Here is a 55588-nt window from a genome sequence, read left to right as displayed (position 1 = left end):
CTGCCGCAGTGACGAGTTGAAGCGGCTGACCGGGCGGATCGCCAAGGTAGGGCAGCGCCATCATGATGCAGATGGCGCAGCCGCCTCCATCCCTACGAGCGGCCCATGCTCATCGGCCAGGTGCAGTCGCTGGCTCCGCGGGTGCAAATAGCCAGGAGGGCATGCAGGCGCAGGCCGGCGGCGCCGAACAGAACAACCAGGCGCTGATGCGGTTGTCCGAGGCCGCCCGGCGGACCGCGTGGTTTCCCGTGGCCCTAGTGCTCCGGGATCTCGCGGTGGGCTTGAATCTCCGGCCGCGTTTCTGCGACAGCTACCCGGTTGCGTCCGGATGATTTTGCCTTGTATAGCGCCTCGTCACTTGCATTGAAGAAAAACCGCAGACTAGGGAAACGTGCACGGCCGTCCGCACAAGCCACGCCCATACTGACCGTGAGTATCCGGTTAGCGCTTCCCGCATTCGGGATAACCAGATCCTGGACGGCCGACCGGATCTTCTCGGCAACCGCAATAGCTCCGTCCAAACCCGTGTTGGGTAGCAGCACGGCAAACTCCTCGCCACCGTAGCGGGCCGCATAATCGCCCGGCCTGCGGATGTTGCTGGCAATGCATCGGGCGACCGCAGCCAGCGCATCATCTCCGCCCGCGTGCCCGTAACGGTCATTGAAATTCTTGAAATGATCCACGTCGATCATCAGCAACGACAAGGGCTGCTGGCTGCGCCATGCCCGGCGCCATTCGATGTCCGCGGCCTCGTCCAGGGCACGCCGGCTTCCGATGCCTGTCAGCCCGTCCGTGTTGACCATCAGCCGAAGGTGCTCTTCCATCGCTTGCCTGCGCTTGAACTGCCGGGAAATCAGGATGGAGAGGATAAGGATCGCGATGTCTAGCGTAAGAATCAGTCCGCCGAGCAGCCATGCCCTTTTTCGCCATTCCGCGTAAATATCGTCGGTCGACAGGCCAATAACAACCACGAGGGGGAAACCGGCAACGTGGCGGAAATCGTATAACCGTTCGTTACCGTCCAGCGCGGCAATGCCGACAAATGATCCTTCCTGTGCCTGCGCAACCGGCGCGAAGGATGCGCTGGCGGCAATGCTACGGCCGATGGTGGCAGGGTCATACGGACGGCGCATCAACACGATGCCATCGTCACGCAGCAATGTGATGGTGCCCCCAGGGCCGAGCTTCGTCCCCTCGAAGAGCCTCTTGAAATAGTTGAGGCGCAGCGTGCCGACGACGATGCCGGCAAAGCTACCGTCCGCATGTGACAACCGCCGGCTCAAACCGATCGATTGGGCTTGCTCCGTCAAGCGAGGCTGGAACGGCTGGCTGATAAACAACCCAGCCGTTGCCGAATCGTGATGCACTTTGAAGTAGTCGCGGTCAGCGACATTGACGGGGCGGGGAGGGGTGGAGCGTGAATCGAGAACGAGATTGCCTTGCTCGTCCGTCACCAACAGGGAGCCCATGTCGGTTGCGTTCGTCGAGCGGTCAAACAGCACCAATTGGCGGATGGCGGGATTCAACCGGAGAATTTCCGGATCCTTGACGCCGTCGATCACGGAGTGCATCGACAGCTCAAAGATCTCCAGATTGCGGGCAATATCTCGCTCAAGGATGAGTGAGAGGTTGGAGGATGCTTCTTGCGCGCGCGCAAATGCGTCCTGGCGCATCTCAACGAGCGCCCCGGCTCCAATGGTGGCGATGGCCATAGCAAGGCCAACGCTGGCTGTCATGAAAAGGTTGGGGTACTTTAAAATCACTTATCTGTCGTAGGCCAAGGCCATCGGGATGATTCTTGGGCCGTTACACAGCCACGCACGCGAGTGCAAATTGTACGCTAGCCGAAAAGGAGGGCGCGCCGGAAGGTCCGCCAAGCACGCGAGGCGCTGACTCGATAACTGGGGCCTGAAGCTCGTGGTAATGAGGGGAACCAAGCCTGAGACAGACGCCGCTGCGCTCCCCGGGGTCGACCAAAGAAACTGCACGCTCGAGTTGCCAGGTCAGGCCTCAACGATCGAGTATTTATCCCGATTTTTGCCAAGCCATACGGGAGCCCGACCACGGCCAGGCATCAGACAAGCGTGACCGGCTAGAAACCCCGTTAAATATTCCGCATGGTGCTGATCCTACATACCGATACTATGCCAGCATTCTCTAGCTGCAGTTCTCGCCGAAGCTTCTCGCACTCGTGCTGGCTAGTAAAGGAAAAATATTCACGCGCTGTTGGGTCATTCGACTCTGCCTTCGCGACGGTCAGATGCCAGAGGTCGCCAATGGAACCTGGTTGTTCATCGTCAGAGGTACCCGCGTGAATATCGACAGAGTTTCGGTCATTGATAACGACCACGACAACAATCGCGATGCTCGCGGCAACCCACTGTGCAATGCGTCGCAATCTGAAAGAGATCCTTGTCATGCCGGCATGCAAGATGATGTTGGCGTTGTTGTGATCCTCATATGGTAGCGTTTTATCGTCGGCAAACAATCCCCCCGACCGGGGAGGCTGGTGACAGGAGGAGATAGGTTTGCCGAGGCTTTCCACATGCGATCGGCAAGACACCGGATATGGTTGTGCAGATGGCGTGCTATCCGGTCTCTAGCCAAAGATCGACGCCTGGCGCAGGCGCGTCGTTACTATTGTGCTCTTTGACGGTCGCGATCTTGAATCCACTGCCGCGCGTGGCGCGTATTTAGAGGCTGCGCCTAAACGCATTCACCCATCAATGTGAAGCGACCAATGCGACAGGGCACGCAGGAACATTCATTCAGTCTTCGCGAGATAAACACGATTTCGCCCAGCGCCTTTCGCTCTGTACAGCGCAGCATCGGCCGCCTCGACAAGCTCGTCGGGGAAGCGTTCTTGCCGAAGGGTTGCGCAGCCGGCGCTGACTGTGACATAGCCAACCGGAGTCGGAGCGTCGAGCTTTAACTGCGTCACCATCTGGAGCGCTTGCGCCGCGACCTCGGAAGCGCCACGACGGTCTGTATCCGGGAGAACTATCACAAATTCCTCTCCGCCGTAACGGCAGACTAGGTCCGCCGGCCGGCGAACGACCCCAGCAAGAGCAGTCGCCACTGCGACAAGGCAAGCATCCCCTTTTAGGTGGCCCAAGGTGTCGTTGTAGAGCTTGAAATGATCGACATCGATCATGATTAGCGATAGTGGCAAGTTCTTGCGCTTCGCACGGTCGAATTCCTTGGTGAAGTGCTCATTGAAATAGCTTCGGTTATAGATCCCCGTCAACCCGTCATGGACAGATGTTTGCAGCAGGCTGGCATGGGCCGCAAATAGACGCTGGTACAGAACGGTGACCTCCCACACTAGAACGCACACGAGTACACCCGGGGCAAACATGCTGAAAATCCTGGCGAGATACCAGCCCACGCTGAACCTGGCGGCACTCAGCAGGTTCAAGCTGGTATCGATGAGGCAAGCGAGCAAGGCAATCGATAGCCATATGTCAAGTACGGCCCGCAGGCGACCGCTCAGCAACACGATAGCAATGGCAACGACATTGAGCGACCATATCGCCAGCGCGGTTGCATTTTTCTCGTAGGCCCCGGCGTCTCCCGCTGCGTTCAGGGCGGATGGCAGATCACCGTATAGAGCCAGCCCACACAACACCACACCAATTGCGACGGGCCCACCGACTAGCCCCCATGCCCATAGGCTGACATTCTTGGGGCGGATCAGCTCTTTCATGGATAAACTGCGCACCGCCACTGCGAGAATCACAAAAAACGGAAAGCCGCCATGCCAGAAGACCCACATCCACGCGGCGCTATTCGGACCGGCGCCAAAGAGGCCCCCAGGGGTGAAAACACCGGGAAACGTTAGCAGCTGCAAAGCCACCGCCAATGCGGTAAACGCGTATGCCCCACCCAGTGCTCCAAGGATTGGCTGCCGGGTCACCGTAAATTGCGCGCCGAGCAAAAAACTGGCGATACAGGCGGTGGTGAATACCGTCAGCGCGCACATCGGCATGAAGGTGGGAACCGCGGGTAGCACCTGGGTTGCCCGAGGGACGGCGATCGCGAAGACGCACAGGATAAGTAGCGCAGTGATACCGGCAAGCATTGCTTGTCTGCGCGTGGCCTGCCGTACCAGGAAGCTTTCCATAGTGTTCACCAGTCTTTAGCCGTCTTCCACAGCCCGCATGGTCCCGGCATCGTGAAGTGACATACCGTTGAGGCACAATCAACCTCATACAAGCCCGTCAACGTACAACGATCGTCAGTCTAGTCAGTCTATATCGCCCATCCTTGATTGATCAGCCGGGATCTTAGAACCGATAGCCTAGGCCGAGCACCATCACATCGGAATCGCGGCTATTGGTCGTGACGGTGCGGTGCCAGGAGAAGCGGGTGGTCCAGGACCGGCTGATGCGATAGCTCGCCGACATGGTGAATAGGCCGAGCGTGTGCGTGATGCCGCCGCCCTCGTCCCGGTCCCGCGCCACATAAGGGCCCAGTCCGATCCCCAGCGTCAGACGGTCATTGAAGAACGGCCGCACCAGCCAGGCCTGCGCTGCGACACCTTGCCGGCGTACAACCCGGGCATCGCCCTCGTTCAGATAGGTGGCAGTGAGGTCTACATAGGGCAGGATGCCGCGGCGGTACTCCACCGCGAAAGCGGTGCCGCTGGGTGAATCGAAGTTGTTGATAATGGTGGTGCCGCCAAAGACCGTGAGCTCGTTGCTGGTCGTGTTGAGGGTGTACGAAGGCGGTGGCACCACCGGGCCATCCCTGCTCCCTCGATCGAGCTGATAGCCCACGCCAATCAGGAAGGTGTTGGTGTCGATGCTGCCAAATGCCTGCGCCCGGTTGTATCGGGCCTGGACGATCCAAGGGCCGCCGTTGATATACCAGTTGGCCGCCGCGCTGATCAGGATTCCCCAGCCATGCTGGTCATTGACACCGCCTTCGGCCGTTCTCACCGTGGTATCGAAATAGCGGTAGGGACCGACCCCAAGCGAGAAGGAAAGCCGCCGGTCCGTCGACAGCAATCGTCCCCATAACTGCGCGCTATGTCCGTCACGATGATGGTTGGTGACGTGGCCCTCGTTCAGGTACGAGAAGGAGGCGTAGACGTTGTCGGTCAGGTTATGGGCGTACTCGTAAGTGTAGCCGTATGTTTTCTCTCCCAGCGACGGCGTTTGCTGCAGCCCGCCAAGCACGTAAATCTCCTGGGCATGGGCCGCATGGGCGATGCCCACTAGCAAGGCCATGCAAAGTGCAAGATGCAACAGGTGATGCCGGCCGCCCCATCGGCCCACGCCGAACCCGAGGTGATGTCGCATGAACGGTACTCCGTGGTTGGGCATGCCGAGTGGGTCTTGTTGCGGCGCGGCGGACGCTACACGTCCGGAAACGCAATGGGAACGCGCCAAAAGCGTGCTGTTCGCTCGAGATGGCATCTCGGGCATGATCGCTCTGGAATGGACTCGGAGAGTGAGGGCGCACGAGTTCACTTGCGCATCGAGGGCGTATGGGTTATGCCCACCAGCAGACCTTCCGGTCCCAGCAGCCGCGTGACGGTCTGACCCCAGGGTTCCGCTCGCGTCGCAACCAGCAGTGTGTAGCCCTGCGACTTCAGTTCCGCTGTGCCATTTTCGATATCCGCCACGTCAAATTCGATCCACGCTTGTGGCACGGGAAGATTGCCAGGCCATTGATCCGTGCCAAAACAGGATTCAGCCGCCTGCGCCAACGGCCACAGGGCAAAATGCTTCACGCCATCTAGCCCTCCCGTATGCAGATAGCCGTCGGCATCTTCCTGGAACGACAGTCCCAATGCCTCGGAATAGAATTTTCGGCTTGCGGCCGGGTCGCGAACGATCGGGCCAAAACCGGCGACGAAAAGCACGTCGATGTTTTTTGGCGTTTTCATTGACATATCTCCTATGTCTTATCTTAGCAACCCGTGGCAAAAGTCCCGCGCTGTGTCAAGCAGCAAGGATTTTTGGCAAAGTCTGGGCGATATTATCCGCATTAGGTTTCCGGAGCCGCATCCCATTTTTTCCTCATTTCCTTGCCCCATTTCGTAGGATCTTCGTTATGCATTTTCTCCATCATTTTTGCTACGTCCGGGTGCTTCTCCAGGACGTGTCTCGTCATGACCTTGATCATCTCATCCCAAGAACTGGCCGACAGCTTTTGGTCGCATTTTCCGCCGAGTTCCCTGCACGTCATTGTTCTCGTAGGGTCCGCACCAAAAGGGAAGAAAGGCAAATATCCCAAGGCTCGATAACCGGCAGAAGTACCCGAAAAATTCCGAATTCACTGTAGTGCATAATAGGACATTCGCAGGGTTGCAGCATTTCTGGTAACCCCGGGGCCGTGGCTAGCCCGGTCGCTTTGCGACGACGGCTATCGGCGAATGCGCCGGACCGCGGCTTGCGGCCGGTGCCGGGCCTTCGCCACGCTAAGAAGACTCAGTCGTGTCGGGCCGGCCACATGTTGCCAAGTGACTCACGACATACAAAAACATGTCGCACTGATGATCGCCCCGCCGATTTTTGGCCCGGCGCTGGCCCTGCGTTAAGCTGCGCGAGCGACACGGCGTCCACTTGGACAACGAGACGGTGCAGCGGATCATGGTCGACGCAGGCTTCGGGGTACTGCACAGGCGGCGCCCGCCCAAGCTTCACCAGCCGCGCAACCGTCGGACGTGTCTCAGCGAACTGATCCAGATCGACGGCAGCGATCACGCCAGGTTAGAGGCTCCAGCCAATACACTTTTTCACGCGTCTTAGAGCCTTCCATTGTGACCGAATCGCAATACCTATTTCCGTGTGTAACGTAGCCACGTCACTGCGGAACTCACTGTTTTTCTGGATGGTCCCTTTTATATAGGAGAAGGAGCAATTGCAGGGGCGCGTTGCCCGGGGGATATGTGTCGCGGCCTGCGCGAATAACAGCAGGAGACAGTGATGAAATCAATTCAAAGGATATGCTTTGCTAGTGTTGCCGGCTTGCTTGCCGCTTCGGCTGCTACTAGTTTGGCGGGTGCCGGAATTCTAGCCGCAACGGATGGCGCTTTGCTCATGAACAGCTCGCCTGGAACGCCGGTGCGCACCGAGTCTGACAGCATGGCACCGCCTACCGAGTTAGCGACGAAGCTCAGTGACAACGCGATCACGACGAAAGTCAAAGCCGAGCTCCTTGCCACGAAGGGACTCCGGCCCACCGCGATCCGAGTGAGAACCGAAAACGGTGTTGTGCATCTCGATGGCAAGGTTCGAAACGATTCAGAGAAGCTGACAGCTTTGAACGCCATCCGTGCAGTGGAGGGCGTGCAATCCGTGGTGGACGGCCTGGAGGTCGAGAAATAGCCATCGCAGATATCAGGGCGCACCCTTCACAGGAAAAGCGCCCCGCCGACGCAGGGATGGGACGACGGGGCGAAATCGCTGGCAGGATCATGCGGACCTGCCCACGCGGGGGAGGCTTCTACAGGACATCGCTCACGCCGCCAATTCCAAAGCCGGGCGAGCGAACTGCAACGTACCGTGCGATTCTTCGATGATGAGATTCACGCCGTAGCGTGATGCCAGGGACTGACCAATGTGGATTGCTTCGTCTTTGCCTTCGAATTCCAAGATTGCGGTGGCCGCACCACAGGTTTTCAAGATCCAACCGGCGCGCACGGCACAAACCATAATGTCTCTTCGCATCTGAACTCCTCTGGAGACGGTAACTACAGGGTAGGAAAGGCGGTAAAAACTCGCCATCGGACACCGTCCTACCTAGTTGTCAGCACTCGGCCTGGTCTCTTGCCGGCGGCCCACCATGGCTGAGCGGGAGGCAGCGAGGGGCTCTGTGCCGGGAAGGCAGTGAGATCGGCAAGACTCTCGGAGTGCCCGGCGACCTATGCTGCCAGGGAACACAATTGCTGTGCTGCGGACGCAGTGCTTCCAAGCGGTCCCACGGATGCGAGCCTGGAACGGCAATTGCGTCGAGCATTCTTAGCCCGCTGGCAGATGGCGGGCTCCGATATCGGCGCCGCGGACGTCGCATCTGCCATGACCCGTTGCCGGATGACCGCGGACAGTCATGGAGACGACCATGCCCAGAGCATCAAGCATAGCCAAGGCCAGAGCAGACCAGCGAGCGGGCAAGGCACCGACCACGCAGGCAGGCCATTTCGTTCACGATGCGATCGAAGCAGTGCGCCGGGGTAAGCACGGCGTGCGCTCGGCAAAGCAGGCCATAGCGATCGGGTTGTCGGAGGCACGCCGCGCTGGCATTGAGGTGCCGCCGAAGAAGGGCGCTACAAGGACGCAGACCAAGCCCGCAGGCACCAGTTCAGCGCCCAAATCCGCCGGCAAGGGTGGCAACGGCAAGGTGACGCCGCGACGGGCCAGCTCAGAAAGCAAGGCCACGCGCGCGCGCGCTGCCATCAAGGCGCTCAAGCGCGAGGGCACAGCAGGCGTGTCACGTCAGGCGCTGTCCGCCCAGGCCAAGCGCGCGGCAAGCACCCGCACTGCTGCTGATCGTTCAGCTTCCGCCAAAAAGGCCGCTAGCACCAAGGGGCCGGCTGTACGCTCCGAAGCGGCCCGCAAGGCCGCGCGAACGCGCTTGACAAACAAGGAGGCAAGCCGCTCGCACTAGTCAACACCCTGCTCGCATAGGACTGCGACGGCATCGCCTTCGGCGAATAGCTCCGACATCGCTCCGCCCCTTGACAGCGCATACCGTGGCCCGGACGGCACTCCTATTTAATCCTGCCGGGCGGTTACCGAAACCCGGCCGGGGCGCCACGTAAATGTCGCTCCTCTGGTGCCTGGGATAGCAATCCTCGGCGTGCAGAGGCGGTGTTGGTTTCGCTTATGTGTTGGCCGAAATTACAAAATCCGGCTCCAAATTACATATAGCGGCGTGGCCCGAGCGTGACAAACGCAGCAGGTCGCCGCGGCTTCCCGCGCCTGTCGGCAGGTACGCTCCTTGCGGTTCATGTTCTTGCGGCTCACGAGAACTGGTGGTTTCGATGCATGCATCTCCCGCGAGTCCTCATGACGAACCGTGTGACCACACCATCAGGAGAGAGCGATGAAGATTCCGGCACTTACCCTGCGTATGACTTGTGTCGCTGCAGCGATGGCGGCAGCTGCTGGCGGCGCGTTCGCGCTCGATACGGGCGGCATCATGCGCGTCGCCACCGACACCACCATGGCTGCGCCACCCAGCCCGGCCCCTGTCATGCCGGGCCAGGCCGAGGGTGACCGCGACCAGCGGCTTGCGGCCGCCACTGAAATGAGCGCAGAGAAGGCCGAGCAATCCGTCAGCGACAGCGCCATTACAACCAAGGTGAAGACTAAGCTGCTTGCCACCAAGGACTTGAAGTCCACGGGCATTCACGTGAAGACCAAAAACGGCACGGTCAACCTGAGCGGCTCGGTGCCGACGAAGGAACAGCACCAGATCGCAATCGATGCTACGCGTAATGTCGAGGGGGTGAGTTCGGTGAACGACGAGCTGAAGGTGTTATCGCGCTAGTCCGCAACCGGCCCGCCCCGGGGAAACTCCCGGGGTGTGGCACCAACATGATCGGGAACCCGCCGCTCGCCATGCCTTCGATTCGGGGAGCGATCGGCGGCGTGCATCGATTTGTCAACGAGTGGATATTCCACTATTTTATAATCTGTCGGTTCGGGTCAGATTGTCGATTTTTGACAACGAAACACACATGATTAAGTATAATTATTATCTATTGGTTGATGTACTTAATAGAATTAAGTAATTTAAAATAAGGAAGAACAATTCCAATGTAAAGTCGTCAAATTTGTATGGATATAGTTGGAGATACTCCATGCAAGCAATTCGTCATATTCATGTATGGCGCCGCCTGTTCCCTATGGGCAGGCCGACGCTCAAGCAGAACAGCCTCTGCGCGCTTACTGCCGGCGCACTTGTTGCCTTGTTGGCGAGCCCTGGCGCACACGCAACCGATCTTGCGCGCCAGACCATAGGCCCGGTCAGCTACGTTTGCGGAGGTGTTGGTGAGGACGAGCAGCAGGCAATCAAGTCGGAATCGAAGGATTTTGATATGGGACTGTTATTCACTGAGGGCGCGCGCGGTGAGTATCTATCCGATGTGGCAATCACCCTTTCGCGCAACGGAGTCGAGGTTGCATCCTTCCGTTCGAGTGGGCCGCGCTGCCTCATCAAAGCACCAAGGGCGACTTATCAGGTCGTGGCAACCTACAATGGCGTAGAAAAGCACACCCAATTGCGGATGGGTGATCGGAACGTGCATTTGAATTGGTAGCCGGCCGACGTCGCAAGGGCCATGCGGCATTTTCCCAATGCCGCAGATCAGATGCGCGTCACCGGGTGCGCAACAGTAGCGCCACTGGCAGCATCTCCAGCACCTTGGCCAAGGCCAAGCGGCCGGCGCGCGTGTCCAGCGGGCGGCTGGTCAGGACATCCACCCAATGACTGTCGTCCCCGTGTCCGACTCGCAGGACGGTGTCGCGCCATTGTGCTGGCGCGAGAATGGACCGGTCGCTCTCGGCCAACCGGGCGGCCAGTCGGGTGCCGGCCACCAATGCCTGCTCTTGCCCACGACGGCGCATGAATGCAAGCGCGTGCGCGGCGAGCAGGCCGGCCAGCGCGATGGGGTCATAGTCGCCGGCGACAAACAACCCCGCATGTGCCTGCCATGCGGCCAAGCCGCTGCGGATCAACTGCAGCTTGACGCGGCCGTTCTGCCAGTTGGCAAGCCATTCGGGCCACCCAGATGTGTCAACCAGCCGGACGCGCAGCGACTCGAAATCCACGGGACGGCGGTTGTCGGGATCGACCAGGCTGAGATCCCGGTCCTCGGCGCCCTGGTAGCGGTCGGGCACGCCGGTCCGCGCGCAGCGTCTCCTTCTCTGCGAGGATCTTCTCGACCACCAGCCACGGGCGCGCGATGGCGCGCCGCCGTGGTCGATCGGGCGCGAGCGCGGTGAGGTGGGCGCCCGGTTGCTGGCAGTAGGCCGCCGGATCGGCCAGGCCGTCCTCTGTTCCTAGACGATATTCTGACGGGCGAGTGGGCGTGGCCCGCACAGGCCACGCGTCAACACATTTTGGCGACCGTGTCCAGATAGTCTCGCCCCTCGTTCGTGAGGCGAACTTGTCCCAGGTCTTGCGCGGCTCGATGTCGTTTTACAAGCCGCTGTCGCTCAAGAGTCTTGAGGTCAGCGGGGTCTAAATCAAGATTCTCGTTTGCACTCTTGAGTATCATCAAGGCGGCGATTTCATGTGGGCTGAGCATCTTCGTCTCCGGCGAAGGGGATGGGCTGCTTGCTTTACAGCCAGCGGCTGCGTCATGGAAATGCCAACACACTTTCCATCGAGACGCACAAGCTCGCAACGCTGGATACATTTCCTTACGCCCCTGTGGGGGGGCTGGGATCGTTGGGCGCGAGGATTGTGGCGTTTGGGTGATTCGCTGCGGAATGTGAGCAAAAAGGCGCGACCGATGCACCGAAAATCATGCTCAATACGGCTGCCAACGTCATCAAGCCCCGTGTTGATCAGCCGTCGGCGGACGCGCCTGTTCCATCATGAAATCGACGAACGCACGCACGCGCGATGGCAGCAAACGGCCGTGCGGATACATCAGGCTGACGGGGCGCATGCGCCCGGCAAAAGCTTGCAGTACCTCGACCAGATCGCCTTGCGCCAGGTCCCGCTCGACGACGAATTGGTAGGTCTGGAACAGCCCCGCGCCCGCCTTGGCCAGCGTCACGCCGGCCAGCACGTCTTCCGCGCACATGTAGTTGCCCGTCGAGAAGATCTCCTTCTCGTGCTCACCTTCCTTGAACAGCCAGGAGATCTGCCGCCCACTGCTCGGTAGATCGAACTGGATACACTCGTGCTGGTCCAGGTCCGACAGCATTCTAGGTACCCCGGCGCGCTTCAGATAGGCGGGACTCGCGACCACCACCAGTGCCGCGTCTTCAAGGTGCCGGGAGACCATCATCGAGTCCGGCTGCGCACGCAAGCGGATCGCCACGTCGAAGTTCTCCTCATGGAAATCGACGTTGCGGTTGCTGATGTGGGCTTCCACCTTGATCAGCGGGTACCTGGCGCGAAACGCGGGCAGGAGCGGCAACAGCCGATGGTGCCCATAGGTGGTCGGCGCGCTGATGCGGATCGTGCCCGAGGGCTGCACCTGCTCGCCGGTGACCTTGCGCTCGGCTTCGACCAGCTGATTGAGCGCGGCGCGGCATTGCTCGAAGTATTCCTTGCCACCTTCGGTCAGCCGGATGCTGCGCGTGGAGCGCACGAACAGGCGCACGCCCAGGCGCTTTTCCAGGCGCGAGATCGAGCGGCTGACGGCGGCAGGCGTGACGCCTGCGGTATTGGCAGCCGCCGTGAAGCTGCCGGCCTCGGCGGCCAGGCAAAAGAGCTCGATGCTGCCGAGCAGGATGTCGTCGAATTGCCGATGCATATTCTTTACGTCATGTAATAGGACAAGTGTAGCAAACCCCGTTTATTGCGCTCAACAGCAGCAATATAGTCCCTCCACACCGGTGACGGCTCTGGAGTCCGGCACCGGACCCTGAACCTGAATCTGAACCTGAATTTGGATCCATCGGAGGACCATCATGAGCAACACCGACAACACCGACAACACCGACAACACCGACAACACCGACAACACCGACAACACCGTCATCATCACCGGCGCCACCAGCGGCATCGGCCTGGGCTTGGCCGAAGCCTTCCTCAAGGCGGGCTACAACGTCGTCGGCACCGGCCGTTCCACCGAGCGCCTGCAAGCCACCGCTGAACGGCTGAATGCCGGCGAGCGCTTCCTGGGTGTCGCGGGCGACGTCGGCAAGCCCGAATCGGCGCGCCAGGTCTTCGCGCAGGCCATTGCCAAGTACGGCAAGGTCGACGTGCTGGTGAACAACGCGGGCATCTTCACGGCCAAGCCCTTCGTGCAGTTCACGCCGGACGAAGTGGAGGAGCAGATCTCCACCAACCTGAAGGGCGTGCTGTATCCGTCCCAGGAAGCGGCCAGGCACATGAGCGAACGCAAGCGCGGCAAGATCATCAACATCACCGCGTCTCTGGCGCTTCAGCCGCACGGCGGCGTGCCAGCGCTGCTGGCCGTGGCCCTCAAGGGCGGCATCAACCAGGCCACGCGCGCGCTTGCGCTGGAACTGGCGCCCCACGGCGTGACGGTCAACGCGGTCGCCCCGGGCGTCGTGGACACCCCGATGCATGCCGCCGAAACCCATGCCGCACTCGGCAGCCTGCACCCGCTGGGCCGCATCGCCAACATCGCCGAGATCAGCGACGCCGTGCTCTACCTGGCAAAGGCCGACTTTGTCTCCGGCACCGTGCTGCCGGTGGACGGCGGCTTCAGCGCAGGCCGCTGAAGCCGGCAGCCGCGGCCGGACGTGTGTCCTGCCGCGGCCCGGAATCCATCGCGCTCATCTCGAAACGTCAATCCATGCAGGAGGCGGCCATGCCTTTCGTCAGCATTCGCATTACCCGCGAGGGAACCACCGCCGAGCAGAAAGCCCAGGTCATCAAGGAAGTGACCGAGACCCTGGAGCGCGTGCTGCACAAACCGCCCGAATGGACGCACATCGCGATCGAGGAGGTGGATACCGACAACTGGGGTTTCGGGGGCCGCACGACCACCGAGATTCGCAAGCAGTCGAATCCCGCTTCAGTCCCCGGTGCGCAGGACAGCCGATAAGCCGCCTTGGGCGGAGAGATCGGGGCTTGGGAATCCATCACGCGCTCAACCGGCTTCGGGAGGTGCGGCTGGGCAAGCCCTCCATCAGGCACCGCGGACATCGCCTGGATGTGTGGCAAACAAGCGGGTATGTACCTCTGTGTGCCAGTGCGGCGGCCGGATACATTGCGATACACGCGGGGCCGAAGGCCGCCATACAATGGCGACGAAACCGACTGGCCGAACACGCCCAATCCTGCCGAGGTGAACCCGATGGAAGCGCACATCGACCATATCTTGATCGTCGATGACGACCGGGAAATCCGTGAACTCGTCTCGGCCTATCTCACCAAGAACGGCTTGCGCGTGACGGTGGCGCCGGATGGCCGCCACATGCGGTCGTTCCTGGAGGCCAATACCGTCGACCTGATCGTGCTCGATCTGATGCTGCCCGGCGATGACGGCCTGGTGCTGTGCCGCGAATTGCGATCCGGAAAGCACAAGGCCACGCCCGTGCTGATGCTGACCGCGCGCGACGATGAAACGGATCGCATCATCGGCCTCGAAATGGGCGCGGATGATTACCTCGCCAAGCCCTTTGCCGCGCGCGAGCTGCTGGCGCGCATCAAGGCCGTGCTACGCCGCACCAGGATGCTGCCGCCCAATCTGCAGATTACCGAAGCAGGGCAGATGCTCGCGTTTGGTCACTGGCAACTGGATACCACCGCGCGCCACCTGATCGACAGCGACGGCACCATCGTCACGCTGAGCGGCGCGGAGTACCGGCTGCTGCGCGTGTTCGTCGACCATCCGCAGCGCGTGCTCAACCGCGACCAACTCCTCAACCTCACGCAGGGCCGCGAGGCGGACATGTTCGAGCGCTCCATCGACCTGCTGGTCAGCCGCCTGCGCCAGCGCCTGAGGGACGACGCACGCGAACCCAGCTACATCAAGACCGTGCGCAGCGAGGGCTACGTGCTTGCGACGCCGGTGCAGATCAAGGAGGCCCGCCAATGAGCACAACGAGCACAATGCGCACGCGCCTTTGGCCCTGGCCGCGCTCGCTGGGTTCGCGCCTGTTCCTGATCTTGCTTGCCGGGCTGGTGGTCGCGCATGGTTTGTCCTTTGGCGTGCTGTTCTCCGAGCGATACATGACAGCGCGCGAAGTCATGCTCGGCACGCTGGAAACCGACGTGGCCACCTCGATTGCCATCCTGGACCGCCTTCCCGCCGCCGAGCGTGCGCAATGGTTGCCGCGCGTGAATCGCGGCAACTATCAATACATATTGGGGCCGGGCTCACCTGGCGTGCCCGAGATGACGCAACGCGGCAAGGATATTGCCGAGCGGATCACCCAAGCCAGCGATGGCCGCTTTCCCGTCACGGTGGAGTCGATCCCGGGCGACGGCAAGCAGCTGCAGGCGCACCTGACGCTGAGCGATGGCAGCGCCCTGACCATCGACGTGCATCCGCGCATGCTCCCGATCGCGCAGTGGCTGCCATATGTGCTGGTGATCCAGCTGTTGTTGCTGGTTGTGTGCTGCTGGTTCGCCGTACGCGTGTCGATTCGGCCGCTGGTGGCACTGGCCGATGCCGCTGATACGCTCAATCCCAACATGAAGTCACCGCCGCTGGCTGAAACAGGCCCCACCGAGCTGACGCGCGCCGCGCGGGCGTTCAATGCCATGCGCGAGCGCATCGCCCGGTTCATCGAGGAGCGCGTGCAGATCCTGGCGGCCATCTCGCACGATCTGCAGACGCCGATCACGCGCATGAAACTGCGCGCCGAGCTGGCGGAGGACTCCGAGGGCAAGCGCAAGATGGTGCAGGACCTGGCCGAGATCGAAAGGCTCGTGCAGGAAGGGCTGGCTTACGCGCGCGCCACGCATGGCGATGGCGAGAAGCCATCGCGAATCGACCTCGGATCGTTCATCGAGAGCCTGGCCTACGATTATCAGGACACCGGTAAGACAGTGAGCATCCTGCAGAACATCGGCGGCGCCATCGTGACGCGCCCCCATGCGCTGCGCCGGATCCTGACCAACCTGATCGACAACGCGATCAAGTTTGGCGGCGCGGCGGAACTGCGCGTGGACCACGAGCACGACACCGTGATCATCGAGGTGCTCGATCGCGGCTCGGGCATCCCGGAAGACAAGCTCGAAGCCGTGCTGCAGCCATTCGTCCGGCTGGAAAGCTCGCGCAGCCGCGAGACCGGCGGCTCCGGCCTGGGCCTTGCGATTGCCCATCAGCTTGCGGCGGCCATCGGTGGCTCGCTCAAGCTATGCAACCGTGAAGGGGGCGGGCTGGCAGCGATCGTCAGGCTAGGCTGATCAAAGGGGAGGGTGCAGGCCTGCTCGGTGGCTCGGCGGGGCCCCGGTTTCCATGTGTCGCTGTCCACCTCTAAGCAGCCTGGCCACGCTCGCGGCAACGTGCCTGACCAGGCAACCTGCCGTCAGAGCTGGTCTGCGTCGATCACGGCGCTGACAAAGTCCTGCGGCGCTTCCTGCGGCAAGTTGTGGCCAATACCGCCTGTGATGAGCCGATGCTGATACTTGCCTGAGAACTTGCTGGCGTAGGCACTCGGTTCCGGGTGCGGCGCGCCATTGGCGTCACCTTCCATCGTGATGGTTGGCACACCGATGCTCGGAAACGCAGCAAGCCGCCGTTCCAGATCGGCGTATCGGGATTCGCCCTCGGCAAGGCCGAGCCGCCAGCGGTAGTTGTGGATCACGATGCTCACGTGGTCCGGGTTGTCGAAAGCTACGGCGCTGCGATCGAACGTGCGGTCGTCGAAGTTCCATGTCGGCGAGGCGAGTTGCCAGATCAGTTTCGTGAACGCGTGCCGGTGCTGCTCATAGCCGACCCGCCCGCGCTCGGTGGCGAAATAGAACTGATACCACCATTGGAGCTCGGCCTGCGGCGCAAGCGGCTTTCGGTTGCCCTCGACACTCCCGATCAGGTAACCGCTGACGGAAACCAGCGCCTTGCAGCGCTCCGGCCACAGCGCCGCGATGATGCACGCCGTCCGCGCGCCCCAATCGTAGCCGGCGAGGATCGCCTTGCTGATGCCCAGCGCGTCCATCAGGGCGAGGGTGTCGAGCGCGAGCGCCACCTGCTCGCCATTGCGAAACGTCGCATCGGAAATGAAGCGTGTGCTGCCATAGCCGCGTGCGTACGGCACGATCACGCGGTACCCCGCCGCCGCCAGCGCCGGCGCGACGTCGACAAAGCTGTGAATGTCGTACGGCCAGCCATGCAGGAGGATGACGGCAGGCCCATCGGCAGGACCTTCCTCGGCGTAGCCGATATCGAGTTCGCCGGCCGTCACCTGCTTGATCGTCGTGAATCGGGTATGCGTACCCGGCCGTGCGGTCGGCAGGCGTGCTGCCGTCTTGCTGGATTGCGCGTGCGCCAGGTCAGATAAGCCAAATGGCGCGGCGGCCAGCGTGAGCGCGGCCGAGCCAAACAGGCGGCGCCGTTTTTGATTGATCGGTTCGGACATGGTTCTCTCCATTGGGAATGCTGCCGATGGGAAGCATCGGCGACCGACGTATCGCGCCTGTTTCCCGAGCCCTCTGATTTGAAACGTTGCGTATGCGGCAGGCCGCCGGATACAGAGCGATACAAAGCCACATCACGCATCGCGGTCCTGTGTCGCGTTTGCGCTCGCGGCAACGTCCAGGTTGAACTGCATCTGGTCTGACCCGCGCCGTGATCCGCCCGATGCCGCCGGGCGGGCGTCACGGCCAGCCTCCATGTGGTCGAAGTCTGCGCGCAGACGCCCCGGCTAACCGCCAATGGCCTGAAGCCGGCATCGCCCATTGACCGTAGCCAGGTGCGCTCCCATCGTCGGATTACATGCGGTAGACCACGCCGACCCAGGCGCTGCGCGGCGCGCCGGGCGCGACGAACAGTGCGCTGGCGTTGTCTTGCGGCGTCACGTGCGGACGCAGCAAGTTGCCGTTGGGAAACAGATCGTTAGAGATCTGGCCATAGGTCTCGTAACGGCGGTCGAACAGGTTGGCCACGCGCGCATAGATCTCGAAATGCTTGTTGACGCGGTAGGACGCCCGCAGGTTCACCGTGGCGTATCCGGGCGTGCTCCAGTCCGCGTACTTGGGCGCCTTGCCGGGCTGCGGGTCGGCGCGCAGGCCGTCTTCGTTGCCGCTGGTCACGCTGCTTGACACGCCAACCAGGTCGACGCCCAAGGTCAATTCGGGCAGTGCCTGCCAGTCCGCGCCCAGCTTGATGGTGTGGCGCGGCAGGCCGGCCATGCGCATGCCCGGCTTGACGTCGATGGTCCGTTCGCCCACCGCGAGCTGCCCGGTGGCCTGGTAGGTGGCTTCGAGATAGCTGTAGCCGAGGCGCAGCGTGACATTGCCAAAACGCTGCCGGGCGGACAGGTCGAAGCCCTGGTTGCGGGTCCGGTCGAAGTTGGCGAAGTAGCCCTGCTGCGTGTTGGGGGCGCGCAAGAAGAGGATGTCATCGTGGTTATCAATGCGGTAGAACGAGCCGGATACTTCCGTGTCCTTCGAGGGCCGCCAGCGCGCGCCCACTTCATAGGAATGCGAGACGACCTGCTTGAGGTAAGGGTCGGCCTGCAGGCCGGCGGGCAGGCGGCAGGGCTGGGCGGGATCGGCGCAACCCAGCTCCAGCACCGTCGGCACGCGGTTGTTCTGGGCATAGCCGCCAAATAGCGAGACCCCGGCGCCCAGTTTCTGCGTCATGCCAAGCGCGGGGTTGAGCCGGCGGTAGGTGAAGCTCTCGCTCGGCTGCTCGCTGCCGTCGCTGTTGCGCAGCGTATTGTTCACGGCCACGTGGTTCCAGCGGGCCGAACCCGTCACGAAGGTGCTGGGCGTCACGGCCCAGGTGTCCGACAGGTACACGCCAATCGCGCGCGAGGTGCCGCTGACGCCGGAGAACAGTTCGTTCGGTGCATTCGGGTCCGCGATCACGCCGCGGTCGTCGGCAAAGGTGCCTAGCTGCTCATACTGCGAGTAAGTCAGGCGGCTGCGGTCGAACGTCAGCCCGGCGTTGAGCAGGTGCTTTTCCGTCTCCTTGGCGAAGCTGAACGCCATGCCGACGGACTGCTGCCACATGTGCGTGGTGTTCAGCACCGCCGGATCCAGCGCCGCGCCTTCGCTCCGGGTGTAGCCGCAGCGGGACTTGCGCGGGCTGCCGTCGGCCTTGAAGCCATCTTCGCAGTCTTCCGTGTAAGCGTCGTAATCCGGGTTCACGTCCCCGTTGGTGGTATCGCGGCGGCTGGTGCGCACATAGGCGAGCACGGCGGCGCTGGTCTTGTCGTCGAACCAGTGGCGGCCGTTGAAGGCGGCCTGGGTGACCATGTTTTCGGTTTTGTCGGGATAGGTATAGACGGCGCCGCGATTGCTCTCGTAGAGCCCGGGCAGCATGGCATTGCCGCTCGCGCGGTAGCTGGGCACCAGGCCGTTGCCGATCAGGGTGCTGCGCCCGTGCAGCATGGAGACGTCCCAGCTGTTGGTCTCGCCCTCAAACCCGGCCTTGAGGAACAGGTTGCCGAGCCGGCCTTCGGAATGATCGCGCCAGCCGTGTTCCTGGAACAGGGTGCCGGCGGCGAAGGCGTGCCAGCCGCTGTCGCTGCGGATGCCGCCCGACAGGTCGGCGCGCTTGCGGTTGCCGCTGCCATAGGAGAGATCGGCGGTGAAGCCGGGGGAAGTGAGGCCAGAGCGGGTGGTCATGGCCAGCGCGCCGCCGAGCGTGTTGAGGCCGTAGGCGGGGTTGGCGCTGGAAACCAGCGAGACGCTTTCCAGGGCGGCTTCGGGAATCATGTCCCAGCTCACCACATCGCCGAAGGGCTCGTTGACGCGGATCCCGTCCAGGTAGATAGATAGCCCTTGCGGCACACCCGGGATCGACGAGGCGCGAAAGCCGCGGTAGGTGACATCGGTCTGGAAGGGGCTGCCCTGGATGTCGTTGACGTTGACGCCGGTGAAGTTACGCGCCAGGTATTCGGCGAGGGTGCCGGTGCGCGTGCCGTTCAGGTCGTCGCCACCGACCGTCTGCACCGTGTACGGCACCAGGTCGCGGTCCACGCCAATGCCCGGCAGCGGCGCGGTGGCTACCACCATGACTTCGGGCAGCGTGGCACTGTCCCCGGATTGCACACCACTGTCCTGTTGTGCAACAGCGGGCAGGGCGGCGAGCAATGCCACGGCCAGTGCGATGGCAGTGGCCGCGCCGCGCCGTGGCGCGCCGCGGCGCAGGGTCGCGCGTCCCGGCGGGGTCCTGCGCCTGGGTGGGGGTTGGTTGGCTGGCATCTTGCATCTCCTCGGAATGATTGGCCGGGGCACCTGCGTTGGGTGCCGGCTTGGGGGAAACAACTTGAGGGACGGGGAGCAGGTTCCGTACCTCGGGCTTCGGGAAAACCTCCCGATCCGCAGGCCATCCCTACCGTCCACTGCAACCTCCCGGGGGCGTCATTGCCATGACGATGTCTCGCTATCTGTTAAGCCGCGCCATCTGGATCTGCGCGGCCTGCCTGTGCTGCGCGCTGGTGGTCGCGCTATGGCTCGCGGCGCGCGCCATCGGCGACGAGCGGCGCGGTGCGCACGCTATGGCGCAGCTGATTCCGCGCCTTTCGGCTTTGCAGACGGCGGCGCCGGCCGAACGCGAGGCGCATCTTGCCGCCCTGCGCACCATCAACGCATCGGCGCAAATGCGCCATTTGTGGCTGCATCTGGAGGATGCAACGGGCCAGGTGCTGGTGAGCGCGCCGCAGCCGCGGGATAGCTCCCCCCTGGGCGGCCTGCTTGCGCTACCGGGTTTGGGTGCCGATGCGGCGCGACTGGAAAGCAGCTGGCAGATCCACACCCGCGACGGCGCCACCTACCGCGCCGCCTTGCGCTGGAATCCGCAGAGCGAAATCCGGGAAGCCAGCGGCGACATGGCCGCCAACCTCGCTGTGCTGGCGGTCTATGGCGCGCTGCTACTGCTTGGCATCCACTGGGCCCTGGGACGGGCCCTCGCGCCCCTGCAACAGATCCTGGCGGCTATCCGGCGCTACGAAGACAAGGACTACAGTGCCCGCCTGCCGCCCATGCGCACGCGCGAGATGGACCAGCTCCGCCGCGCGCTCAACCACCTGGCCGGCACGCTGGACGAAACCCAGGCAGAGCGCCGCGCGTTGAGCCGCAAGCTGCTGACCGCCCAGGAAAGCGAGCGCGCGCGCCTGGCGCGAGAACTGCACGACGAGTTCGGCCAGGTGCTCACCGCGATGCGCGCCGATGCCGCCTACCTGGTGCGCAAGAGCGTCCATGAGCCCGTGCTGCAACTCGTGGCCAACGACCTGGCCGGGCATTGCGCCAGGATCCAGCACGAGGTACGCCATCTGCTGCACCGGCTGCGGCCGCACGGCGTACAGCCCGACGGCCGGCTGGCTTCGCTGGAGCGCCTGCTGCAGGATCTGGTGCAGGCCTGGCGCGACCAGCCGGGCCAGCAGGTGCAGGTGGACTATGCGGTGGCGCTTGGCGGCGTGGCGCCGGGCCCGGACCTGATCCTGACGCTGTACCGCATGACGCAGGAGGCGCTGACCAACGTGATGCGCCATGCCGGCGCACGCCGCGTGGCGATCCGCATTGCTGCCACGGCCGCCGGGCAAGCGGTGCGCTGGAGCGTGGAGGACGACGGCCAGGGCATTGCCGACGTCGCCGCGGCCCTGCAGCGCAGTCATGGCCTGCGGGGCATGCAGGAGCGTGCATGGGCCCATCTCGGCACGCTGCACATCGAACCTGCCTGCGCTGCGGCCCTCGCCACACCCGGCTGCCGCCTGAGTGCGAGCTTTCCGCTGGTGCCGCAGGCCTGCGCCAAGCCGGTTCAACCGGTTCAACCGCATGGGAGCCAGAGCGAATGAAAACGATCGACGTCGTCCTTGCCGATGATCACGCGGTAGTGCGCACCGGATACCGTCGCTTGCTTGAACTCGAGGAAGGGGTGCGCGTCGTGGCCGAGTTCGGCGATAGCGATGCCGCCTACGCCTGGCTGACGCAGCATCCCGCCGACGTGCTGATCCTGGACTTGTCGATGCCCGGGCGCGGCGGCATGGAAGTGCTGCAGCGGCTGGGCGCGCGGGTGCCCGCATTGCGGATCCTGGTGTTCAGCATGCACGACAGCGCCGCCATCGTTAGCCAGGCCATGCGGGCCGGCGCCGCCGGCTACCTGACCAAGAGCAGCGCGCCGGAGGCCTTGGTGGATGCGGTGCGCAAGGTGGCCAACGGGCGACGGGCGCTGTCCGACGATGTCGCAGGCCTGGTCGATGCCGGCAGCCAGCTGCCACCCCATCTGGCCTTGTCGCCGCGCGAGTTCGACCTGTTCCGCCTGTTTGCGCGCGGCACGGCGATCGAGGAAGTGGCCGCGCAGCTCTACCTCAGCACCAAGACGGTGGCGAACTACCAGACGCTGATCCGCAAGAAGATGGGCCTGGCCAACCGCGTCGAAATGCATCGCTATGCGGTGGAGCACGGCTTCGGCTGAGCCTCTGTGTCAAAACGGGACAGCGTTGCCCCGCGCGCGCAAGCCGTGTTCCGTGGCGGTACAACGCTCGCCAGCGCACTGCACAACGCGCGTCCCTGCTTGATTGGCAGGCGCCCTCCAGGACGATGCGGGAGAAGGCCTGGCGGCGCACAGCGCTCATGCTGCACCGCAGATGGTATCGGCCTTGCTCCTCTAACCGGCATGAACACTTCCACCTCCTGCCACGTCATGCTTCGTCGCCTTGCTTTCGCGCTGCTGCTCTGCCTGGGGTTGTCCCATGGGCTGGCCAATGCGCTGGCCGCGCCGGCGGAGGACGCGCAACGCTTTCCGGTGCGCCCGATCACGTTGATCGTGCCATGGCCGGCGGGCGGTGCCACCGATATCTCGATGCGTGTGCTGGCGGAGCTGGCCGGGCGCGAGCTCGGCCAGCCCATCGTGGTGGAGAACAAACCGGGCGCCGGCGGCACGCTGGTGGGCGGCGCGCTTGCCGCCGCGCGGCCGGATGGCTACACCATCGGCCAGTTGCCGCTGACGGTCTATCGCTTCCCGCATCAGCAGAAAACCGCATGGCAGCCGCTGCGCGACATCCAGCCGGTGCTGATGATCTCCGGCTACACGTTCGGCATCGTGGTGCCCGCGGACAGCCCCTTCCACACGCTGGATGACCTGATTGCCTGGGGCCGTGCCCATCCCGGGGCGCTGACGGTGGGTTCCACCGGCATCGGCACCACCGCGCACCTCGCCATGGAGGATGTGCTCGGGCGCAGCGGCGTGCGCTATGTGCACGTGCCTTACCGCGGCACCGCGGACCAGATGCTGGCGGTGGCCAATGGCTCGCTGATGGCGGGCGTGAACTCGACCGGCTTCGCGCCCTTCGTGGACAGCGCTCGGATGCGCCTGCTGGCCGTGTTCAGCGCGCAGCGCTCGGCGCGCTGGCCCGAGGTGCCGACCGTCAGCGAGCTGGGCTTCGACCACGCGATCCACAACTCGCCCTATGGCATCGGCGTGCCGCGCGGCACCGACCCGCTGATCGTCAGCCGCCTGCACGACGCGTTCCGCATCGCCATGTACCAGCCTCGCCACGTGGCCGAGCTGGCCAGGTACGACCAGGAACTGACCTACCTGAACACCGCCCGGTACGAAGCCTACCTGCAGCGCGCCTGGGACGTTGAGCGGCGCTTTGCCGAGCGGGTGGGCACGGCGCTGCCGAAGGAGCACCTGTGATGGCCCCGGAATCCCAGCTGGCGCTGCGCTGTGAGGCCGTGCGCAAGCGCTTTGGCAACCAGCATGCGCTGGACGGCGTTTCGCTCGACGTGCGGCGCGGCGAATTCGTTGCGCTGCTGGGCCCCAACGGCGCAGGCAAGACCACGCTGTTCCAGATCCTCAGCGGCTTGTTCGTGGCCGACGCGGGGCGGGTCACGGTCATGGGGATGGATATGCGGCGCCACCCGGTGCGCGCGCTGGCCCGGCTCGGCATCGTGTTCCAGCAGCCGGCCATCGACCTGGACTTGTCGGTCCTGTCCAACCTGCATTTCCATGCCGGCCTGCACGGGCTGCCGCGCCGCGTTGCCGCCGGGCGGATTGCCCGGCTGCTGGAGGATTTCGGCCTGGCCGAGCGGGCCGGGGCGGCCGTGCGCGAGCTCTCGGGCGGCAACCGGCGCAAGGTGGAGCTGGCGCGCGCGCTGTTGCACGAGCCTGCCGTGCTGCTGATGGACGAGCCCACTGTCGGGCTCGATCCGGCCTCGCGCGCGCAGCTCGTTGCCGATGCGCGCCGGCTTGCCGCGCAGGCGCAAGCCGGCGTGCTGTGGGCCACGCACCTGGTGCAGGAGGTGGAGCAGGCGGATCGCGTGATCGTGTTGCATCGCGGCGCGGTGCGCTTCGATGGCACCCCGGCCGCGCTGCGCGGCGCAGCCGAGCGCGACAGCCTGGAGCAGGCGTTCCTGGCCCTGACTACCTTCCCCGCATCGCCAACCAGAGCCACCGAGCGAGCCACCGAGCGCGTCCCCGCATGAACAAGCCGCCCACCCTTGGCTTTATCGCCTGCGCCACCGTGGCCGCCATGCTGCTGCTGATTGCCGCCGGCGTGGCCGGTGCCGCCGAAAGCCGCAATGCCACCGGGCAGGTCTTCGTCTCCAGCGAAAAAGACGATGCCGTGGCCGCCTATAGCGCCGCCAGCAGGCAACTGATCGCCGTCTGGCGGCAATGCAAGCGCCCGCGCCACCTGCAGCTGTCGCCGGACCGGCGGCGCCTTTACGTGGCCTGCAGCGACGATAACCGGGTGGATGTGGTCGACGTGGCGAGCCGCAAGACCGTGGCCTCGCTGCCGGTCGGCGACGATCCGGAGCTGTTCGACCTCAGTCCCGACGGCCGCACGCTCTACGTCTCCAACGAGGAGGACGGATTGCTGTCGGCCTACGACATCGCGTCCGGCAAGAAGGTGTTTGCCATCAAGGTGGGTGAAGAGCCCGAGGGCGTGAAGGCCAGCCCGGACGGCAAGCGGGTGTATGTCACCTCGGAAGTGGCCAACCTGGTCCATGTGATCGACGTGGCATCGCGCAAGCTGATCAGGAATATCCGGGTCGGCAACCGCCCGCGCCGCCTGCTGCTGGCCATGGACGGCAAGGAGCTGTGGGTGACCAATGAACTGGCCGCCAGCGTCAGCGTGATCCGCACCGATACGCTGGAAGTGGTGCAGACCATCGTTTTCACGCCCAAGGGCTTGCGTGCCGAGGACGTGACCCCGGTCGGGCTGGTCGCCACCAGCGATGGCAAGCGCGCCTATATCGGGCTGGGCCGCGCCAATCACGTGGCCGTGGTCGATGTGGCTTCGCGCCGGGTGCTGGACTACATGCTGGTGGGCCGCCGCGCCTGGGGCCTGGCGCTGACACGCGATAACGCCTTGCTCTACGTGGCCAACGGGCTGTCGGATGACGTCAGCGTGGTCGACACCGCAAGCCGCAAGGCCGTGACCACGCTCAAGGCGGGCAGGGTGCCGCATTCGGTGGCGATCGATGACTAGCCCGGCGACCGGGCTGCGCTGGCTGGCCGTGTTCGCGTGGCTGGCGGCCACCGCGCACGCGGCTGACGTACGGGTGGCCGTGGTTTCCATGGCCGGCGATGCGCGCTATGCGCCCCGGCGGATGGAGCAACGCTATCCCGGCCAGCCGCAAGGCCGTCCCGTGGACGGCGCGCGCGTGGCGGCGGCGGAATCGCGCTTTGCGCTGGAAGCCGCCGGGCAGGTCTTGCGGCTCGATGCGCAGGAAGCCAGCAGCGAAGCCGAGGTGGGCCCCATGGTGGCCGCGCTGGCGCGCCAGGGCACGCGCTTTATCCTGCTCGACCTGCCGGCTCCGGCGGTCAGGCTGGCGGCGCGCGCGGTCAAGCCCGGCGAAGCGCTGCTGTTCAACGTTTCCGCCGCCGACGATGAACTGCGCGGCGCCGGCTGCGCTGCGCACCTGCTCCACACGCTGCCCAGCCAGCGCATGCAGGCGGATGCGCTGATGCAATACCTGGCACTGCGAAAGTGGCGCCGTGCGCTGTTGCTGAGCGGGCCGTCGCCGCAAGACGCGGCGCAGCGCGCCGTGCTCACGCAGGCAGCCCGCCGCTTTGGCATTACGTGGTCGGCGCAGCGCGCGTTCAAGCTGTCGAACGATCCGCGCGAGCGCGAGCTGGGCAATCTCAGCCTGCTGACCACCGGCGTGGACTACGACGTGGTGGTGGTGGCCGATGCCGACGGCGAGTTCGCACGCAGCGTGCCCTACGCCACCCCGTTGCCGCGCCCGGTGGTGGGTGCCAGCGGCCTGACCGCTCAGGCCTGGCACTGGGCCTGGGAGCGCAACGGCGGGCCGCAGTTGAACCGGCGTTTTATCAAGGCAACGGGCCGCCCCATGACCGGCTACGACTGGGCCGCATGGGTGGCTGTGAAGGCGATCGCCGAAAGCGTGGCGCGGCAGCCCAAGGGCGGCTTTGCCGGGCAGGCCGAGGCCCTGGTCACCGAAGCGGTGGTGGTGGATGGCTTCAAGGGGCCGCCGCTATCCTTCCGGCGATGGGACCGCCAGCTGCGCCAGCCGGTCCTGCTGGCGCATCCCGACGGCGTGGTCGGCGTGGCCCCGGTGGAGGGCGTGCTGCATCCGAAGAACAATCTCGACACGCTGGGCGCCGACGCCGCCGATACCGCGTGCCGGCCAGGCAAGTAAGGAGGCGACGCCCGAGCCATGACTACCACCCTGATCCACGCCTGGCGCGCCTTGCGCGCGGTGGCCGGGCGCGAACTGCACAAGTTCTTCCGGCAGCCCGGGCGGTTGTTCTCGTCCCTGGTGCGGCCGCTGCTGTGGTTGCTGGTCTTCGCGGCCGGCTTCCAGAACGCGCTCGGCGTTGCCATCGTGCCGCCCTATGACACCTATGTCGAATACAAGGTCTTTGTCACGCCCGGCCTGCTTGGCATGATCGCGCTGTTCAACGGCATGCAGTCCTCGCTGGCGATGGTGTACGACCGCGAGATGGGCGTGATGCGCTTGCTGCTGACCGCGCCGCTGCCCAGGGCCTGGCTGCTGGCCTGCAAGCTGGCCGCCGGCACTTTGCTTTCGTTGCTGCAGATGATCGCCTTCTTGCTTGTCGCCATGGCCTTCGACGTGACCTTCGCGCCGGCATGCCTGCCCGGCGCGCTGGCGGTGATGGTGCTGGCCGCGCTGATGCTGGGGGCGTTGGGTTTGCTGCTGTCGGTGCACGTGCGGCAACTGGAGAACTTCGCCGGCACCATGAACTTCGTGATCTTCCCGATGTTCTTCATCAGCTCGGCGCTGTATCCGCTCTGGAAGCTGGAGGAGTCCGGCGCCACCGTGGTCTACCAGCTCGCGCGCTTCAATCCCTTCACCCATGCCGTGGAAGCGATCCGCTTCGCCTTGTACGGGCAGGCCGCGCCAGTCAGCCTCGCGGTGGTGGCCGGTTGCACGGCAGTGTTTTTCGCCTTGGCGCTGCTCGGCTACGACCCGCAGCGCGGGATGGTGCGCCGCGTGCGCCAGGCCGGGGGGGCGGCATGAGGCATGCGGTGCCGCTGGCGGCTTGCCTGGCCTTGGCCGCAGCGGGCGCGTGGGCATTGGAGAGCCGCGATCCGTTGCAGTCGCCGCAATGGCCGCTGGTGCACAAGGAAGCGCTGCAGCAGGCACCGTTCGTGTTCGACAGCCGCGTCAAGGTCACCGGGCCGGCCTTTGCCGAAGATCCGATGCGGGTGCCGATCGCCTTCGATGCATCGGCGCTCGGCGAGGTGGATCGCATCGTGGTGGTGGTGGACCGCAACCCGATCCGCAAGGTGCTGGAGTTCGAGCCGCTCAAGGTGCGCCCCTCGCTGTCGTTCCGCTTCAAGCTGGAGCAGGCCTCGCCGGTGCGCGTGGCGGCCCGCACGCCGGACGGCGTGTGGCATGTGGGCGGGGTGATGGTGGATGCCAGCGGCGGCGGCTGCACGGTGCCGGGCGCTACACGCCGCGACGGCTCATGGAGCACCACGCTGAACCGGGTCGAATCGCGCGTGTTCCCCGGCCTCGGCGGCGCCGGTGGCCGGGTGCGGCTACGTGTGATGCACCCGATGGACACCGGGCTGGTGGCCGGTATCCCCGCCTTCCATGTGGAGTCGCTAAACCTGCTCGACGCCACGCGGGAAGCGATGCTGCGGCTGACGCTATACGAACCGGTCGCTGAAAACCCGATCTTCTCCTTCGACCTGCGCGGGACCAGCGAGCGCGGCATGACGGTGACCGGGCGCGATAACAACGGCAACCGGTTCGCGGCGCAGGTGACGCCATGAAGCGCGTGCTCGGCATCCTGCTATGGCTGGCAGCGCAGGCGGCGCTGGCGCAGGCAGGGGACTATCGCCTGGCGCCACGCCAGGTCGCCGCCGACGTGTGGCTGCTGGAAGGGGCGAATGCGGATTTCGCGCCGGACAACGGCTGCAACATCATCAACACCGCCTTTATCGACACGGGTGATGGCGTGGTGGTGATCAATACCGGGCCGTCGCGCCAATATGGCGAGCAGCAGCGCCGTGCCATTGCTTCGGTCACGGCGGCGCCGGTACGGCTGGTGCTCAATCTGAACCTGCATCCGGACTACTTCTTCGGCAACCAGGCCTATGTCGACGTGGGCGGCAGCGCGCTGGCCGGCACCATCGACGGCGCCCGGCGCGAAGGGCCTGCCTATGCCGACAACCTCTATCGCCTGTGCGGCAACTGGATGCGCGACACCGAACCGGCGGCGCCGCGCCACATGCTGACCCCGGGCCGGCGCACGATCGGCAGGCACACCTTCGATCTGATCCGGATGGACGGCCACACCGCCGACGACCTGGTGATCGTGGACCGCAGCGCCGGCATTGTGTTCGCGGGCGGCGTGGCGTTTCGCGAGCGCGTGCCGACCACACCCCACGCGGATCTCAAGCGCTGGCTGGCCAGCCTGGACCAATTGCAGGCGTTGCTGCGCGACAGCGGCGCGCGGCTGCTGATCCCCAGCCACGGACCGGCGCTCGGCAGCGCGGATGCCGTCGCGCAGACACGCGGCTACCTGCAGTGGCTGGATGCCCGCATGACCCAGGCGGCAGCCCAGGGGCGCGACCTGGCCGAGGTGATCGCCATGCCGGTGCCGCAGGCATACGCACGCTGGGGCGCCATGCCGGCGGAGTACCTGCGCAATGTGACGCACCTCTACCCGGCGTATGAGGACGCCGCGTTGGGACGCTGAGTCAGGGCAGGTGTGCTGTTCAATTCCGCAACAACGGCAGCGGAGTGTTCCGCGCTGGTACGCCATCCAGGCATTAGCAGGCTGCCGCGGGCCCGGATGCGGGTGTTTTCCATTGGCATGGGAATTGCCAAGAGTCTGTCTGGTGTGCGTGGCACACCGGCGAGGATCGACAACGATCGACAACAAGAGAGAGGAGCAGACAATGAGGACGTTACGCGTGATGATGGTGCTCGCGGCGACTACCGCGAGCCTGGTGGCGCAGGCCGCGGTGACCGATGCCATGATCGAGAACGACGCGAAGTCGCCGGGCGACGTGCTGTCGTGGGGGATGGGCCCGCAAGGCCAGCGCTTTTCCACGCTGAACCGCATCAACACCAAGAACATCGGCCAGCTGGTGCCGGCGTGGTCGTTCTCTTTCGGCGGCGAGAAGCAGCGCGGGCAGGAAGCGCAGCCGTTGATCCACGACGGCAAGATGTTCGTGACCGCCTCCTATTCCCGCATCTACGCGCTCGACCTGAAGACAGGCGCCAAGCTGTGGAAATATGAGCACCGCCTGCCCGAGGGCATCATGCCCTGCTGCGACGTGGTCAACCGTGGCGCGGCCCTGTACGACAACCTGGTGATCTTCGGCACGCTCGATGCGCAACTGGTGGCGCTGGACCAGAAGACCGGCAAGGTGGTGTGGAAGGAGAAGATCGAAGACTATGCCGCCGGATACTCCTACACGGCGGCCCCCCTGATCGTCAAAGGCATGGTGCTGACCGGCGTCTCGGGCGGCGAGTTCGGCGTGGTGGGACGGGTCGAGGCACGCGACGCCAAGACCGGGCAGATGGTGTGGTCCAGGCCAGTGGTGGAGGGCCATATGGGCTACAAGTATGACAAGGACGGCAACAAGACCGAGAACGGTGTGACCGGCACCCAGAACGCCAGCTGGCCCGGCGAGACCTGGAAGACCGGCGGCGCGGCCACCTGGCTTGGCGGCACCTACGATCCGCAGACCGGCCTTGCCTACTTCGGCACCGGCAACCCGGGGCCGTGGAACAGCCACATGCGCAAGGGCGACAACCTGTATTCGGCCTCGACCGTTGCGCTCGACCCCGCCACCGGCAAGATTGTCTGGCACTACCAGAACACCCCGAACGATGGCTGGGACTTTGACGGCGTCAACGAGTTCGTGACCTTCGACCAGGACGGCAAGCGCCTGGGCGGCAAGGCCGACCGCAACGGCTTCTTCTACGTCAACGACGCCACCAGCGGCAAGCTGGTGAACGCCTTTCCCTTCGTCAAGAAGATCACCTGGGCCAGCAGCATCGACCTTAAGACCGGACGACCCAACATGATCGCGGAAAGCCGGCCGGGCGACCCGGCGGCGGGCAGCGATCCGAAGAAGGGCCAGTCCGTGTTCGCCGCGCCGGGCTTCCTCGGGGGCAAGAACCAACAGCCGATGGCCTACAGCCCGCAGACCGGCCTGTTCTATGTGCCAGCCAATGAATGGGGCATGGATATCTGGAACGAACCCGTGGGCTACAAGAAGGGCGCCGCCTTCCTCGGCGCCGGCTTCACCATCCATCCGCTCAACGAGGACTACATCGGCTCGCTGCGCGCGATCAACCCCAAGACCGGCAAGATCGAGTGGGAAGTCAAGAACTACGCGCCGCTGTGGGGCGGGGTGATGACCACTGCCGGCGGGCTGGTGTTCTGGGGCACGCCGGAGGGCTACCTGAAGGCCGCGGATGCCAAGACCGGCAAGGAACTGTGGAAGTTCCAGACGGGCAGCGGCGTGGTGGCGCCTCCGGTTACCTGGGAGGAGGGCGGCGAGCAGTATGTGGCGGTGGTGTCGGGCTGGGGCGGCGCCGTGCCGCTGTGGGGCGGGGAAGTCGCCAAGCGCGTGAATTTCCTGGAGCAGGGCGGATCGGTGTGGGTGTTCAAGCTGCACAAGAGCTGAATGTTGCCGGACACCATGTAGCGTAGCTGCCCCGCGCGTGCCGGCATCGCACACCGGCGCCGGCACGCGCAAGGGCGGGTCGATGATCAGAGCATTGGGACGTAGATATGCAGAAGGCGAAAGGATTCCTGCCGTTGACGGCCACGGCCACGGCCACGGCCACGGTCGCGATGGTGGCGATGGTGCTGTGTGCCACCCGGGTCGAAGCGGCGCCCGATATGCAGGCGCTGGCCGACAAGAGCGGCTGCTTTTCTTGTCACAGCATGAAGACCAAGGTAGTCGGGCCAGGCTTTGCCGAGGTAGCGGGCAAGTACAAGGGCGACGGGGAAGCACCCGAGCGGCTCGCGAAAAAGATCCGTGAGGGCGGGAAAGGCGTTTGGGGACGGATTCCCATGCCGCCACACGATCAGCTCAGTGAGACGGATGCCAGGAAACTGGCAGAGTGGGTTCTGAGTATCGGATGAGCATTGGAGGAGCATTGGAGGAGACCGGTGTCAGACCTGATGGTCGGATAAAAACCGGAGACGAAGGAAGGATTCGCAAGGACGTTTCACATCGGCCCGCATGGCTGCCCAGGCACGGTGTGAAACGTCTTTGATTTTTCTGTTCTCGATTTTCTATTTACCTCTTTCACTACCAGCGCAGTCCGCTTCGCTGCTTAGCCTGAGCGAATTCCCATCGCTGCGGAAGACCATCCCGTGCTCCCGGCCGCGCGCCTGTGCCTCGGCCAGCCTGCCCTGTAGCACGATCTCCATGACCTTCCCATGGTCTCCCGACCGATCGCACACCGGATCCGTGGCGGCGGCATCGCCGGTCAACAGGAACGCCTGGCAGCGGCACCCGCCATGGTCTTGCGCCTGCGAGTCGCAGGAGCGGCAAGGCTGCGGCAGCCAGTGCGTGCCGCGAAAACGCTGGAAGGCGTCGCTGTTGCGCCATATTTCACGCAGCGATTGCGTGGTGACGTTTGGCAGGTCGAGCCCGGGCAGCATGCGGGCCGCGTGGCAGGGCAGCGCGACGCCGTCGGGCGCCACGCCAAGGAAGGTGGTGCCCCACCCGTTCATGCATTTCTTGGGCCGTTGCTCGAAGTAATCGGGCACCACGAACAGGATCTTGCACCGGTTGCCGATGCGTGCGCGGTATGCATTCACGACCGCTTCGGCTTCGCGCAGCTGCTCATGCGTGGGCATCAACGCCTGCCGGTTCTCCCAGGCCCATCCGTAATATTGGGTGTTGGCCAGTTCCAGGTATTCGGCGCCCATCTCCAGCGCCATCTCGATGATGGCGCCGACATGGGGCAGGTTATGCCGGTGCAGCACGCAGTTCATCACCATCGGATAGCCGTGCGCCTTGATCAGGCGGGCCACACGTTGCTTCAGGTTGAAGGTACGGGTGCTGGAGAGAAAATCGTTGAGTTCGCGCGTGGAGTCCTGGAACGATAGCTGGATATGGTCAAGCCCGGCGACGCGCAAGGCGGCCAGCCGCGCATCCGTGAGGCCGATGCCAGAGGTGATGAGGTTGGTGTAAAAGCCCAGCCCGTGGGCATGTTCGACCAGTGTTTCCAGGTCTTTGCGCAGCAGGGGTTCGCCGCCCGACAGGCCCAGTTGCACGGCGCCCAGTGCGCGCGCTTGGGTGAAGACGTCGCGCCACTGGGCGGTGTCGAGCTCGGCATCATGCCGGGCATAGTCCACCGGGTTCGAGCAGAAGGCGCAATGGAGCGGGCAGCGGTAGGTCAGTTCCGCCAGCAGCCATAGCGGCGGCCCCGGCGGCCCCGGCGGCGCCATGGCTGCTGGCGGCTCAGACCAGCCAGCCGCGTTCGATGGCATGTTTGACAAAGGCGTGTACCTCCGGTGCGATGCCCTGCACGCCGAAGGCGGACTGCAGGTCGTCGATCAGCATGTCGAGAGTGTGGCTGCCGTCGCAGCGCTGCAGGATGGCAGCCGCGCTGTCGTTGAGCGTGACCATGCCTTCCGGATACAGCAGGATCCAGCTCTGCTGGGCGTCTTCCCACTGCAGGCGAAAGGTGCGGTGCAGCGTCGGCTTGGTCAGGTCGGCTTCGGTCGGGGTCATGGGTGGGCGAGTTGGATGGCGTCGAGCATCGACCACAGGATGTCGAGCTTGAATTGCAGGATGTCCAGCGCGCGCTGCTGCTGCTCCGGCGTGCGGAAGTAGCCAAGCGTCACGCGCAGGCCGTGATCGACGTCGCGCTGCGCAAGCGGAATGCGTGAGCGGAAATAATCCAGTCCTTGCGCTTCGATCCACGGATAGTGCCCGGGCCAGCCGGCCAGGCGCTCCTTGTGGATTTCCGGGGCGAACATCTCGGTCAGCGAGGAGCACACGGCCTCCTGCCAGGGCGCGCGCCGCGCGAAGTTCACATAGGCGTCGACGGCGAAGCGCACGCCGGGCAGCACGTGCCGGTGCGACCACAGCGCATCCCGCGTGAGTCCCACCGCCTGGCCCAGCCGCAGCCAGGCTTCGATGCCACCTTCCTGGGTGTCTGTGCCGTCATGGTCCAGGATGCGCACAACCCACTCGCGGCGCGTGGCGCGGTCGGGGCAGTTGGAGAGCACGGCAGCGTCCTTGAGCGGGATGCTGGTCTGGTAGTAGAAGCGGTTGGCCACCCACGCGCGAATCTGCGCCGGCGTGCATTGCCCGGCCGCCATGCGCAGGTTGAACGGGTGGTGGATGTGATAGCCCGTCTCTTTCGCGCGCAGGCGCGCTTCGAATTCGGCGGGGCTCCAGGCCGTGGCTTGTGTCATAGCGTGATTTCCATGCCGTCGTAGGCCACCTCGATGCCGTGGTCCGCCAGCAGGCCGCGCTGCGGCGAGTCGTCCACCAGGATCGGGTTGGTGTTGTTGATGTGGATCAGGATCTTGCGCGCCGCGGGCAGGCGGTCGAGCGTCTCGATCATGCCGCCCGGGCCGGACAGCGCGAGATGCCCCATGTCCGCGGCGGTCTTGGCGGAGAAGCCAAGCTGCTGCATCTCATCGTCGCGCCAGCAGGTGCCGTCCACCAGCACCACGTCGGCGCGCTGCAGTTCGTCGAGCACGCGCGGCTCGATGCGGCCCAGCCCGGGCGCATAGAAGGCGCGCCGGCCGGTGGCGGCATCGACAATGCGCAGCCCGATATTGTCGCCACGCTGCGGCGCGTTGCGGTTGGGAGAATAGGGCGGCGCCTTGCTCTCCAGCGGCACCGCCGTGAGCATCACACTATGGAGCGGTGGCACCGTGAAGGGCGCGTCGTCCAGGGCCAGCGTGTGCGTGTCCAGCCCGCAGTAGTGCGACAGCATGCGTGTCAGCGGGAACGCTGTGCCGAGATCCTGCAGGACCGCCGCGGTGGCGTAGACCGGCAGCGCTTGCCGATGCTCGCGCAACATCAAGAGGCCGGTCACGTGATCGATCTGCGCATCCATCAGCACCACCCCGGCAATGCCAGTGTCGCGCGGCTGGCGCGCCGGCTGCAGCGCTGGCGCCTGGCGCAGCTGCTCGAGGATGTCGGGGGAGGCGTTGACCAGCACCCAGTCCTGCCCTGCGTCGCTCAAGGCGATCGACGACTGCGTGCGTGGCGTGGCGCGCAGCGTGCCGTTGCGTACGCCATCGCATTGGCGGCAGTTGCAGTTCCACTGGGGAAAGCCACCGCCTGCGGCCGATCCCAGGACCCGGAGTATTGTCATGGCGCGTATCGATAGGGTTCGTGACAGAGTCGAAGAGCAAAAAGCCCGCCAGCGAGAAAAAAGGCCCGCGGGGAGCGGGCCTTGCCAGGTTGGCGCGTTCAGGCAAAGAGGCTCAGCGGTTGGCGATGTACATCGTGATCTCGAAACCCAGGCGTAGTTCTTTGTAGGCGGGGGTGGTCCAGTTCATGTCTCCTCCTCAGGGGTGGCATAGTTAGTGAATGCATCGTGTTGTCTTGCGGCGGACATCGCCGCGTTCTTTCCGAGGCAACATCCATGCCCGCAGCGCCGCCGCCATCCCACTGTTCTTTTCTCCGTATGCGGGATGGCCATCGCATGCATGTGCGACAGGCTGGCCCGGCCACGGGTGATCCTTGGCTGGTGCTTCACGGCGGGCCGGGCAGCGGCTGCAGCCCGTCGATGGTGGCGTGGTTCGATCCGTTGCGGCACCGCGTGGTGATGCCTGACCAGCGTGGCGCGGGCCGTTCGCGGCCCGCCGGGACGCTGCGCCGGAATACGGCGGGCGCGCTGCTGGCAGACCTGGAGCAGTTGCGCCGAGCGCTTGGCGTCCAGCGCTGGAGTGTGGTGGGCGGATCCTGGGGTGCAGCGCTGGCGCTGGCCTATGCCGCGCGCTATCCCGACGCGGTGGCGGCCCTGGTCCTGCGGGGCGCTTTCCTGACTGGCCGCGACGATATCCATCGGCTTTTTTCTCCGCGCGGCGGCGCAATGTTGCGGCGCGTCATGGCAAGGGGCGAGCGGTCGTCCGATGCCCGGGCCCGCCTGCTCACTGTGTCGCGAGTGTTGCAAAGTGGTACGACTGTTCAAAAACTGGACACTGCCGGACAGTGGCAGCGCGCCGAACGGCGGATGCTGGGTCTTGGCCGGACGCAGCCGGTGCGCCCGCCGTGGCGCGAGCGCATGGCGGCGGTGGACAAATACCGGGTCCAGGCGCATTACCTGCGCCGCCGCGCCGGGCTGGGCAAGCCGGCGCTGCTGAAGGCAGCGGCGCAGATCGGCGCGCGGGACGTGCCGGTGACGTTGCTGCATGGCCGTGCCGATGCGGTCTGCCGGCCGGCCAACGCCGTGCGTTTGCAGGCGGTCATGCCCCAGGCGCGGCTGGTCTGGGTGCCTGGCGGACACTTGCCTGTCGGTGCCATGGCCGAGGCCCTGCGGGCCGCCATTCGCGCGGCGGGCCGGCAGCGGTGACGGATCCCACCCGGCGCGGATTCATGGGCGGCCTGCTGGCGATGGCGCTCGGCGGCGCCGGGCCGGCCGCCGCATTGGGCCGCGTGGTGCTGGCGAGGTTGCAGCCTGGTGTGTATGTAGCCAGCGCGGCCAATGCCGAGGTAGCGCGGGCCAATGCCGCAGAGGTGGTGCCGACCCTGGTCCATGTGACCGGAGCCGGGGTGCTGGTGGTCGACCCGGGCCCGCATCTGGCCTGGGGGAACGGGCTGCTGGCGGCGATCCGGGCCGTGACGCCCGAGCCGGTGCGCTGGGTGGTCAATACCCATGCGCATCCCGAGAACGTGCTGGCCAACGCGGCGTTCGCACGCTTACGGCCGCGCCCCGCGTTCCTGGCCTCTGCCGCCACCGCTGGCCTGATGCGGCAGCGCTGCGAGGCGTGCCTGGCCCGGTTGGCCGCGCAACTGGGGCCAGCGGCGATGCGTGGCACGCAGATCGTGTTGCCTGAACCCGGCTTGCGCCATGGCGAGCGCCTGCAGACCGGCGCCACCGCATGGGAGGTGCAGGTCCACGCGGGGGCGCATAGCGCTTCGGATACTGTGCTGTATGCGCCGCGGCGGCGGCTATTATGCGTGGGCAGCCTGGCCTACCGCGACCGCGTTCCGGAGATGCAGGAGGCTTCCCTGCAAGGCTGGCGGCGCGCGCTGCGCGCCGTGTCCGCGCTACCCGCCGATATCGTGGTGGGCACCGCGCCGGGCACGCCTGTGCAAACGCTGGCGCCCACGTTGGCTTACCTGGACGCGTTGGCCGGCGGTGTTGCCGCCGCACTGCAAGCAGGGGGCGATGCGGCGCGCGTGCTCAGCCCTGCCGCCGCCGAGCCGTATCGCCATTGGCGCTATTTCGCTTCGCGCCATCCCTTGAATGTGCAGCACGCCTGGCGCGAACTGGAAGACCTGTGGATGAACGGCGAGCCGCTGGCCTGAGCGCCAGCCGGCGCGCACGGCTGCCGTCTCAGCCATCCTGCTGCGGCAGCGCGTTGGCCTCGTCCAGCTTCCGGTAGACCGTATTGCGCGAGATGCCGAGCGCCTTGGCCGCCGCGGAAATATTGCCGTGGTGCGCCTTGACCGCGGCGGCGATGGTCAGCACCTCGACGTCGGACAGGCGGGTGGGCTGGGCGCGGGGCGCTGCCCCCGCGGCGCGCTCGCCGTCCGGTGCGGCGTCTGCCGCCACCGTGGCGTCGTGCGTGGGGTGGGTGGCCTGGCGCGCCAGCCGGTCTTCCAGGAAATCGTCGGGCAGGTGGTCCTCGGTGATCTCCGGCTCGCCTTCGGCCATCAGCCGCGCGGTGCGCAGCAGGTTGCCAAGCTGGCGGATATTACCCGGCCAGTGATAGCTGCGGAACATTGCCATGACCGCATCCTTGATGCGCGGTCCCCCGCTGGCCTGGCCCTCGCGCAACAGCTTGTTGGCCACCACATCGAGGTCGCTGCGCTCGCGCAATGCCGGCAGCCGCACCACGAGGCCGTTCAGGCGGTAGTAAAGGTCTTCCCGGAACAAGCCATTGGCGACCTGTTCCCGCATATTGCGATTGGTGGCGCAGATCACGGACACGTCGACGTGGATCACCTTGCTGCTGCCCAGCGGCGTGACCGCGCGCTCCTGCAGCGCTCGCAGCATGCGCGCCTGCAGGTGCAAGGGCATATCGCCGATTTCATCGAGGAAGAGGGTGCCGCCATTGGCCAGCAGCATCTTGCCGATGCCGCCCTTCTTGCGGGCGCCGGTGAAGGCGCCTTCCTCGTAGCCGAACAGTTCGGATTCGATCAGCGTCTCGGGTATCGAGGCGCAGTTGACCGCGATGAAGGGCCCGGCATGGCGCGGGCTGTCGGCGTGGATGGCGCGGGCCAGCAGTTCCTTGCCGGTGCCGGTTTCCCCCAACACCATGATGGGAATATCCTTGCCGATCACCTTGCGCAGCTTGGTGATGACACCTTGGATCTGGGCGTCGCCGGTGTCCAGGTCGTCCAGCCCGGGCTGGGTTGGCTGCGTGGCAGCACGGTGGGGCAGGGAGGTGGCTTCAGGCCTGCATTGGGCCTGCGCGCTGCCACGGTCGATGGCCACCGCCGGAACGGAAGCGGCGGGCGCTTTCCACTCGATGCGTGCGCTGACCTTGACGCCGCTTGGCAGCGGCAAGTGCACGACGCCCCCCTGGACCTTGCGCTCGGCGTCGAACAACTGCGACAGCGACAGGCCGAACAGCGAGGAGAAGGTGTGCGCGTGCAAGGCGCCGACCGACATCCCAAGCTGGAACTGCGCGCTGCGGTTGGCCGACAGGAAGCGTCCGCCCGGCGTAAAGGAGGCGATGCCCTCGACCAGGGTGCCGATAAACTCCGCGCGCGAGTGGAACCGGACACACACCATGTCCTGGAAGGCATTGGCGAACAGCTGGTTCTCGATCATTTGCGCCGACATCCGCACCAGCGCCATGGTGTGCTTGTGGAACCCGCGCTGGTCACCCGTCACGTCGAGCGCGCCGACCGTCTTGCCGTAGGCATCGAGGATGGGCATGCACGAGCACGTGAGGAAGCGGTTGGCCTCCAGGAAATGCTCCGCGCCGTGGACCAGCGTGGCCTTGTTCTCGGCCAGCGCGGTGCCGATGGCGTTGGTGCCCCGGCTTTCCTCGGACCACAGGGCGCCGGGCTGCAAGGCCACCTTGCTGGCCTTGGCCAGGAAATCGTCATCGCCCAGCGAGTGCAGGATCAGGCCGGCAGCGTCCGTCAGGATCACCATGCTCTGCGTGTTGACGATCTGGTCATAGAGTGTCTCCATGACCGGCAGCGCGTAGGTAAACAGCGACTGGCTGCGCTCTATCTGGGTTTTCAGCTCGTTCTGAAGCACCGGGCAGAAGTCCGGCGATTCATAGGGCCGCAAGCCATAGGATTCGGAGCGCTGGTGGGCCTGGGCGATCAGGCCGGGCCGGTCGCCCTCCGCCGGGTTGCCCGTTACCGCCGGCGAGACGCCGGGCACATGCGGGCCAGCGGCCGCTTGGAATGTCATTTTTTCTGTCTCCTGTGGAAGTCGCCCGCGATCTGTGCGCGGGTCGTTCCGGGTCCTGGCGTGATCGACATGGCCCGGAAGTGTTGCGTCATGAAGCAAAACGCTTGCCAGGGTGTTGCATTCCAGGGCACTGGTGTTGGACCTGCTGTGTCACACGCTAACCATTTGCCGGGGCCCGGCCCGGTTTTTGGCCCACTTTGCGCTTGGTATGGCTTTTGCGGAAGTCACCTTCAAAACGAGTTCAACAACTGGAACTGGAGGTGACACTGATGAAAACACCACGCCGCACACTTGCCCTGATTGCCATCTGCACGCTCCTGGCCGCAGCGCTACCCCAAGCCGCATCGGCTCATGGCGACGTCACGCCGCAAGCTGTGGACACCAAGACACTACCGCAACTCGGTGAAGAATGGCGTCCGGATAATCCATACAGGACCGGCGATGCGCAGCAGGAAGCACTGCGTATCGGCTCCTCGGCCTACAACCAGAACTGCGCGCGCTGCCATGGGCTGGAAGCGGTGTCCGGCGGCATCGCGCCGGATCTGCGCAAGCTCGATGGCGATTGCACGGCGCTGGCCAACGCGAAGAAGAAGCAGGAATGCATGGGCGAGGTCTCGCAATACTTCACCGCCACCGTGCGCAAGGGGCGTACGCGCGACGGCCGGGTCTACATGCCGCCGTTCGACGGGGTGCTGAGCCAGGAAGCCGTCTGGTCCATCAAGACTTACCTTGAATCGCGCCACGAGTAAGGGGAGGAGGGGGGCTGCCCGCGCTTGCCCGGATTCCCGTACCCCCGGATTCACAACCACAAAGATCAAAAAAACAGGAGACCTCCCATGCGCGCCAGCTCTTTCCGCGGCCTCGCTCCCTCCATGCCAGTCCCGGCTGGCCCCCGTCGCCTGGCCGGCGCACTGCTGGCGGTTGCCGCGCTCGCCTGCGCCCAGCCGTCGCTGGCCGATATGGCCAAGATCCGCCAGAGCGGGACCTTGAAGGTGGCCGTCTATAAGAGCCTGCCGCCATTCTCCACGGCAGCGGGCAACCCGTTGCCGGGCATCGACGTGGCGCTGGCGAAGGCCCTGAGCAAGCAGATGGGGCTGGCGGTGTCGCTGCTGCCGTTTGACGCTGACGAGAACATGTCCGACGACCTGCGCAACATGGTCTGGCGTGGCCATTACCTGGGCTATGGCCCGGCGGATGTGATGCTGCATGTGCCGGTGGACCGTGCGTTCATGCGCGCGAACGACAAGGCGCTGATCTTTGCGCCCTATCACCGCGAGATGTTCGTGCTGGTACACGACCGTGAGCGCGTCCCCGAGGTCCGCCAGCTAGGGGATCTGGCCGGGCAGCCTACCGGCGCGGAAGCGGGCTCCGCCGGTGCCAATGCCCTGTTGTCCGGAGCGCAGGGCGCGCTGCGCGACAAGGTGAAGATCTATGCCGGGCCAGACGAAACGCTGCGCGCGCTGTTTGCCGGCGAGATTGCCGCGGCAATGGTCACGCGCTCGCAATACGAAAGCGCGCTCAAGGCGGCCGGCCAGTCCGCCGCGCGTTTCGCCGCGGTGGACGTTGCCTCGCCGCTGCTGCCGGCGCGCGGCTGGGCCATTGGCATGGCGGTCAAGGCGCACGAGAGCGAACTCGCCGAGTCACTGCAGAACGCGCTGGACGCGATCCGCCGCAGCGGCGAGCTGCAGCAGATCTTCGCGCAGTACGGGGTGTCGCTGCAAACGCCGTGAGGTTCTCCAGCCGTAGTATCGGCATTGACCGCGATCTGCAGGGTGGATCGCAGTTCGCTCACTCAACGGCCATCGACATCAACGCATGGGCTTCGCCCGTCGAGCGGGATCATCCAACTGATGGTGGCGCCAGTGCATTGGCAAGCGACTTCACTCGAGCTGAATCTCGCCGTCGAACTGGACCTTGACCTGCAAGGCGGCCAGTTCCAGCGTGACCACGACCGGGAAGCGTTCGGTTCCGGTGATGGTGCCGGCGGCGATCGCCTTGGACACCGCCAGCTCGATTTCCCGCTGCGAGCTCACGCCGACGACTTTGAGGAACTTGCGGATGCTGAGGTTGAAGGTTTCTTCGTTCATTGCGCTCTCCTGGCTGCTGCCACAAGGAAAGACTAGGCGCTGGGATGCATTTTTGCTGCCTGAAGTGGATCCGGCCTGCGTGGCCAACCAGGAGGCCACGTCAAAAATGGCGACTGCCTGGCGCAACGGCGGCTGGCAAAGCGGGTCTAGTGGTGCCGGCCGTACCTGTAGTGTTCCTGGCAAAATTGGCCGGCATTGGCCGGCACTGTCTCAAATTGAGACGGTGTGCCGCTCGTTTCGTGGGCGGGGAGCCGGCCTCGTGCTTGCGCGCTAGGTGAAAACCATGTTCCGCACCGTCATGCGCTTGAAAACGGGGGGTGCCTCACTTACAGTTCCTCTCCAGCGCGCGCCCCCCGCCGCGGCAGCAGCGGCAGTTAGCGCCATCAGAACAAGACCGTACGGAGACGACTGAATGAGGCATGCATCGATTGGCCCGGCAACAGACGTGCAGCTTGCGAGACGGAATTTTTTCGACGGGAAGCGCATTCCTCCCGGGACCGTATCCGACCTGATTGCCAGGAGCTGGCAACGCGCCTCTAACGCTGGCATGCGGCCCGAGGATCAGGCGCTGTTCAGCACTGCTGTCTCGCGCACGCAGCTGCAGTGGATCGAGGATGAACATCGGGTGCTGATCGAGGCCTCCGGCGAGGACATGGAGATTCTGGCGCGCGCGTTTCCCGCGCAGCACTGGCTCGTGTTCTGCACCAACGCCGACGGCATGATCGTCAGCTCCAACGCGGGCGCCCGTGCCGGGATTGGCCCGGCTGCCGCGGCCGTGCTCCGGGGCGGCAAGCGCGTATGCGAGAGTTCGCTCGGCACCAACGCGCCGGCCTGCGTGCTGATCGAAGGCGGCGGGGCGGTGGAGATTCGGCGCGGCGAGCATTATCTCAATGAGCTTGTCGACGTGGTATGCGCGGCGGCGCCGATCTACGACTGCCACGACCAGCTGATCGGCGTGATCGACATCACCGGTTTCGGCGTGGACCTGCCCAGCTACGCGCTCAGCCTCGTGCAGTCGGCCGCCATGTCGATCGAGAACCGGCTGTACGCCAGGCTGCATGGCTGCCGCATCCTGCATCTGCATCATGACCATCGCATGCTGCACACGCCGGCCGAGGGCATTGTCGCGATCTCGGGCGATGACGTGATTGTGGCCGCCAACCGTGCCGCGCGGCAGATGCTGAAACTGCGCGGCGCTGGCGGTGCCGGTACTGAGTTGCGCCAGGTCTTCGCCAGCGGTCTGCATGGCACGGTGGTATCCAGCCATGGATCGCTGAGCGCGCTCGGCGGCGAGCGCTTCTTTGTTTCGCTTGACCAGCCAACGGCGCCCAGGCGCGGGCGTCAGCAGCATGGCAGCGATGGCGCCAAGCCGGCCGACAACGGGTCATGCGTGATTGCCGATGCGGCGTTGTCCCGCACCGTCGAGAAGGCCGTGACCGTGATCCGCGAGCAGGTGCCGGTGATCGTGCTGGGCGAGACCGGTACCGGCAAGAGCATGCTGGCGCGCGCCCTGCACGAGGCCAGCCGGCCGGGCGAAGCCTTCGTCTCGCTCAACTGCTCGGCGATTCCCGAAAGCCTGGCCGAAGCCGAACTGTTCGGCTATGCCGACGGTGCATTTACTGGCAGCCGCAAGGGCGGCAGCGCGGGCAAGATAGAACAGGCAAATCAGGGCACGCTCTTCCTCGATGAGATCGGCGATATGCCGCTGGCGCTGCAGACCCGGCTGCTGAGCGTGCTGCAGGAGCGCAGCCTGACCCGGATCGGCAGCAGCAAGCCGGTGCCGGTCGATATCTCCGTGATCTGCGCGACCCACCGCCATCTTCCCGACCTGGTGCGCGAGGGCACCTTCCGGGAGGACTTGTTCTACCGCCTGAATGGCATGTCGGTGCGCATGCCTGCCCTGCGCGAGCGCACGGACATGCCCGAGCTGGTGGCGTCCGTGCTGCAGTCGCTCGCGCGCGGGCGATCCAAGCGGCTCGACGCCGATGCCATGGCCCTGGTCATGTCGCACCACTGGCCCGGCAATGTACGCGAACTCCACCAGGTGCTGCGCGCAGCCATTGCCTTGTCCGGCGATAGCGAAATCGTGCGGCGCGAGCATTTCGACGACTGCTGGGTGGCGGCGGCGGCCGGCACACCGGCGCTGGAGGCGCGGCCAGCCCTTGGCCACTCCACCGTCATGGCGGATGTGCAGAACGAGCTGATCCACAGGACCCTGGCTCAGCTCAGTGGCAATCGCTCGCAGGCTGCGCGCGCGCTGGGCATCTCGCGCGCCACCCTGTATCGCAAGCTGGCGCGCCACAACCCCGGCTGATCGCAGCCGGACTAGCATCCTCTCTCAGGGCCCCCGATGATCGCGTGCGCGGTTATCGGGGGCTTTTTCTTTTCCCTGCGTGTCTCAGTTGTGTCGAGACACCGGCGCAGTTTGAGACAGCAATACGGCGCCGCTTGCACGCACACCTGGGCCCATCCGGCTTGGGGAGCGGCCGCAACGCGCGGGATGGCGTGGTTGCGACGGCAGGCGAGCGCACGCACGATGGGCCGGGCACGCCCTTTGCAGTTAGCAGTACGAGCGCATGAGCGCTGCCTGCACAGACAAAGGAGACAGACAATATGCCAAGCAATGCAGCACTGGTGATCGGCGGCAAGCTGGTCGAGGGCGGGGCCCTGCTGGACGTGATCAATCCCGCCACGGGTAAGGTGTTCAATACGGTATCCCGCGCGACCGAGCGCGATGCGCACGCGGCGGTGGCGGCGGCCAAGGCGGCCCAGCCGGCCTGGGCGGCGCTCGGCCTGCCAGCGCGCCGGGCCTTGCTGCTGCGCTTCGCTGACGAAATGGCGGCCAACGCGGAAGACCTTGCCGCGTCGCTGGTGCTGGAGCAGGGCAAGCCGCTGGCCGAGGCACACCAGGAGCTGCAGTTCGCGCTGGCGTTCGTGCGCCATATCGCCGGCATGGAGCTGCCGGTATCGGTGGTGCAGGACGATGCGACCCATCGCATCGAAGTCCATCACAAGCCGCTGGGCGTGGTCGCCGCCATTGCCGCGTGGAATTTCCCGGTGCTGATCGCCGCCTACAAGATCGCGCCCGCGCTGCTGATGGGCAATACCGTGGTGCTCAAGCCCGCGCCGACCACGCCGCTGGCTTCGCTGCAGCTCGGCGCCATCGCCAACGGCATCTTCCCAGCAGGCGTGCTCAACGTGGTCACCGATCTCAACGATCTGGGCGGCCTGCTGACGTCGCATCCCGACGTGGCCAAGGTCTCGTTTACCGGCTCCACCGCGACGGGCAAGAAAGTGATGGAAAGCGCCGGGCCCCGCCTCAAGCGCATCACGCTGGAGCTTGGCGGCAACGACGGTGCGATCGTGCTCGACGACGCCGACGTGGCGCAAATCGCGCCCAGGATCTTCGGCAGCGCCTTCTACAACTGCGGGCAGGTATGCCTGGCGCTCAAGCGCCTGTACGTGCATGCCTCCATCCATGACGCGCTTTGCGATGCGCTGGCCGAACTGGCCAGGCAGGCCGTGGTTGGCAACGGCGCCGAGCCCGGCGTGACCCTCGGGCCGTTGCAGAACGCCATGCAGTTCGACAAGGCCGGCCGCTTCCTGGCCGCGGCCCGGCGCGACGGCAAGGTGCTGGCCGGCGGCGCCGCGCTCAAGGGCGACGGCTACTTCATCGCGCCCACCATCGTGCGCGACCTGCCCGACACCAATGCGCTGGTCGCCGAGGAACAGTTCGCGCCGATCCTGCCGGTGCTCAGGTACGAAGACCTGGACGATGCCGTGGCGCGCGTAAACGGCTCGCCCTACGGCCTGGGCGGCTCGGTCTGGTCGTCCGACCAGGCGCGTGCCTATGCCGTGGCGCAGCGGCTCGACGTGGGCACTGCGTGGGTCAACCATCACCTGCATTTCGGCCCGCACATCCCCCTGGTGGGCGCCAAGGAGTCCGGCGTGGGCGTGGAGTTCGCCGCCGAGGGCCTGGCCGAATATGCGCAACTGAGCGTGATCAATATCGCGCGCCAGCAGGCAGCCTGAGCGCCTGCGGCATCCCGCCCGTCAGACCCGGCACGGCCCTCTGGCTGTGCCGCGGCATGGGCGCACAACAAAAAATGGAGGAGACATGCAACAACAAGGACCGGCCATGCGCCGGAGGACGCGTTCGGCCCTGCGCCATGGCAGCGTCATCGCGGCCCTGCTGCTGGCGGCAGCGCCCGCGCACGCCATCGACGTGGACGCCGGCGACTATACCGCGCTGCCGGCGGGCACCAACCTGGGCATGCTTTACTACCAGCACGCGGAGCGTGACAAGGTCTACGCCAGCGGCAGGCAGGTGGCCGGCGGCAACCTGAACTCGGATATCGGCATCGCGCGCTATGTGCATTTCATGGACATCGCCGGTTTTACCGTCGACCCGCAGATCTTGCTGCCGTTCGGCAACCTGCGCGGGCGCGACCAGCTGAGCGGGCTCGGCAGCAGTGGCGGCATGGGCGATCCGATCCTGGCCGCGACCGTATGGCTGGTCAACCAGCCGCAGCAGAAGCGGTACTTCGGCATGACGCCGTTCCTCTACGTGCCGGTTGGCAGCTACGACAAGGAACGGGCACTCAACCTTGGCGAGAACCGCTGGAAGTTCGCCTTGCAGGCAGGCTACATCACGCCCCTGGTCGGCAAGTTCACCCTCGACCTGATCGCCGACGTGACCTTCTATGGCGACAACAACAAGTTTGGCGCGGCCTCGGCCACCCTGAAGCAAGCCCCGCTGTTCCAGGGCCAGGGCTGGCTGCGCTACAACTTCACTGACACCTTCGACATCCGCGGCGGGCTGTCCTACACGGCCGGCGGCGAAAGCAAGGTGAACGGCGTCTCCCGCAACGACAACACCAATAGTTCCAAGTTTTCACTGGGGATGGCGTGGTTCCCGACGCCGACCGTACAGGTGCTGGGCACCTATGGGCAGGACATCTCGGTGCGCAACGGGCCGATGGAAGGCAGCCGTTTCAATCTTCGCGTGCTCAAAGTATTTTGACCGGACCTGACAAGGAAAGCAGACCATGATGAGAAGAAGCAGGAGCAAGAGCAAGCAGGACAGGGCAGCCGCGCTGTGGCTGGGAACGTTCGCGGCGGTTGCGCTGGCATCACCGGCGGGCGCGGCGCTCGGCGCCGACGCCGCGCCCGCCAGGGCACTCACTGTGCAAAAGGTGCGTGCCATCACCGCAGGTATCGACGGCGCGGCGATCCGCGCCAATGAGCGCGGCACCGCCAACTGGCCTTCCTACGGGCTGGACTACGCGGAAACGCGTTTCAGCCAGCTCGACCAGGTCAACACCGGCAACGCCGCGCAGCTGGGCCTGGCCTGGTCCTATGACCTGGAATCGACGCGCGGGGTCGAGGCCACGCCGCTGGTGGTCGATGGCGTGATGTATGTGACGGCGCCGTGGAGCGTCGTCCATGCCATCGACGCGCGCACCGGCAAGCGGCTCTGGACCTACGATCCCAAGGTGCCGCGCAATCTCGGCTACAAGGGTTGCTGCGACGTGGTGAACCGCGGCGTGGCGGTCTACAAGGGCAAGGTCTTCGTCGGTGCCTTCGACGGCCGGCTGGTGGCCATCGACGCCGCGACCGGCAAGAAGGCGTGGGAGCAGGACACCGTGGTGGATCACAAGTTCTCCTACACCATCACGGGCGCGCCGCGCGTGTACAAGGGCAAGGTCATCATCGGCAACGGTGGGGCGGAGTACGGCGCGCGCGGCTACATCACCGCCTACGACGCCGAGACCGGTGCGCAGCGGTGGCGCTGGTTCACGGTGCCGGGAGACCCCGCCAAGCCGTTCGAAAACGAGGCCATGGCCCGCGCGGCCGGCACCTGGGACCCGAGCGGCAAATACTGGCTCAATGGCGGCGGCGGCACCGTGTGGAACACCATGGCCTTCGACCCCGAGCTGAACCTGATGTATATCGGCACCGGCAACGGCGCGCCCTGGAGCCGCAAGCTGCGCAGCCCCGGCGGCGGCGACAATCTCTACCTGGCCTCGGTGGTGGCGCTCAATCCCGATACCGGCGAATACGTCTGGCACTACCAGGAAACGCCGGGCGACAATTCCGACTACACCTCGACGCAGGACATCATCCTGGCCGACCTCAAGATCGACGGCCAGCCGCGCAAGGTGATCCTGCACGCGCCAAAGAACGGCTTCTTCTTCGTGATCGACCGCACCAACGGCAAGTTCATCTCGGCGAAGAACTTCGTCGACGTGAACTGGGCCACGGGCTACGACAAGGATGGGCGGCCGGTCGAGAGTCCGCTTGCCAATACCAGCCTCAAGCCGGTCGACGTGGTGCCTGGCCCGTTCGGCGCGCACAACTGGCATGCCATGTCGTTCAACCCGCGCACCGGCCTGGCCTATATTCCGGCGCAGCACGTGCCCCTGACCCTGGCGGACGACAAGGCGTGGGCGCGCAACCAGAAGGACTCTCAGGAAGCGCACAGCGGGGTAGGATGGAATCTCGGCATGCTGGTCAATGCCGAGCCACCGACGAGCAAGCCGTTTGGCAGGCTGATCGCATGGGACCCGATCGCGCAGAAGGCGGTCTGGCACCAGGACTATACGGGGCCGTGGAACGGCGGCACGCTGACCACGGCCGGCAACCTGGTGTTCCAGGGCACCGCGGACGGCCGCTTCATCGCCTATAACGCGGCTAATGGCGAAAAGCTATGGGAGGCGCCGGTCGGTACGGGGGTCGTGGCCCCGCCGGTCACCTACCTGGTCGACGGCAAGCAGTACGTGTCGATTGCGGTAGGGTGGGGTGGCGTGTTCGGCCTGAGCGCACGCGCCACCGACCGCAAGGCACCCGGCACGGTCTACACGTTTGCCGTGGGCGGCAAGGCCAAGGCCGCCGAAGCGGCAGCATATCCGATGGCCGAGTTGTTGTCCGGCGTCAAGTACAACCCCGCCCATGTGCAGGAAGGGCAGAAGCTGTACGTCAACAACTGCGTGTTCTGTCATGGCGTGCCGGGGGTGGACAAGGGCGGCAATATCCCCAATCTGGCTTACGTCGGGTCCGGCCTGATCGAGAACCTGGGCAAGATCGTGTTCAACGGTCCCTTCGTGCAGCAGGGCATGCCGGATTTCACCGGCAAGCTGACCGCGCAGGACGTGGAGAAGATTCAGGCTTTCATCCAGGGTACGGCAGACGCAGTACGGCCAAAGAAGCCCTGAGCTGAATCGGGGCGCGAAAGCACCAGGGAAGGCCGCCGGCCGCAAGGCCGTCGGCTGCCTCTGGGCGCTGGCCAACGTGCCGTCACAGCGGCTCAACCAGCCGCCTGTTGCTGTTGCGGCAGTATTCCGCGCAGGCTGCGCGTGCCGAGGTGGCTGCGCCGTGCACGAATAGCGGCGCGTCGGCACGCCGCGACATCGAAACCACGATGGACGGAGGCGCGGGCTGCAGCGGCAACTCCACGACTTCGCCGCTCTCGATCAGCTTGTCGACGAACAGGCGCGGAATCGCGGCCACGCCGAAACCATCGCGCACGAGCTGCACGATCACGGCAATCGACGGCGACCCGGTAATGCGGGTTTCCGAAAGCGGCACACCGTGGGCTCCCGCGAGTTTGGCCACGATGTCCTCCAGCGCGCGATGCGGCGCGGTCCCCCGGCCGAACGTCAGGATGGGATGTTGCAGCACCTGCCTGGCAAGCGAGCCGCGCGTGTGCGACAGCAAGCCTGCGCGCGCCACCCAGTGCACGGGATAGTTGGCGAGCGCATTGCACACCACGTTGCTTTCGTCACTGCCTTCGACGCGAATGATGAGATCGAGCTCGTCGGCAATCAGCCTGCGCTGGAGCACCACGCTCACGTCGGCGGTCAGTTCGACTTCCAGCTGTGGGTAGTCCGCGGCGAGCCGTCGCATGTAGTTCGGCAGCCAGCTGTGCACCACGGTCTCGATCACGCCCAGGCGCAGGCGCCCGCGGATCTTGCTGTCGCCAGAGGCGGCGGCCTGCAGCCGCCGTGCGGCCTCTACCACTCCCTTTGCGTACCCGAGCAGGTACTCGCCATTGGGTGTCAATCGAAATTCGCGGCTCTCCCGGTCGACCAGCGCGGTTTGCAGCTCATCTTCCAGTGCCTTTATCCGTTGGGAAATGGCAGCTGGCGTCGCATGCAGCGCGGCTGCCGTTGCACGAAAGCTGTGCAATTTGGCTAGCGTGACGAAGGTTTCGAGGAATCGCGTATTCATCCGGCTGTGGAGTGAATCGGTGCAGAAGGCGCCAAATTGCTTGGGATATCCCGACAGTTGGCGTTAATCCCGGTTTGGCACCAGCTCGGTGCGGGTAGGGGGAAACCCGTAAGGTTGTTAAGAAATTCTATACATAGGTGCCAACAAAAAGTCGTTGGCGATAAAAAATTTTACTCTCTATCGTTCAAGGCAACCACGACGACGTCATAACGCCATGAGAACGCAGATGCCCGAAGACCTGATGCCTTTCGACTTTCGCCGGACCGTGCGCAGCGGGCAGTTCCGTGGCCCCACCGCAGGCTATTGCGGCGACTACGCCCAGGCCAACCTGGCCATCCTGCCGTCGGCGTACGCTAGCGATTTCCTGCGCTTCTGCCAGGCCAATCCGAAGCCGTGTCCGTTGCTGGGCGTCGGTGAGCCGGGACAATGGCATGTGCCGGTACTCGGGCGCGAGGTGGACATCCGCAACGATGTGCCGGCTTACAACATCTATCGCGACGGGCGGCTGGCCGAAGAGACCGAATCGCTGGCCGACCTGTGGCAGAACGACTTCGTGGTGTTCGCCATCGGCTGCTCGTTCTCGTTCGAGCACATGCTGGCGCAGGAAGGCATCCCCTTGCGGCATGTCGAGCAAGGCCGCAACGTGCCGATGTACCGCACCAGGATTGCGAACCGGCGCGCGGGCGTTTTCGGTGGCGAGCTGGTGGTGTCGATGCGGCCCATGCGCGGTGCCGAGGCGATTCGCGCCGTGCAGATCACCAGCCGTTTCCCTGCCGTCCATGGAGCGCCAATCCACATCGGCGACCCGGCTGACCTGGGGATCGAAGACCTGGCCAAGCCGGAGTTCGGCGATCCCGTCACGATCAAGCCGGGAGAGCTGCCGGTCTACTGGGCCTGCGGCGTCACACCTCAGACCGCGATCATGGCCGCGAGGTTGCCGCTGGCGATCGCGCACAAGCCCGGCCACATGTTGGTGACCGATATCAAGAACGCCTCGCTTGCCGTGTTCTAGTCCACCGGCGGCCAACGAAAGATCCGCGCGAGTCCGAGGGCTGCGTTCATCCATCGATGGGCGATGGGCAATGGGCCGGCCCCGGTAGCCGCGCGAAAGACCGTTCAACCCACGCGCCCAGGAGCGTTTCATGGACAACAAGACCCCCGCGGCGGCGGCCGCCGCCAATCCCGCAATGGTTTCCTCCGTTGCACCAACGGCGTCTGTCGACGCCGGCGGCAACCTGTTCTCCTGGTACGGCGATGCATCGTCTCGCCAGAAGCGCGCCTTCTGGAGCTGCAAGGTCGGCTACATGCTCGACGGCATGGATACGCAGATGCTCTCCTTTGTCATTCCGACGCTGGTCGCTACCTGGGGTATCAGCCTGGCCGACGCCGGCTTCATCGGTACGCTCACCTTGCTGGCTTCGGCACTGGGCGGTTGGGCCGCCGGCATCCTGTCGGACCGCATCGGCCGGGTGCGCACGCTGCAATTGACGGTGGTGTGGTTCGCGGTCTTTACCGGCCTGTGCGGGCTGGCGCAGAACTACGAGCAACTGCTGGCCGCGCGCGCACTGATGGGCTTCGGCTTCGGCGGTGAATGGACCGCCGGCGCCGTGCTGATCGGGGAGGTGATCCGCGCCAAGGATCGCGGCAAGGCCGTCGGCCTGGTGCAATCGGGCTGGGCGATTGGCTGGGGTCTGACGGCCATCCTGTACTCCGTGCTGTTCTCGGTCCTGCCGGCCGAACTGGCGTGGCGCGCGCTGTTCCTCATCGGCCTGCTTCCGGCGCTGCTGGTGGTGGTCATCCGCCGCTACGTGAAGGAGCCGGACGTCTACGAAAAAGAGAAGGCTGCGCAAGGCAAGGCGAGCGATCGTCCCCGTTTCACGGAGATCTTCAGCCCGAAGCTGCTGTCGACGACGGTGCGCGCGGCGCTGCTGGCGACCGGCGCACAAGGCGGGTACTACGCGATCACGACCTGGCTGCCGACGTACCTGAAGACCGAGCGTCACCTGACGGTGATGGGGACGGGGGGATACCTGGCCATGATCATCTTCGGCTCGTGGATCGGCTACCTCGTCAGTTCCTATCTGACCGACAGGCTTGGCCGCAAGCCGAACTTCATTCTCTTCGCGGTGGGTTCGATGACGGTTGCCTTTGGCTACACGATGCTGCCGTTGAGCAACGGCGCCATGTTCTGGCTGGGCTTCCCGCTCGGGTTCTTCGCTTCGGGCATTTTCAGCGGCATGGGCGCGTTCCTGACCGAACTGTTCCCGACGCGGGTGCGTGGCTCCGGCCAGGGCTTTTGCTACAACTTCGGCCGGGCTGTCGGCGCACTCTTTCCCTTCCTGATCGGCGCGCTGTCCAAGCAATATGGACTCGGCGCCAGCATCGGCATCTTCGCCGCGGCGGCCTATGGCGTGCTCATCATTGCCGCGCTGACGCTGCCGGAAACCCGTGGCCGCGAGCTCGAAGCCGCTGGCATGTAAGTCCCCGGCTACTGCCGCTCTGGCGCTCTTGAGCTGGTGTGAGGTGTCGCCGTGGATGAAGCGGGTCTCCCGCGGCGACACGACCGTCGTGTACGTCCCTCCGGTTTGCACCAGGGCCGCTTTGGCAACGGTTGCACTTACGCGCGCAGAGTGTAAACATGCGCGGGCGCCCGGCGCGCGCCTCAATCTCCTTCGGTGCCACTTTCCAGAGCCGGGCCAGCGCCGCCCGGCCGTTGAACACATAACCCGCACCTGCGGAGAACGTCAGGTCATAGGCCGGTGGCAGGCTCCATGTTGCGCCCCACTATAACGGCGCCAACGGTCTGACCGCGCATGAGGACATGGGCGCTCGCGGGAACGCCTTGTACCGGACGGGCGCGCCGCGGCGAGCGCGGCTTCCCTTGCGTCACCAAACTATCGTTCCTTGGGCTTGTAGGCGCGCTTGCGGACTTCGCCTCGCGCAGACAGCGCTTCGCTTGGTGGCAAGGTATCCGGGAAGGCTGCGTCCAGGCTGCCGATCATGCTCAGCGCTCGCATCACCTTTACCAGTGTGGATACGCGCACATCCCGTCCGGCCTCCAGGTCGCCCAGAGCGGTCCGGCCGACCCCGGCGCGTTTCGCCAGGTCCTCGATCGTGACGTTGCGTTCTATGCGCTTGGAGCGCAGGCGGGCACCGATTTCAGCAGCGATTTCATCGCCTGTCGATGTGCTTCGAATAGCAGGCATAACGTATGCTTTTGTGTCATTGCGCCCGAATAGGCGATCATATCGTATGGTCCGGCATCCAGGGGGCATGTCAAGATACACGTCGATAAGCTTGCTATAGCAGTCGTAATATGCCTATCAGGGCTTGGTTGATCTGTTGCGCCCCCCGGCCTAGGTTTGCATGCCCTCGTTGACCATCTGCATGCGCGGCGCCAGCGTCAGGCTGCATTTCTGAATGCTGACAACTGCTTCGACAAGTGATTATCATGCTTCTTGCTGCACAGCGACGCAACGGGATAAAGACGTGTCATCGAAATTCCGGCGAGGAGGTCCCGAATGACAAATGCAGACTCCGGACGGTTTCAGATCCTGGCGCTGTCAGGCGGAGGCTTCCGAGGCCTTTATACGGCCAAATTGCTAGCTGACTTCGAAGAAGAGATTGGCGCGCCAATCGCCACTCGGTTCGATCTTGTCACGGGCACATCGATCGGTGGCATCCTGGCATTGGCCATTGCGATGGAAATCCCTGCGCAGCGCATTGTCGAACTTCTCGCCAGTCATGGGGGATTGATCTTCAAGCGGCGCTGGTCTCTGGCGGGAATCTGGCGCGCACCATTTTCTTCCGCACCTTTGCAGTCGCTGCTTCGTGACAAGATGATATTTGGTGATCAAGTCCTCGGAGCATGCAGGCATCCGGTCATCATACCGGTGATCAATTACTCGACAGGCAGGCCGCAGATCTTCAAGACGCCGCATCATCCGGATTTCAAGCGAGATCATAAATGCCGGCTGGTAGATGTCGCCATGGCGACTAGCGCGGCGCCCGCATACTTTCCACGATATACGTTCAACAACAATCAATATGTTGACGGCGGTCTGTACGCCAATGCGCCGGGCATGCTCGCGGTCCACGAAGCGCAGTCGTCCATGGGGCAACCGACAGACCGCATTCACGTGATGGCGGTCGGTACCATGTCATCGAAATTCACCGTCAACCCACGTCGAAACCGAGAGGGTGGGACATATGACTGGGGAGGCGTTAATCCGGCAAACATGCCGAAGAGAGTGTTTGGCTTGTCGATATCGGTACAGGAGGCACTGAGTGACTTCATGCTTTCGCATCTGCTCTCAAAGCGCTATTTCCTTGTCGATGACGATCTCACCGACCAGCGCGCACGGGCCGTCGCCCTTGATCGGGCCGACAGCGCGGCGAAGGAGGTATTGCTTGGCGCCGCGACGGAACGCTCCAAGATCTGCATCGGAGACGAAGACTGCCGATCCTTCCTAACTCACACAGCCCGCTCGGCAATGTTCTACTACGGCGAACACACCAATCAGAAAAGCTAGGCCGGCAAAGCGCATGCGCCGCGCAAGCAGGTCGCGGTGGCGCAGGAGCGGGCCAGCGCAATGTGGAAGAATGGAAGCATCCAATGATCCAATATTCTCAACCACGAACGGGTCCATATGAAACTCACGATCACCCTTGAGTTCACCCCAGCCGCGCAAGCCGCGGCAAGAGACATCGACTTGGATCTGACTCCCCACACCGGCGCGATAACACCCGTGATCGGCGACCTGATTCAGTTCCCAGGACAGCCAATCATCTTTGTGGTCATCGGTCGCGTTTGGCAGCCGCGCAATCCGGACAACGTCGAGCTTCGTATCATGCTCGATCTGGCGCCTTCGCCGCTGTCTGTCGTCTGAGGGCATTCTGAGTCGCGCAAGGCGTTTGCGCGATGGTCATGCGATTGCTTGATGGAGAGATCCATCGCAACGCCGCTCATGCTCGCCATTTAGAGGCCATTTCAAAAAGATTCTGGCTTGCCATGGACATGCTGTCGACGCGCGAGGAATCACACTTGCTGAAATGAACCAGGACGCGACAAGCGTCATGCTGCCACATGTTCCTGTGTGCCTCGCCAGGTCGCGCCGAACAGCACCAGCAACAGGATGCTGATCAACGCAAAAGGTGCGTGCGGCAGCAGGTCATAGAGCACCGTGCCGAGTAGCGGCGCTACCACCATGCTTAAGCCTTGCGCAGCGGACATGGCTCCGGCGCAAGCGCCTTGCTCGGAAGCGCAGACAGCATTGCTAGCCAGCGCGGCAACTGCCGGGAGCGCGGCGCCCATGCCCAGAGCGGCCACGGAATAGCTCAGGCACACGGCCATCGGCTGCGTTGGTCCGACCAGCAAGACGGATGCAAAGCCCGCCGCACCTGCCAATGCACCCCATCGCAGCCATTGCTGGGGCGCGACATGCGGCAGCCTGCCAACAATCGCTTGCATCAGGATCAAGGCCAGCCCGGCGCAGCCCAGGGCATAGCCTGCAACGGCGGCCGCTTGGTGGGCCGGGACGTCCAGGCGGTCGATAACGAAAAAGCCCAGCGAGCTGTTGGCCATCATGATGACGCTGAACAGCGTAAAGGAACTCAGCCACGGCAGGCGGATGCGCATGTCGGTGATCTTCAGGCGTTGCGGAGCGCGCAGAGCTTGTGGTTTGTGCGTGTCTTGCAGACGCCCCAACCATGGCAGTCCGGCGAGCGGGAGCAGCGCAAAGACGAGCAGCGCAACGGATAGGTTGTATTGACCAATCCAACCCGCCAAGGGCGGAGCGAATACCATGCCAATGGCGCCAGCTGCGCCAAATCGTGCTATGGCGGCAGCCCGTGACTCGGCTGCGGTGTGGTCGGCGATCCAGGCGGTGGCCGCTACGGGCAGGCCGGCAAAGAAGCCACCCATCGCCGCGCGCGTGAGCAGTAGCGCCGCAATATTCAAGCCCATGGCAGGAACGTGATGCGTGCCACCTTGCAGTGCCCACCAGACGTAACACGCCAACAGTACGTAGGAGACGGTGAAGCCGACGATCGCCATGCGAAGCACTGGCACACGGCCCCGTGCATCCACGGCTCGGCCCCAGAGGCGGGCGGTTACGATCCAAACCAGACCGACCATGCCGATGATGGCGCCGACATGCCAGGCCTGCAGATGCATCAGGCGGGCCATCGGGCCCGCCACGGCGATAAAGGCGTAGCTGCCGCCCATGGTCGTGAGATTGGTGATCAATAGCGGCATCAACTCTGCGACGGGCAGAGTGGCTGCGGACGTTGTCTGGGTAGATTTGGTGGACATGGCGGTCCTGAAGGGAGAGGTACTGGTGGGGGAGCGATAACAAGCGAAGTCAGTCACTACGTTTTGATTGAGTGATTGGGGCGCTGACGAGATTCGGCTGGAGTCACACGCCCAACGTGGCGCCGCCGTCCACGCACAAACTGTGCAGCGTGACGTGCCGAGATGCGTTCGATAGCAGGAACAGCACGGC

52 protein-coding genes and 2 pseudogenes (2 of these 54 only partly in view) are annotated in these 55588 nt (G+C 64.8%); 33 read left to right on the top strand and 21 right to left on the bottom strand.

The features are described from left to right. A pseudogene (locus tag AC1RQC_RS01020) lies at positions 1-130 on the top strand (MFS transporter); its annotated part reaches 287 nt to the left of the window's first position; the annotation flags it as partial. Further along, positions 109-332, top strand: a pseudogene (locus AC1RQC_RS01015) (hypothetical protein); the annotation flags it as partial. The pseudogenes AC1RQC_RS01020 and AC1RQC_RS01015, both read left to right, overlap by 22 nt. Here AC1RQC_RS01015 and AC1RQC_RS01010 read toward each other — a convergent pair. The 5 genes from AC1RQC_RS01010 to AC1RQC_RS00990 all read right to left on the bottom strand — a co-directional run bounded on the left by AC1RQC_RS01010 (position 255) and on the right by AC1RQC_RS00990 (position 5893). Then, complete coding sequence (locus AC1RQC_RS01010) at positions 255-1712, bottom strand: sensor domain-containing diguanylate cyclase (protein WP_492808557.1); 1458 nt, start codon at positions 1710-1712, stop codon at positions 255-257. The pseudogene AC1RQC_RS01015 and the gene AC1RQC_RS01010 overlap by 78 nt on opposite strands. 392 nt (positions 1713-2104) lie before the next feature. Next, complete coding sequence (locus tag AC1RQC_RS01005; protein WP_492882296.1) at positions 2105-2545, bottom strand: hypothetical protein; 441 nt, start codon at positions 2543-2545, stop codon at positions 2105-2107. Positions 2546-2764: 219 nt separating this feature from the next. Then, on the bottom strand, positions 2765-4123 hold the full coding sequence (locus AC1RQC_RS01000) for a sensor domain-containing diguanylate cyclase (protein WP_492882295.1): 1359 nt from the start codon (positions 4121-4123) through the stop codon (positions 2765-2767). 163 nt (positions 4124-4286) lie between these two features. Beyond that, positions 4287-5303: a TonB-dependent receptor gene (locus tag AC1RQC_RS00995; protein ID WP_492882294.1), complete on the bottom strand. Its 1017-nt coding sequence runs from the start codon at positions 5301-5303 to the stop codon at positions 4287-4289. Between the two features lie 167 nt (positions 5304-5470). Then, positions 5471-5893 carry a VOC family protein gene (locus AC1RQC_RS00990; RefSeq protein WP_492882293.1) on the bottom strand — a complete coding sequence of 141 codons (423 nt, stop codon included), beginning with the start codon at positions 5891-5893 and terminating at the stop codon, positions 5471-5473. A 1042-nt stretch (positions 5894-6935) separates the two neighbouring features. Here AC1RQC_RS00990 and AC1RQC_RS00985 point away from each other — a divergent pair. Continuing rightward, positions 6936-7337: a BON domain-containing protein gene (locus AC1RQC_RS00985; RefSeq protein ID WP_492882292.1), complete on the top strand. Its 402-nt coding sequence runs from the start codon at positions 6936-6938 to the stop codon at positions 7335-7337. A 132-nt stretch (positions 7338-7469) separates the two neighbouring features. Here AC1RQC_RS00985 and AC1RQC_RS00980 read toward each other — a convergent pair whose 3' ends face one another. Then, entirely contained in the window at positions 7470-7679 is a 210-nt protein-coding gene (locus AC1RQC_RS00980; protein WP_492372473.1) for a DUF2188 domain-containing protein, read from the bottom strand. A 391-nt stretch (positions 7680-8070) separates the two neighbouring features. On the opposite strand from AC1RQC_RS00980, the gene AC1RQC_RS00975 reads away from it, so the two are divergent. The 3 genes from AC1RQC_RS00975 (at position 8071) to AC1RQC_RS00965 (ending at position 10273) form a co-directional block, all read left to right on the top strand. Further along, positions 8071-8616: a DUF6496 domain-containing protein gene (locus tag AC1RQC_RS00975; RefSeq protein WP_492372528.1), complete on the top strand. Its 546-nt coding sequence runs from the start codon at positions 8071-8073 to the stop codon at positions 8614-8616. Positions 8617-9054: 438 nt separating this feature from the next. Continuing rightward, positions 9055-9501 (top strand): BON domain-containing protein, encoded by a 447-nt coding sequence (locus tag AC1RQC_RS00970; protein WP_492808546.1) that lies wholly within the window; start codon positions 9055-9057, stop codon positions 9499-9501. Positions 9502-9859: 358 nt separating this feature from the next. Continuing rightward, the gene (locus AC1RQC_RS00965) at positions 9860-10273 is read left to right on the top strand and encodes a hypothetical protein (protein WP_492826505.1); all 414 of its coding nucleotides are present in this window, start codon (positions 9860-9862) and stop codon (positions 10271-10273) included. A 58-nt stretch (positions 10274-10331) separates the two neighbouring features. Here the strand turns inward: AC1RQC_RS00965 and AC1RQC_RS00960 are convergent, their stop codons facing one another. Beyond that, positions 10332-10853: a hypothetical protein gene (locus AC1RQC_RS00960; RefSeq protein ID WP_492882291.1), complete on the bottom strand. Its 522-nt coding sequence runs from the start codon at positions 10851-10853 to the stop codon at positions 10332-10334. Positions 10854-11509: 656 nt separating this feature from the next. Beyond that, complete coding sequence (locus AC1RQC_RS00955) at positions 11510-12445, bottom strand: LysR family transcriptional regulator (protein ID WP_492372477.1); 936 nt, start codon at positions 12443-12445, stop codon at positions 11510-11512. A 157-nt stretch (positions 12446-12602) separates the two neighbouring features. Between AC1RQC_RS00955 and AC1RQC_RS00950 the strand changes: the two genes are divergently transcribed. The 4 genes from AC1RQC_RS00950 to AC1RQC_RS00935 all read left to right on the top strand — a co-directional run bounded on the left by AC1RQC_RS00950 (position 12603) and on the right by AC1RQC_RS00935 (position 16020). Continuing rightward, a complete protein-coding gene (locus AC1RQC_RS00950; protein ID WP_492882290.1) occupies positions 12603-13382 on the top strand; it encodes an SDR family NAD(P)-dependent oxidoreductase in 780 nt (259 codons plus the stop codon). 89 nt (positions 13383-13471) lie between these two features. Further along, positions 13472-13708 (top strand): tautomerase family protein, encoded by a 237-nt coding sequence (locus AC1RQC_RS00945; protein WP_492372479.1) that lies wholly within the window; start codon positions 13472-13474, stop codon positions 13706-13708. A gap of 252 nt (positions 13709-13960) precedes the next feature. Further along, complete coding sequence (locus AC1RQC_RS00940) at positions 13961-14704, top strand: response regulator (protein ID WP_492882289.1); 744 nt, start codon at positions 13961-13963, stop codon at positions 14702-14704. 14 nt (positions 14705-14718) lie between these two features. Then, positions 14719-16020: an ATP-binding protein gene (locus AC1RQC_RS00935; RefSeq protein ID WP_492882358.1), complete on the top strand. Its 1302-nt coding sequence runs from the start codon at positions 14719-14721 to the stop codon at positions 16018-16020. Positions 16021-16142: 122 nt separating this feature from the next. Here AC1RQC_RS00935 and AC1RQC_RS00930 read toward each other — a convergent pair whose 3' ends face one another. Both AC1RQC_RS00930 and AC1RQC_RS00925 read right to left on the bottom strand, forming a co-directional pair. Continuing rightward, complete coding sequence (locus AC1RQC_RS00930) at positions 16143-17192, bottom strand: alpha/beta fold hydrolase (RefSeq protein ID WP_492808541.1); 1050 nt, start codon at positions 17190-17192, stop codon at positions 16143-16145. 352 nt (positions 17193-17544) lie between these two features. After that, positions 17545-19986, bottom strand: coding sequence for a TonB-dependent receptor (locus tag AC1RQC_RS00925; RefSeq protein ID WP_492882288.1), 2442 nt, complete (start codon positions 19984-19986; stop codon positions 17545-17547). Between the two features lie 167 nt (positions 19987-20153). Here AC1RQC_RS00925 and AC1RQC_RS00920 point away from each other — a divergent pair, with 167 nt between their 5' ends. The 11 genes from AC1RQC_RS00920 to AC1RQC_RS00870 all read left to right on the top strand — a co-directional run bounded on the left by AC1RQC_RS00920 (position 20154) and on the right by AC1RQC_RS00870 (position 31333). Continuing rightward, entirely contained in the window at positions 20154-21578 is a 1425-nt protein-coding gene (locus tag AC1RQC_RS00920; protein WP_492882287.1) for a histidine kinase, read from the top strand. Continuing rightward, positions 21575-22198: a response regulator gene (locus AC1RQC_RS00915; protein WP_492882286.1), complete on the top strand. Its 624-nt coding sequence runs from the start codon at positions 21575-21577 to the stop codon at positions 22196-22198. Before AC1RQC_RS00920 ends, AC1RQC_RS00915 begins: the two co-directional genes overlap by 4 nt. A gap of 228 nt (positions 22199-22426) precedes the next feature. Further along, complete coding sequence (locus tag AC1RQC_RS00910) at positions 22427-23422, top strand: tripartite tricarboxylate transporter substrate binding protein (RefSeq protein WP_492826503.1); 996 nt, start codon at positions 22427-22429, stop codon at positions 23420-23422. Then, positions 23422-24210, top strand: coding sequence for an ABC transporter ATP-binding protein (locus tag AC1RQC_RS00905; RefSeq protein ID WP_492882285.1), 789 nt, complete (start codon positions 23422-23424; stop codon positions 24208-24210). Before AC1RQC_RS00910 ends, AC1RQC_RS00905 begins: the two co-directional genes overlap by 1 nt. Then, positions 24207-25217 carry a PQQ-dependent catabolism-associated beta-propeller protein gene (locus tag AC1RQC_RS00900; RefSeq protein ID WP_492882284.1) on the top strand — a complete coding sequence of 337 codons (1011 nt, stop codon included), beginning with the start codon at positions 24207-24209 and terminating at the stop codon, positions 25215-25217. Before AC1RQC_RS00905 ends, AC1RQC_RS00900 begins: the two co-directional genes overlap by 4 nt. Then, positions 25210-26391: an ABC transporter substrate-binding protein gene (locus AC1RQC_RS00895; RefSeq protein ID WP_492882283.1), complete on the top strand. Its 1182-nt coding sequence runs from the start codon at positions 25210-25212 to the stop codon at positions 26389-26391. The genes AC1RQC_RS00900 and AC1RQC_RS00895 overlap by 8 nt, the downstream gene beginning before the upstream one ends. Positions 26392-26409: 18 nt before the next feature. Beyond that, positions 26410-27234: an ABC transporter permease gene (locus AC1RQC_RS00890; RefSeq protein ID WP_492826300.1), complete on the top strand. Its 825-nt coding sequence runs from the start codon at positions 26410-26412 to the stop codon at positions 27232-27234. After that, entirely contained in the window at positions 27231-27995 is a 765-nt protein-coding gene (locus tag AC1RQC_RS00885) for a quinoprotein dehydrogenase-associated SoxYZ-like carrier (RefSeq protein WP_492882282.1), read from the top strand. The genes AC1RQC_RS00890 and AC1RQC_RS00885 overlap by 4 nt, the downstream gene beginning before the upstream one ends. After that, a complete protein-coding gene (locus tag AC1RQC_RS00880) occupies positions 27992-28924 on the top strand; it encodes a quinoprotein relay system zinc metallohydrolase 1 (protein ID WP_492882281.1) in 933 nt (310 codons plus the stop codon). The genes AC1RQC_RS00885 and AC1RQC_RS00880 overlap by 4 nt, the downstream gene beginning before the upstream one ends. A gap of 202 nt (positions 28925-29126) precedes the next feature. Further along, positions 29127-30869, top strand: a complete 1743-nt coding sequence (locus AC1RQC_RS00875; protein ID WP_492882280.1) for a PQQ-dependent methanol/ethanol family dehydrogenase — start codon at positions 29127-29129, stop codon at positions 30867-30869. A 170-nt stretch (positions 30870-31039) separates the two neighbouring features. Next, positions 31040-31333, top strand: a complete 294-nt coding sequence (locus tag AC1RQC_RS00870; RefSeq protein ID WP_492372530.1) for a c-type cytochrome — start codon at positions 31040-31042, stop codon at positions 31331-31333. Positions 31334-31486: 153 nt separating this feature from the next. Here the strand turns inward: AC1RQC_RS00870 and pqqE are convergent, their stop codons facing one another. The 5 genes from pqqE to pqqA form a co-directional block, all read right to left on the bottom strand. Further along, positions 31487-32692 carry a pyrroloquinoline quinone biosynthesis protein PqqE gene (gene pqqE, locus AC1RQC_RS00865; RefSeq protein WP_492808519.1) on the bottom strand — a complete coding sequence of 402 codons (1206 nt, stop codon included), beginning with the start codon at positions 32690-32692 and terminating at the stop codon, positions 31487-31489. After that, positions 32664-32936 carry a pyrroloquinoline quinone biosynthesis peptide chaperone PqqD gene (pqqD, locus tag AC1RQC_RS00860; protein WP_035862268.1) on the bottom strand — a complete coding sequence of 91 codons (273 nt, stop codon included), beginning with the start codon at positions 32934-32936 and terminating at the stop codon, positions 32664-32666. The genes pqqE and pqqD overlap by 29 nt, the downstream gene beginning before the upstream one ends. Further along, the gene (gene pqqC, locus AC1RQC_RS00855) at positions 32933-33625 is read right to left on the bottom strand and encodes a pyrroloquinoline-quinone synthase PqqC (RefSeq protein ID WP_492826292.1); all 693 of its coding nucleotides are present in this window, start codon (positions 33623-33625) and stop codon (positions 32933-32935) included. Before pqqC ends, pqqD begins: the two co-directional genes overlap by 4 nt. Further along, positions 33622-34539 carry a pyrroloquinoline quinone biosynthesis protein PqqB gene (gene pqqB / locus AC1RQC_RS00850; RefSeq protein ID WP_492882279.1) on the bottom strand — a complete coding sequence of 306 codons (918 nt, stop codon included), beginning with the start codon at positions 34537-34539 and terminating at the stop codon, positions 33622-33624. Before pqqB ends, pqqC begins: the two co-directional genes overlap by 4 nt. 112 nt (positions 34540-34651) lie before the next feature. Continuing rightward, positions 34652-34726, bottom strand: coding sequence for a pyrroloquinoline quinone precursor peptide PqqA (gene pqqA / locus AC1RQC_RS00845; RefSeq protein ID WP_006161450.1), 75 nt, complete (start codon positions 34724-34726; stop codon positions 34652-34654). 86 nt (positions 34727-34812) lie between these two features. Between pqqA and AC1RQC_RS00840 the strand changes: the two genes are divergently transcribed. Both AC1RQC_RS00840 and AC1RQC_RS00835 read left to right on the top strand, forming a co-directional pair. Then, complete coding sequence (locus tag AC1RQC_RS00840; RefSeq protein ID WP_492882278.1) at positions 34813-35742, top strand: alpha/beta fold hydrolase; 930 nt, start codon at positions 34813-34815, stop codon at positions 35740-35742. Positions 35743-35765: 23 nt separating this feature from the next. Then, positions 35766-36701: an MBL fold metallo-hydrolase gene (locus tag AC1RQC_RS00835; protein WP_492882277.1), complete on the top strand. Its 936-nt coding sequence runs from the start codon at positions 35766-35768 to the stop codon at positions 36699-36701. A 28-nt stretch (positions 36702-36729) separates the two neighbouring features. Here AC1RQC_RS00835 and AC1RQC_RS00830 read toward each other — a convergent pair whose 3' ends face one another. Next, the gene (locus AC1RQC_RS00830) at positions 36730-38769 is read right to left on the bottom strand and encodes a sigma-54-dependent Fis family transcriptional regulator (protein WP_492372499.1); all 2040 of its coding nucleotides are present in this window, start codon (positions 38767-38769) and stop codon (positions 36730-36732) included. Positions 38770-39038: 269 nt separating this feature from the next. Between AC1RQC_RS00830 and pedF the strand changes: the two genes are divergently transcribed. Further along, entirely contained in the window at positions 39039-39518 is a 480-nt protein-coding gene (pedF, locus tag AC1RQC_RS00825; RefSeq protein WP_492372500.1) for a cytochrome c-550 PedF, read from the top strand. A gap of 87 nt (positions 39519-39605) precedes the next feature. After that, the gene (locus AC1RQC_RS00820; protein ID WP_492372501.1) at positions 39606-40499 is read left to right on the top strand and encodes a substrate-binding periplasmic protein; all 894 of its coding nucleotides are present in this window, start codon (positions 39606-39608) and stop codon (positions 40497-40499) included. Between the two features lie 150 nt (positions 40500-40649). Here the strand turns inward: AC1RQC_RS00820 and AC1RQC_RS00815 are convergent, their stop codons facing one another. Next, positions 40650-40856, bottom strand: a complete 207-nt coding sequence (locus AC1RQC_RS00815) for a DUF6494 family protein (RefSeq protein ID WP_416048726.1) — start codon at positions 40854-40856, stop codon at positions 40650-40652. 412 nt (positions 40857-41268) lie between these two features. Between AC1RQC_RS00815 and AC1RQC_RS00810 the strand changes: the two genes are divergently transcribed. From AC1RQC_RS00810 to AC1RQC_RS00795, 4 genes are all read left to right on the top strand, one after another. Continuing rightward, a complete protein-coding gene (locus AC1RQC_RS00810) occupies positions 41269-43170 on the top strand; it encodes a sigma-54-dependent Fis family transcriptional regulator (RefSeq protein WP_492882276.1) in 1902 nt (633 codons plus the stop codon). A gap of 299 nt (positions 43171-43469) precedes the next feature. Beyond that, positions 43470-44888, top strand: coding sequence for an aldehyde dehydrogenase family protein (locus tag AC1RQC_RS00805; RefSeq protein ID WP_492882275.1), 1419 nt, complete (start codon positions 43470-43472; stop codon positions 44886-44888). An 85-nt stretch (positions 44889-44973) separates the two neighbouring features. Beyond that, positions 44974-45879, top strand: coding sequence for a transporter (locus AC1RQC_RS00800; RefSeq protein WP_492808502.1), 906 nt, complete (start codon positions 44974-44976; stop codon positions 45877-45879). 25 nt (positions 45880-45904) lie between these two features. Continuing rightward, positions 45905-48070 carry a PQQ-dependent dehydrogenase, methanol/ethanol family gene (locus AC1RQC_RS00795; RefSeq protein ID WP_492826279.1) on the top strand — a complete coding sequence of 722 codons (2166 nt, stop codon included), beginning with the start codon at positions 45905-45907 and terminating at the stop codon, positions 48068-48070. A gap of 82 nt (positions 48071-48152) precedes the next feature. On the opposite strand, the gene AC1RQC_RS00790 is transcribed toward AC1RQC_RS00795, so the two are convergent. Then, positions 48153-49085, bottom strand: a complete 933-nt coding sequence (locus AC1RQC_RS00790; RefSeq protein ID WP_492808498.1) for a LysR family transcriptional regulator — start codon at positions 49083-49085, stop codon at positions 48153-48155. A gap of 238 nt (positions 49086-49323) precedes the next feature. Between AC1RQC_RS00790 and AC1RQC_RS00785 the strand changes: the two genes are divergently transcribed. Both AC1RQC_RS00785 and AC1RQC_RS00780 read left to right on the top strand, forming a co-directional pair. Next, positions 49324-50097, top strand: coding sequence for a putative hydro-lyase (locus AC1RQC_RS00785; RefSeq protein ID WP_492808677.1), 774 nt, complete (start codon positions 49324-49326; stop codon positions 50095-50097). Positions 50098-50272: 175 nt separating this feature from the next. After that, complete coding sequence (locus AC1RQC_RS00780) at positions 50273-51565, top strand: MFS transporter (protein WP_492372533.1); 1293 nt, start codon at positions 50273-50275, stop codon at positions 51563-51565. 414 nt (positions 51566-51979) lie between these two features. Here the strand turns inward: AC1RQC_RS00780 and AC1RQC_RS00775 are convergent, their stop codons facing one another. After that, complete coding sequence (locus AC1RQC_RS00775) at positions 51980-52291, bottom strand: helix-turn-helix domain-containing protein (RefSeq protein ID WP_492372506.1); 312 nt, start codon at positions 52289-52291, stop codon at positions 51980-51982. 315 nt (positions 52292-52606) lie between these two features. Here AC1RQC_RS00775 and AC1RQC_RS00770 point away from each other — a divergent pair, with 315 nt between their 5' ends. Further along, positions 52607-53617 (top strand): CBASS cGAMP-activated phospholipase, encoded by a 1011-nt coding sequence (locus tag AC1RQC_RS00770; protein ID WP_492372507.1) that lies wholly within the window; start codon positions 52607-52609, stop codon positions 53615-53617. 117 nt (positions 53618-53734) lie between these two features. Continuing rightward, a complete protein-coding gene (locus AC1RQC_RS00765) occupies positions 53735-53974 on the top strand; it encodes a hypothetical protein (RefSeq protein WP_492808495.1) in 240 nt (79 codons plus the stop codon). Positions 53975-54159: 185 nt separating this feature from the next. Here AC1RQC_RS00765 and AC1RQC_RS00760 read toward each other — a convergent pair whose 3' ends face one another. Continuing rightward, positions 54160-55455, bottom strand: a complete 1296-nt coding sequence (locus AC1RQC_RS00760) for an MFS transporter (protein ID WP_492372509.1) — start codon at positions 55453-55455, stop codon at positions 54160-54162. A gap of 46 nt (positions 55456-55501) precedes the next feature. Next, positions 55502-55588, bottom strand: the 3' portion of a protein-coding gene (locus AC1RQC_RS00755) for a 2,3-dihydro-2,3-dihydroxybenzoate dehydrogenase (protein WP_492808491.1). The gene runs 705 nt beyond the window's last position; 87 of the gene's 792 nt are visible here — the last part of the coding sequence; its start codon lies off the right edge, out of view — the gene reads right to left on this strand; it ends in the stop codon at positions 55502-55504.

The organism is Cupriavidus sp. GW822-FHT03E04 (assembly GCF_058801495.1).
The sequence above is the reverse complement of the archived record's forward strand: the minus strand, read 5'-3'. Positions and strand labels throughout refer to the sequence as shown.

Coding starts and splice junctions, on each gene's coding strand:
- AC1RQC_RS01010 (WP_492808557.1), bottom strand. CDS start 1,712: ATGGCCATCGCCACCATTGGAGCCGGGGCGCTCGTTGAGATGCGCCAG.
- AC1RQC_RS00835 (WP_492882277.1), top strand. CDS start 35,766: ATGGGCGGCCTGCTGGCGATGGCGCTCGGCGGCGCCGGGCCGGCCGCC.
- pqqB (WP_492882279.1), bottom strand. CDS start 34,539: ATGACAATACTCCGGGTCCTGGGATCGGCCGCAGGCGGTGGCTTTCCC.
- AC1RQC_RS00955 (WP_492372477.1), bottom strand. CDS start 12,445: ATGCATCGGCAATTCGACGACATCCTGCTCGGCAGCATCGAGCTCTTT.
- pqqC (WP_492826292.1), bottom strand. CDS start 33,625: ATGACACAAGCCACGGCCTGGAGCCCCGCCGAATTCGAAGCGCGCCTG.
- AC1RQC_RS00780 (WP_492372533.1), top strand. CDS start 50,273: ATGGTTTCCTCCGTTGCACCAACGGCGTCTGTCGACGCCGGCGGCAAC.
- AC1RQC_RS00870 (WP_492372530.1), top strand. CDS start 31,040: ATGGTGGCGATGGTGCTGTGTGCCACCCGGGTCGAAGCGGCGCCCGAT.
- AC1RQC_RS00840 (WP_492882278.1), top strand. CDS start 34,813: ATGCCCGCAGCGCCGCCGCCATCCCACTGTTCTTTTCTCCGTATGCGG.
- AC1RQC_RS00880 (WP_492882281.1), top strand. CDS start 27,992: ATGAAGCGCGTGCTCGGCATCCTGCTATGGCTGGCAGCGCAGGCGGCG.
- AC1RQC_RS00970 (WP_492808546.1), top strand. CDS start 9,055: ATGAAGATTCCGGCACTTACCCTGCGTATGACTTGTGTCGCTGCAGCG.
- AC1RQC_RS00895 (WP_492882283.1), top strand. CDS start 25,210: ATGACTAGCCCGGCGACCGGGCTGCGCTGGCTGGCCGTGTTCGCGTGG.
- AC1RQC_RS00925 (WP_492882288.1), bottom strand. CDS start 19,986: ATGCCAGCCAACCAACCCCCACCCAGGCGCAGGACCCCGCCGGGACGC.
- AC1RQC_RS00965 (WP_492826505.1), top strand. CDS start 9,860: ATGGGCAGGCCGACGCTCAAGCAGAACAGCCTCTGCGCGCTTACTGCC.
- AC1RQC_RS00900 (WP_492882284.1), top strand. CDS start 24,207: ATGAACAAGCCGCCCACCCTTGGCTTTATCGCCTGCGCCACCGTGGCC.
- AC1RQC_RS00995 (WP_492882294.1), bottom strand. CDS start 5,303: ATGCGACATCACCTCGGGTTCGGCGTGGGCCGATGGGGCGGCCGGCAT.
- AC1RQC_RS00930 (WP_492808541.1), bottom strand. CDS start 17,192: ATGTCCGAACCGATCAATCAAAAACGGCGCCGCCTGTTTGGCTCGGCC.
- pqqD (WP_035862268.1), bottom strand. CDS start 32,936: ATGACCCCGACCGAAGCCGACCTGACCAAGCCGACGCTGCACCGCACC.
- AC1RQC_RS00885 (WP_492882282.1), top strand. CDS start 27,231: ATGAGGCATGCGGTGCCGCTGGCGGCTTGCCTGGCCTTGGCCGCAGCG.
- AC1RQC_RS00815 (WP_416048726.1), bottom strand. CDS start 40,856: ATGAACGAAGAAACCTTCAACCTCAGCATCCGCAAGTTCCTCAAAGTC.
- AC1RQC_RS00935 (WP_492882358.1), top strand. CDS start 14,719: ATGCGCACGCGCCTTTGGCCCTGGCCGCGCTCGCTGGGTTCGCGCCTG.
- AC1RQC_RS00820 (WP_492372501.1), top strand. CDS start 39,606: ATGCGCGCCAGCTCTTTCCGCGGCCTCGCTCCCTCCATGCCAGTCCCG.
- AC1RQC_RS00915 (WP_492882286.1), top strand. CDS start 21,575: ATGAAAACGATCGACGTCGTCCTTGCCGATGATCACGCGGTAGTGCGC.
- AC1RQC_RS00940 (WP_492882289.1), top strand. CDS start 13,961: ATGGAAGCGCACATCGACCATATCTTGATCGTCGATGACGACCGGGAA.
- AC1RQC_RS00795 (WP_492826279.1), top strand. CDS start 45,905: ATGATGAGAAGAAGCAGGAGCAAGAGCAAGCAGGACAGGGCAGCCGCG.
- AC1RQC_RS00765 (WP_492808495.1), top strand. CDS start 53,735: ATGAAACTCACGATCACCCTTGAGTTCACCCCAGCCGCGCAAGCCGCG.
- AC1RQC_RS00830 (WP_492372499.1), bottom strand. CDS start 38,769: ATGACATTCCAAGCGGCCGCTGGCCCGCATGTGCCCGGCGTCTCGCCG.
- AC1RQC_RS00875 (WP_492882280.1), top strand. CDS start 29,127: ATGAGGACGTTACGCGTGATGATGGTGCTCGCGGCGACTACCGCGAGC.
- AC1RQC_RS00945 (WP_492372479.1), top strand. CDS start 13,472: ATGCCTTTCGTCAGCATTCGCATTACCCGCGAGGGAACCACCGCCGAG.
- AC1RQC_RS00905 (WP_492882285.1), top strand. CDS start 23,422: ATGGCCCCGGAATCCCAGCTGGCGCTGCGCTGTGAGGCCGTGCGCAAG.
- AC1RQC_RS00770 (WP_492372507.1), top strand. CDS start 52,607: ATGACAAATGCAGACTCCGGACGGTTTCAGATCCTGGCGCTGTCAGGC.
- AC1RQC_RS01000 (WP_492882295.1), bottom strand. CDS start 4,123: ATGGAAAGCTTCCTGGTACGGCAGGCCACGCGCAGACAAGCAATGCTT.
- pedF (WP_492372500.1), top strand. CDS start 39,039: ATGAAAACACCACGCCGCACACTTGCCCTGATTGCCATCTGCACGCTC.
- AC1RQC_RS00920 (WP_492882287.1), top strand. CDS start 20,154: ATGACGATGTCTCGCTATCTGTTAAGCCGCGCCATCTGGATCTGCGCG.
- AC1RQC_RS00990 (WP_492882293.1), bottom strand. CDS start 5,893: ATGAAAACGCCAAAAAACATCGACGTGCTTTTCGTCGCCGGTTTTGGC.
- AC1RQC_RS00910 (WP_492826503.1), top strand. CDS start 22,427: ATGCTTCGTCGCCTTGCTTTCGCGCTGCTGCTCTGCCTGGGGTTGTCC.
- AC1RQC_RS00975 (WP_492372528.1), top strand. CDS start 8,071: ATGCCCAGAGCATCAAGCATAGCCAAGGCCAGAGCAGACCAGCGAGCG.
- AC1RQC_RS00790 (WP_492808498.1), bottom strand. CDS start 49,085: ATGAATACGCGATTCCTCGAAACCTTCGTCACGCTAGCCAAATTGCAC.
- AC1RQC_RS00890 (WP_492826300.1), top strand. CDS start 26,410: ATGACTACCACCCTGATCCACGCCTGGCGCGCCTTGCGCGCGGTGGCC.
- AC1RQC_RS00985 (WP_492882292.1), top strand. CDS start 6,936: ATGAAATCAATTCAAAGGATATGCTTTGCTAGTGTTGCCGGCTTGCTT.
- AC1RQC_RS00810 (WP_492882276.1), top strand. CDS start 41,269: ATGAGGCATGCATCGATTGGCCCGGCAACAGACGTGCAGCTTGCGAGA.
- AC1RQC_RS00950 (WP_492882290.1), top strand. CDS start 12,603: ATGAGCAACACCGACAACACCGACAACACCGACAACACCGACAACACC.
- AC1RQC_RS00805 (WP_492882275.1), top strand. CDS start 43,470: ATGCCAAGCAATGCAGCACTGGTGATCGGCGGCAAGCTGGTCGAGGGC.
- AC1RQC_RS00775 (WP_492372506.1), bottom strand. CDS start 52,291: ATGCCTGCTATTCGAAGCACATCGACAGGCGATGAAATCGCTGCTGAA.
- AC1RQC_RS00980 (WP_492372473.1), bottom strand. CDS start 7,679: ATGCGAAGAGACATTATGGTTTGTGCCGTGCGCGCCGGTTGGATCTTG.
- AC1RQC_RS00800 (WP_492808502.1), top strand. CDS start 44,974: ATGCAACAACAAGGACCGGCCATGCGCCGGAGGACGCGTTCGGCCCTG.
- pqqE (WP_492808519.1), bottom strand. CDS start 32,692: ATGCCATCGAACGCGGCTGGCTGGTCTGAGCCGCCAGCAGCCATGGCG.